The sequence below is a fragment of the Streptomyces antimicrobicus genome (assembly GCF_020532625.1).
GTDB classification, from domain to species: domain Bacteria; phylum Actinomycetota; class Actinomycetes; order Streptomycetales; family Streptomycetaceae; genus Streptomyces; species Streptomyces antimicrobicus.
On sequence record NZ_JAJAUY010000039.1, the window covers coordinates 1 to 44,317 of the forward strand.

Annotated in this window: 48 protein-coding genes and 1 tRNA gene; 37 read left to right on the forward strand and 12 right to left on the reverse strand. The window is 71.2% G+C overall.

Features of this window, described 5'->3' with window-relative positions; translation table 11 throughout:
• Positions 1-221: 221 nt before the first annotated feature.
• From LG632_RS12790 to LG632_RS12800, 3 genes are all read right to left on the reverse strand, one after another.
• On the reverse strand, positions 222-926 hold the full coding sequence (locus LG632_RS12790) for a restriction endonuclease (RefSeq protein ID WP_226727136.1): 705 nt from the start codon (positions 924-926) through the stop codon (positions 222-224).
• Positions 923-1,222: a hypothetical protein gene (locus LG632_RS12795; RefSeq protein WP_226727137.1), complete on the reverse strand. Its 300-nt coding sequence runs from the start codon at positions 1,220-1,222 to the stop codon at positions 923-925. Before LG632_RS12795 ends, LG632_RS12790 begins: the two co-directional genes overlap by 4 nt.
• Positions 1,223-1,812: 590 nt before the next feature.
• Positions 1,813-2,040: a hypothetical protein gene (locus LG632_RS12800; RefSeq protein WP_226727138.1), complete on the reverse strand. Its 228-nt coding sequence runs from the start codon at positions 2,038-2,040 to the stop codon at positions 1,813-1,815.
• A gap of 429 nt (positions 2,041-2,469) precedes the next feature.
• On the opposite strand from LG632_RS12800, the gene LG632_RS12805 reads away from it, so the two are divergent.
• Positions 2,470-3,459, forward strand: a complete 990-nt coding sequence (locus LG632_RS12805; protein ID WP_226727139.1) for a DUF6414 family protein — start codon at positions 2,470-2,472, stop codon at positions 3,457-3,459.
• Between the two features lie 649 nt (positions 3,460-4,108).
• Here LG632_RS12805 and LG632_RS12810 read toward each other — a convergent pair.
• Complete coding sequence (locus LG632_RS12810; RefSeq protein ID WP_374203464.1) at positions 4,109-4,576, reverse strand: NUDIX hydrolase; 468 nt, start codon at positions 4,574-4,576, stop codon at positions 4,109-4,111.
• 18 nt (positions 4,577-4,594) lie between these two features.
• Between LG632_RS12810 and LG632_RS12815 the strand changes: the two genes are divergently transcribed.
• From LG632_RS12815 to LG632_RS12865, 11 genes are all read left to right on the forward strand, one after another.
• Positions 4,595-5,374: a GntR family transcriptional regulator gene (locus LG632_RS12815; RefSeq protein ID WP_226727141.1), complete on the forward strand. Its 780-nt coding sequence runs from the start codon at positions 4,595-4,597 to the stop codon at positions 5,372-5,374.
• Positions 5,375-5,513: 139 nt separating this feature from the next.
• Entirely contained in the window at positions 5,514-5,861 is a 348-nt protein-coding gene (locus LG632_RS12820; protein WP_226727142.1) for an SCO3933 family regulatory protein, read from the forward strand.
• A 5-nt stretch (positions 5,862-5,866) separates the two neighbouring features.
• Entirely contained in the window at positions 5,867-7,213 is a 1,347-nt protein-coding gene (locus tag LG632_RS12825; RefSeq protein WP_226727143.1) for an FtsK/SpoIIIE domain-containing protein, read from the forward strand.
• Positions 7,214-7,290: 77 nt separating this feature from the next.
• Complete coding sequence (locus tag LG632_RS12830) at positions 7,291-7,959, forward strand: DUF2637 domain-containing protein (protein WP_226727144.1); 669 nt, start codon at positions 7,291-7,293, stop codon at positions 7,957-7,959.
• 21 nt (positions 7,960-7,980) lie between these two features.
• A complete protein-coding gene (locus LG632_RS12835) occupies positions 7,981-8,169 on the forward strand; it encodes a mobile element transfer protein (protein WP_226727145.1) in 189 nt (62 codons plus the stop codon).
• 20 nt (positions 8,170-8,189) lie between these two features.
• The gene (locus tag LG632_RS12840; RefSeq protein WP_226727146.1) at positions 8,190-8,345 is read left to right on the forward strand and encodes a hypothetical protein; all 156 of its coding nucleotides are present in this window, start codon (positions 8,190-8,192) and stop codon (positions 8,343-8,345) included.
• A gap of 23 nt (positions 8,346-8,368) precedes the next feature.
• Positions 8,369-8,701 (forward strand): SpdD-like protein, encoded by a 333-nt coding sequence (locus tag LG632_RS12845; RefSeq protein ID WP_226727147.1) that lies wholly within the window; start codon positions 8,369-8,371, stop codon positions 8,699-8,701.
• A gap of 90 nt (positions 8,702-8,791) precedes the next feature.
• On the forward strand, positions 8,792-8,974 hold the full coding sequence (locus tag LG632_RS12850) for a hypothetical protein (protein WP_226727148.1): 183 nt from the start codon (positions 8,792-8,794) through the stop codon (positions 8,972-8,974).
• The gene (gene repSA / locus LG632_RS12855) at positions 8,971-10,347 is read left to right on the forward strand and encodes a replication initiator protein RepSA (RefSeq protein ID WP_226727149.1); all 1,377 of its coding nucleotides are present in this window, start codon (positions 8,971-8,973) and stop codon (positions 10,345-10,347) included. The genes LG632_RS12850 and repSA overlap by 4 nt, the downstream gene beginning before the upstream one ends.
• Positions 10,340-10,558 (forward strand): excisionase family DNA-binding protein, encoded by a 219-nt coding sequence (locus tag LG632_RS12860; protein WP_226727150.1) that lies wholly within the window; start codon positions 10,340-10,342, stop codon positions 10,556-10,558. Before repSA ends, LG632_RS12860 begins: the two co-directional genes overlap by 8 nt.
• On the forward strand, positions 10,558-11,703 hold the full coding sequence (locus LG632_RS12865) for a tyrosine-type recombinase/integrase (protein WP_226727151.1): 1,146 nt from the start codon (positions 10,558-10,560) through the stop codon (positions 11,701-11,703). Before LG632_RS12860 ends, LG632_RS12865 begins: the two co-directional genes overlap by 1 nt.
• A 51-nt stretch (positions 11,704-11,754) precedes the next feature.
• Here the strand turns inward: LG632_RS12865 and LG632_RS12870 are convergent.
• Positions 11,755-11,828, reverse strand: a tRNA-Gly gene (locus LG632_RS12870).
• Between the two features lie 469 nt (positions 11,829-12,297).
• Between LG632_RS12870 and dcd the strand changes: the two genes are divergently transcribed.
• Positions 12,298-12,885 (forward strand): dCTP deaminase, encoded by a 588-nt coding sequence (gene dcd, locus LG632_RS12875; protein ID WP_226727152.1) that lies wholly within the window; start codon positions 12,298-12,300, stop codon positions 12,883-12,885.
• Positions 12,882-13,391: a phosphoribosyltransferase gene (locus LG632_RS12880; RefSeq protein WP_226727153.1), complete on the forward strand. Its 510-nt coding sequence runs from the start codon at positions 12,882-12,884 to the stop codon at positions 13,389-13,391. The genes dcd and LG632_RS12880 overlap by 4 nt, the downstream gene beginning before the upstream one ends.
• A 125-nt stretch (positions 13,392-13,516) precedes the next feature.
• On the opposite strand, the gene LG632_RS12885 is transcribed toward LG632_RS12880, so the two are convergent.
• Positions 13,517-14,500, reverse strand: coding sequence for a Yip1 family protein (locus LG632_RS12885; protein WP_226727154.1), 984 nt, complete (start codon positions 14,498-14,500; stop codon positions 13,517-13,519).
• A gap of 234 nt (positions 14,501-14,734) precedes the next feature.
• Between LG632_RS12885 and LG632_RS12890 the strand changes: the two genes are divergently transcribed.
• Positions 14,735-15,466, forward strand: a complete 732-nt coding sequence (locus LG632_RS12890; RefSeq protein WP_226727155.1) for a hypothetical protein — start codon at positions 14,735-14,737, stop codon at positions 15,464-15,466.
• Between the two features lie 130 nt (positions 15,467-15,596).
• Here the strand turns inward: LG632_RS12890 and LG632_RS12895 are convergent, their stop codons facing one another.
• Together LG632_RS12895 and LG632_RS12900 are read right to left on the reverse strand one after the other, a co-directional pair.
• The gene (locus tag LG632_RS12895; protein WP_226727156.1) at positions 15,597-17,867 is read right to left on the reverse strand and encodes a (Fe-S)-binding protein; all 2,271 of its coding nucleotides are present in this window, start codon (positions 17,865-17,867) and stop codon (positions 15,597-15,599) included.
• A 108-nt stretch (positions 17,868-17,975) separates the two neighbouring features.
• Positions 17,976-18,554: a sugar transferase gene (locus tag LG632_RS12900; protein WP_226727157.1), complete on the reverse strand. Its 579-nt coding sequence runs from the start codon at positions 18,552-18,554 to the stop codon at positions 17,976-17,978.
• Positions 18,555-18,778: 224 nt separating this feature from the next.
• Here LG632_RS12900 and dnaK point away from each other — a divergent pair, with 224 nt between their 5' ends.
• From dnaK to LG632_RS12920, 4 genes are read left to right on the forward strand one after another with little or no spacing between them, the layout of a single operon-like run.
• Positions 18,779-20,626 carry a molecular chaperone DnaK gene (gene dnaK / locus LG632_RS12905; RefSeq protein WP_226727158.1) on the forward strand — a complete coding sequence of 616 codons (1,848 nt, stop codon included), beginning with the start codon at positions 18,779-18,781 and terminating at the stop codon, positions 20,624-20,626.
• Positions 20,626-21,276: a nucleotide exchange factor GrpE gene (grpE, locus tag LG632_RS12910; RefSeq protein ID WP_226727159.1), complete on the forward strand. Its 651-nt coding sequence runs from the start codon at positions 20,626-20,628 to the stop codon at positions 21,274-21,276. Before dnaK ends, grpE begins: the two co-directional genes overlap by 1 nt.
• A 45-nt stretch (positions 21,277-21,321) precedes the next feature.
• Positions 21,322-22,497: a molecular chaperone DnaJ gene (gene dnaJ, locus LG632_RS12915; protein WP_226727160.1), complete on the forward strand. Its 1,176-nt coding sequence runs from the start codon at positions 21,322-21,324 to the stop codon at positions 22,495-22,497.
• 1 nt (position 22,498) lies between these two features.
• Positions 22,499-22,960, forward strand: a complete 462-nt coding sequence (locus LG632_RS12920) for a heat shock protein transcriptional repressor HspR (protein WP_226727161.1) — start codon at positions 22,499-22,501, stop codon at positions 22,958-22,960.
• A gap of 62 nt (positions 22,961-23,022) precedes the next feature.
• On the opposite strand, the gene LG632_RS12925 is transcribed toward LG632_RS12920, so the two are convergent.
• Positions 23,023-24,036, reverse strand: coding sequence for a helix-turn-helix transcriptional regulator (locus LG632_RS12925; RefSeq protein ID WP_226727162.1), 1,014 nt, complete (start codon positions 24,034-24,036; stop codon positions 23,023-23,025).
• An 84-nt stretch (positions 24,037-24,120) separates the two neighbouring features.
• On the opposite strand from LG632_RS12925, the gene LG632_RS12930 reads away from it, so the two are divergent.
• A complete protein-coding gene (locus LG632_RS12930; protein WP_226727163.1) occupies positions 24,121-24,324 on the forward strand; it encodes a hypothetical protein in 204 nt (67 codons plus the stop codon).
• Entirely contained in the window at positions 24,324-24,638 is a 315-nt protein-coding gene (locus tag LG632_RS12935; RefSeq protein ID WP_219667885.1) for a Rieske (2Fe-2S) protein, read from the forward strand. Before LG632_RS12930 ends, LG632_RS12935 begins: the two co-directional genes overlap by 1 nt.
• A gap of 188 nt (positions 24,639-24,826) precedes the next feature.
• On the opposite strand, the gene LG632_RS12940 is transcribed toward LG632_RS12935, so the two are convergent.
• Complete coding sequence (locus LG632_RS12940; RefSeq protein ID WP_226727164.1) at positions 24,827-25,231, reverse strand: pyridoxamine 5'-phosphate oxidase family protein; 405 nt, start codon at positions 25,229-25,231, stop codon at positions 24,827-24,829.
• Between the two features lie 124 nt (positions 25,232-25,355).
• On the opposite strand from LG632_RS12940, the gene clpB reads away from it, so the two are divergent.
• Entirely contained in the window at positions 25,356-27,944 is a 2,589-nt protein-coding gene (gene clpB / locus LG632_RS12945) for an ATP-dependent chaperone ClpB (RefSeq protein ID WP_226727165.1), read from the forward strand.
• 100 nt (positions 27,945-28,044) lie between these two features.
• Entirely contained in the window at positions 28,045-28,578 is a 534-nt protein-coding gene (locus LG632_RS12950) for a type III secretion system chaperone family protein (protein WP_226727166.1), read from the forward strand.
• A gap of 79 nt (positions 28,579-28,657) precedes the next feature.
• Here LG632_RS12950 and LG632_RS12955 read toward each other — a convergent pair whose 3' ends face one another.
• Positions 28,658-29,845, reverse strand: coding sequence for a pyridoxal phosphate-dependent aminotransferase (locus tag LG632_RS12955; protein WP_226727167.1), 1,188 nt, complete (start codon positions 29,843-29,845; stop codon positions 28,658-28,660).
• Positions 29,846-29,983: 138 nt separating this feature from the next.
• Here LG632_RS12955 and LG632_RS12960 point away from each other — a divergent pair, with 138 nt between their 5' ends.
• From LG632_RS12960 to fbaA, 7 genes are all read left to right on the forward strand, one after another.
• The gene (locus tag LG632_RS12960; RefSeq protein ID WP_226727168.1) at positions 29,984-30,226 is read left to right on the forward strand and encodes a hypothetical protein; all 243 of its coding nucleotides are present in this window, start codon (positions 29,984-29,986) and stop codon (positions 30,224-30,226) included.
• Between the two features lie 161 nt (positions 30,227-30,387).
• A complete protein-coding gene (locus tag LG632_RS12965) occupies positions 30,388-30,906 on the forward strand; it encodes a DUF2617 family protein (protein WP_226727169.1) in 519 nt (172 codons plus the stop codon).
• A 144-nt stretch (positions 30,907-31,050) separates the two neighbouring features.
• Positions 31,051-32,694 carry a polyamine aminopropyltransferase gene (locus LG632_RS12970; protein WP_226727170.1) on the forward strand — a complete coding sequence of 548 codons (1,644 nt, stop codon included), beginning with the start codon at positions 31,051-31,053 and terminating at the stop codon, positions 32,692-32,694.
• Positions 32,695-32,768: 74 nt separating this feature from the next.
• A complete protein-coding gene (locus LG632_RS12975; RefSeq protein WP_226727171.1) occupies positions 32,769-33,791 on the forward strand; it encodes an SRPBCC domain-containing protein in 1,023 nt (340 codons plus the stop codon).
• 20 nt (positions 33,792-33,811) lie between these two features.
• On the forward strand, positions 33,812-34,594 hold the full coding sequence (locus tag LG632_RS12980; protein ID WP_226727172.1) for an aldose epimerase family protein: 783 nt from the start codon (positions 33,812-33,814) through the stop codon (positions 34,592-34,594).
• Between the two features lie 31 nt (positions 34,595-34,625).
• A complete protein-coding gene (gene pyrE / locus LG632_RS12985; protein WP_226727173.1) occupies positions 34,626-35,165 on the forward strand; it encodes an orotate phosphoribosyltransferase in 540 nt (179 codons plus the stop codon).
• 224 nt (positions 35,166-35,389) lie between these two features.
• Positions 35,390-36,412, forward strand: coding sequence for a class II fructose-bisphosphate aldolase (gene fbaA / locus LG632_RS12990; protein WP_226727174.1), 1,023 nt, complete (start codon positions 35,390-35,392; stop codon positions 36,410-36,412).
• A 207-nt stretch (positions 36,413-36,619) separates the two neighbouring features.
• On the opposite strand, the gene LG632_RS12995 is transcribed toward fbaA, so the two are convergent.
• The gene (locus LG632_RS12995) at positions 36,620-37,615 is read right to left on the reverse strand and encodes a ScbA/BarX family gamma-butyrolactone biosynthesis protein (protein WP_226727175.1); all 996 of its coding nucleotides are present in this window, start codon (positions 37,613-37,615) and stop codon (positions 36,620-36,622) included.
• Between the two features lie 396 nt (positions 37,616-38,011).
• Between LG632_RS12995 and LG632_RS13000 the strand changes: the two genes are divergently transcribed.
• The 7 genes from LG632_RS13000 to kynU all read left to right on the forward strand — a co-directional run bounded on the left by LG632_RS13000 (position 38,012) and on the right by kynU (position 44,267).
• Positions 38,012-38,725: an HAD family hydrolase gene (locus tag LG632_RS13000; protein ID WP_226727176.1), complete on the forward strand. Its 714-nt coding sequence runs from the start codon at positions 38,012-38,014 to the stop codon at positions 38,723-38,725.
• 88 nt (positions 38,726-38,813) lie between these two features.
• Positions 38,814-39,581, forward strand: a complete 768-nt coding sequence (locus LG632_RS13005; protein WP_226727177.1) for a glucose 1-dehydrogenase — start codon at positions 38,814-38,816, stop codon at positions 39,579-39,581.
• Positions 39,582-39,658: 77 nt separating this feature from the next.
• Positions 39,659-40,366, forward strand: coding sequence for a ScbR family autoregulator-binding transcription factor (locus tag LG632_RS13010; protein WP_226727178.1), 708 nt, complete (start codon positions 39,659-39,661; stop codon positions 40,364-40,366).
• A 499-nt stretch (positions 40,367-40,865) separates the two neighbouring features.
• Positions 40,866-41,417, forward strand: coding sequence for a flavodoxin family protein (locus LG632_RS13015; RefSeq protein WP_226727179.1), 552 nt, complete (start codon positions 40,866-40,868; stop codon positions 41,415-41,417).
• 20 nt (positions 41,418-41,437) lie between these two features.
• A complete protein-coding gene (locus LG632_RS13020) occupies positions 41,438-41,851 on the forward strand; it encodes a DUF3151 domain-containing protein (protein ID WP_226727180.1) in 414 nt (137 codons plus the stop codon).
• A gap of 372 nt (positions 41,852-42,223) precedes the next feature.
• On the forward strand, positions 42,224-43,075 hold the full coding sequence (gene kynA / locus LG632_RS13025) for a tryptophan 2,3-dioxygenase (protein ID WP_226727181.1): 852 nt from the start codon (positions 42,224-42,226) through the stop codon (positions 43,073-43,075).
• Positions 43,068-44,267 carry a kynureninase gene (gene kynU / locus LG632_RS13030; RefSeq protein WP_226727182.1) on the forward strand — a complete coding sequence of 400 codons (1,200 nt, stop codon included), beginning with the start codon at positions 43,068-43,070 and terminating at the stop codon, positions 44,265-44,267. Before kynA ends, kynU begins: the two co-directional genes overlap by 8 nt.
• Positions 44,268-44,317: the final 50 nt, after the last annotated feature.

Here is a 44,317-nt window from a genome sequence, read left to right on the forward strand (position 1 = left end):
CAGATGCACCGGGTCGGCGCGGGCCGCGGGGGGGGCCCCCGCCCCCCCCCAACCCCCCCCCCCCCCCCCCCCCCCCCCCCCCCCCCCCCCCGCGGGGGCCCCCCCCCCCCCCCCCCCCCCCCCCCCCCCCCGCGGGGGGGGGCGCCCCCCCCCCCCCCCCCCCCCCCCCCACCGGCGCATCCCTACCAGCTGTGGTCCAGGGCCGGGCCGTTCTCGCAGGGTCAGGACAGTGATGGGGGCTTTCGGGGTGGCGGGACGGCGCGGAGGAGTTCCCAGAGAGGACGGGAGCCGCTCGCCCATTGGGCGAGGAGCTTGCGGTCGACCAGGTGCAGGCGCTGGGACTTGGCGAAGTCGAGGGCCGGTGCGGAGAAGCGCCCGTTGGTGAGCATGACCAGGACGTCGCCGCCGTGTATCTGGCGGCCGGTGCCGTTGAGGACCTGGAGATCGGGGGTGCCCACGGCGGAGCCCGACCAGCCGGCCTTGCGGTGCTTGCACTGGATCACCCAGAGCCGGCCGAAGGGGTCGGTCGCCTTCACGTCCGCCCCGTTGTCGCCGCGCCCGCCGACCTGCTGCGCGTCATCGCATCCGTCGCGGCGCATCAGGTCGCGTACGGCGAACTCGAACTGCCGGTGGTGAAGGCCGTCGAGCTGCTCGACCGCGTACCGAAGCCCCTGGGCCCGGACGCGGTCCCACCGGGCGGCCTCCTGGCGCCGATGCAGCCACACAGCGCCCGCACCAGCCGCTGCCAGGAGGAGGAGAGCGACGACCCACGGATGCGCGGCCAGCCACGACAGCACCGCCAGCACCAGACTCAAGACCATCGCCGCGACCAGCACGAACATCCACAGGTCGACCGGCACCGCGCCCTTGCGCCGCCGTGGACGGCGCCCGGCGCCCGAGCGGCGTCGGGCCGGACGGCGGCTCACCGCCCGCTCCCCGAGCTGGGGAAGACGATCGGGTACGGGACCGTCGGCGTCGGTCGTACCGCCGGCTTGTCCCACCCCGGCCGCTTGATCGGGTACACCGTGGTCGCCTGGGGCTGAGGTAACCGCTCCTGCCCCTGCTGCGTGCCGGTGGCAGTCGTGTTGCCGCTGCCGAAGATGAACACTCCGGCCACGATCATCCCCAGGATCGCCGTCTCCCGGCGCGCAGCCGCGGGGAGGCGGGTGTGCCTCCTGACCACGGTGCCATCCGCCTTCACGTACTCCTCGATCACGGGCACTACGGCGTCCCCCTCACCAGTCGCGTCACGCCTCCCTGCGTAACTGGCCCATGAAAGCACCCCGCACTGACAATGCGTCACCCTGCGATCACCATTCGCGATCTCCGGCTGGCCGTGCTGCGCCCCATCGGCGGGCATGGATCAGGCGCCGGCCCTCCGCCCGCTGGCGGTCGGCGCATGGCGACTGCGAATTTGCCCCCACAGCAGTCGGTTGCGACGCAGGTCACTGAAAATGCGTCTCATGAAGCGAGACGGCCTGGGGCTGACCTGGTGCAAGTGGTGCGTCGAAGGCCCTCTGAGGGCGTTCCCGCGAGTTGGGGCACGCGGAGGGCGCGGCAAGGCCCAAGAGGTCTGGACAACGACGAAGCCCCAGGCCGCTGACCTGGGGCTTTGCTATGGAGCGGATGACGGGAATCGAACCCGCGCTATAAGCTTGGGAATCACCGTTCTTGATCAAGCCCACGGGCCTCTGACCAGCCCGGATGGCGACAAGGCGGCATGTGGTGTCTCTCCACACTGTCCGCCGTTTACCGCGCTTCACCGCCTGATCTGGCACGCATCTGGCATGCCCGGAAAGGCATCAACCCGCATCACCCCTCGGCGCCTTCGGAGATCTGCCGAGCCAGCTCGTCAACGACCTGCGGCACCATCGGGTGAGCGCCTTCCTCTTCCAGGGCTAGAGCGAGCGCCTGGCGCACGGTCGCATGCGGCTGCCCCGTGTAGCTCGCCCGGGTTCGTCTGACAGCGCGCTCCATCTTCTGAGCGAACGCTGACAGCGCGGGCCGGGCCTTCTCGTACTCGCTCGGATCCACTGCCACGCGATCATCCGATCAGCGCGGGTGGTTAGCGTCAACCGGTGGAGCACGGCGAGGAGGATCCGGTTCGGGTCGCAGACCACCGCCTTACAAGTTCGATCTACGCCCGGCCGAGGAGCCGCTGCCCACGGGCGCGTGCCAGGCGCGGATCGCCGAACGCTACCCCCGTCCGGGGCCGTTGATGTTACGCATGGATGTCACCCAAAGAGCTCGGGTACCAGGCAGTAGGGCAGCCGCCGCTGTTACCGCCCGGTCTGGCTCACATCTCATGTCCAGAAAAGGGGACACACCACGAGGCGACTCGCCAACCCGTGAACGACCCCGGACCGGCACTGCGATGGCCTCGTGGCACGGATTGTCAATTGATAAGAAGCCTATGCTTCGGCCCGCACGGAGAATACTCTAGGCCTCCCGCCGTCCTGTGGAGGGCCCGTGATTCTGCGCGAGTTTCTATACGTTGATACCGACAAGGTCCGCGCCATGCTTGCACAACTAGACGGCGGCGTCGCAGAGGAGGAGCGCGAGACCAGTCGCGAAGAAAGGAAGAATACGGTAGGGCCGAGGAGCGTCGCCCAGCATCTCCAGGTGACTGGGATGGAACGATATACACAGAAGTCAATGGGGGATGCATTGTTTCCCATGCTTGAAGACGCGCTGGAATCGGAGTCCCTAATTCGCGACATCTCTACTGACGTGTCAGATGTGTCGCAGTGGAATTCTGGGAAGATTAGAGAGATCGCACCTCCGGGGTCGCTGGTTCGGATCACTGCAAAAGGTTCTCTGTTTGATACCAGGTATGCCGCCGGCGCCTTCGCTGCTTTCGCCTCTGTTGCCGGAGGGCTGCAAGGAATGGGTGCCCTGCCTGCTCCAAGCGCCGACAGGCCGGGACCCAAGGGCAAATCGGGCCAGCAGCGACAGCAGCGCTCCCAAGCTTCAGCAAACGCCGCCCCTCAGCTAGAGGATGCGATCACGGATTTTCATGCGATGGGCGGGATCGACAGCGAAACCCTTCGGTCGATGATCCGCATGGCAAGAGGCCTATTCGCTCCGGGCCTCCACCTCAATCTTTCCCCTGTCGGCTCAGGAGAGGTGCTGATTGGGTCCCGCCTGCAGGAGGGGCGACAATACCTCGACAGTGAGGCAGACGTCCTGTTCGCGCGTTATGGGACAGAGAAGCAGGAGTGGACACTAGTTGGCAGCGTAGGAAGCTATGGCCCTAAGGACACGGACTTCCCGGATTTTGACTTCAATAACTCTGATGGAACCGTCAATCGGGCGCGTTTTGCTGATGCGCTCAATGGGTTCATGAAGAGCTTGGGCGGGATGGGATTCATTGACCTCCCTCAGCACCCTGGCTTCTCCGTGATTCCGTTCGCGGTGTACCGGGCGATCCCACGCAACTGGACCCTTGCGCGGTCTTAACTGGTGCGAGCGGCATTCGGTGCCCGGCCGGGATTGCGGCCCGAGGGCGGGGCGTCCCAGCCACGATCCGCCCCGGCTGTCATCCCGTATGCCGTCGACCCACACGGAGTGATAGCGGGGCAGGCTTCTGGGGCCCAGGTGGAGCGCCCCGCTGGACGAACGACCTGGGCCCCAGAAGCCTGGTCTGCTATGGCTTGCCTGGGTCGACGGCATGCGGGATGACAGCCCCCACCCGCACCACAAACCGAGCCGCACCCGCACGACGGCCCCCGTCCATCCCGGCGCCGGCCGCGCCCCCGCCGGAGGCATTGTCTTGGCCTGCTGGTGTCGTCGGACCTTGGCGTCACGGGGCAGCCCTACGGGGAGTCCGCGGCTGCTCTGACTGGCCTGGCGGTCATGGCGTGGCCCCGAGGGTTTCGGGTGGATGCCTGGTCTTGCTCCGCAGTCGAAGCCGGGGTGGCGAGTGGCTAGTTGCGGAGCTGGTGGCGCCGGCCTCCGAGGGTGTCCCGCCCATCAACCCTTCGCCGGACTTACGGCGTGCGGCCGGCGGTCGGGCCGGAGCGGGGCGGAGACAGGAGCGCAGGCCCGGCCGACGGGCCGCGCGCGCCGCGCGGTGCGCGGCGGGTGCCTTGATGGAGTAGGGAATCTTTCACCGCACGGGGAACAGCTGGCGCCCGTCATGGCTCCGCACATGGGGCCCGTGCCCGTCCAAGGCGTCCAGGAGTCGGATCGCGTAGACCTCGGACATCCGCTCGGAGACCTCGTCGGGCGTGAGCCACTGGACCGCCGTGGACTCGTCGGACGTTCGCTCGGCGCCCCCGGTGGGCTTGCACCGGAAGACCAGGGCCACGACTCCGATCGAGACGTTCTTGTACACCCCCGTCAGCTCCGCCACGTCCACATCGACGCCTGTCTCCTCCAAGACCTCGCGCCGCACGCCCTCCTCCGGCGTCTCCGAGATCTCCAGCACCCCGCCCGGCAACTCCCACGTTCCGTTGTCCGCCCGCCGGATCGCCAGCAGCCGGCCGTCGTCGCGGACCACGACACCCGCTACGGATACGGAGTGGCGAGGCGTTGACCGGGTCGTCGGGGCACTGTTACTCATGTACAGGAGCATAGGAGGAAGAAAAGGACCATGGGAACAGCTGTAGGAGGTGGCAAGGCCGTACCTCGGTACTTGCAGATCGCCGAGGACATCGTCCAACAGATCCGCGCCGGCGCCTTGAAGCCCGGCGACCAGGTGCCGAGTGAAGCCGAGATGATCGAGCGCTACGGCGTGTCGGGCGGCACCATCCGCAAGGCCATGACCGAGATCCGGGCGAGTGGGCTCGTGGACACCCGGCATGGCAAGGGCTCGTACGTGAAGGCCCGGCCGCCCGTGCGGCACCGGTCTTCGGATCGTTTCCGCCGGTCGCTCCGGCGTGGGGGCAAGGCGGCGTACCTCGCCGAGTCGGAGCAGTCGGGCGCGACCGCCAAGGTCAGTGTCATCTTCATCGGGCCGATGGAGGCCCCCGAGGAGATTGCCGGTCGGCTGGGTGTAGAGCCCGGTACGCAGGTCCTCGCGCGGCGGCGTCTGTACTTCCGGAACGGGACGCCGGTCGAGACGGCCACGTCGTACTTGCCGTGGGACGTCGTGAAGGACATCCCCGAGCTGTTCGCCGAGAACCCCGGTGGTGGCGGCATCTACGCCCGCTTGGAGGACCACGGCCACGTGTTCGCGGAGTTCGTGGAGACTCTGCAGGCCCGGCCGGCCGCCAAGGCTGAAGCCTCGGAGCTGGCCCTGAGTCCTGGAGCTCCGGTCGTGCACCTGCTGCGCAACGCGGTTACGGAGGAGGGCAGGGTGGTGGAGGTCTGCGACACCCTCATGGCCGCTGACCAGTTCGTCTTCGAGTACCGGATCCCGGCTGCCGACTGACGGTCGCTCAACTCTCCACAGCCCGCCGCAAGTTTTCTTCCGCGGCGGGTTGACTCATGTACAGGAGTTGGGCACTCTTCTTCATGACACTCCTATACAGGAGTGACGGAGTCCAGCCTCTGTAGAGGAGTGATCTGTCATGCGTCAGATTCCCGTCGACACCTCCGCCGCGATGCTGATGGTGGCCCAGCCGCCGCAGCCGAAGATCAAGGACCGGCGGACGGGTGAGATCGCCGTCGACCTGGAGACCGGTGCTCAGCTGGCCACCATCGACGTGGTGTTCCTGATGGCCGGTGTGGCCGAGGTCCTGTCCGTCGTCGTGCCGCAGCCGGGTGTGTCGGGCGAGCTGGTGATGGGGGCGCCGGTCGCGATCACCGGTCTCATCGCCCGGCCGTGGGAGAACGAGTTCAACGGGCAGAAGCGGCACGGGATCAGCTACCGGGCCGCCGCCTTCACCGCGCTGACGCCCGCTCCGGTCAAGGCCTGATCCCGATGACCGGGGGACAGGTCGCCGCCCTGGTCGGCTTAGCGCTGGTCGCTGGTGGGCTGGGGTGGCTCAAGTGGAAGCGGCCCGGCTGGTACTGGGTCGGGTTCGGCTGGCTGGTCACCGTGGTCCGGCTGCTGTGGACGTACCGCTCGGTGATGGAGGCCTGCGGGCTGAGCGAGCAGCCGTCACGATCCCGGGTGAAGCTGGCGGCGGCGTTGGACCGGGTTCCGGCTCGGGCCCTGCCCAAGCTCCGCCGGATCAAGGTCACGCGGTTCGGGCTGGTGCTCCGGGTCAAGACTCTGCCGGGACAGGAGCAGCTGGACTTCGACGCGGCCACGGAGCGGTTGCGGCACTCCTGGCGGACGCACGGGGTGCACATCAGGGCCGTGAAGCCGGGGTTCTTGGAAATCCGGCTGGTCGGGTACGACGTGCTGCGGCGGGTGGTGATGCCGCGCAAGGTGGCCGGGAGCGAGCTGCTCAAGGTGCCCGTGGCCCTGCGGGCTGATGGAGCCCCGTACATGCGGGACTTTCGCGCCAGCCCTCATGAGCTGGTGGTGGGGGCCACGGAGTCGGGGAAGTCGGTCTACCTGCGGGGCTTGATCAAGGAGTTGGCGAAGCAGCCGGTCGCGCTCGTCGGGATCGACTGCAAGTGGGGTGTGGAGCTGGCGCCGTTCGCCCGTCGGCTGTCCGGACTGGCCTACACCCCGGAGGATGCCGCCGCCCTCCTGGACGTGCTGGTGGAGGAGATGGTCCAGCGGTACGAATTGATCCGCGCCTCGCAGGGGTTGGGGGACGGCGTCACCGTGGAGGAGATCACCTCGGACGTGTGGGGTCTGCCCGAGGACATCCGGCCGGCGCCCATCGTGGTGATCGTGGACGAGGTGGCGGAGCTGTTCCTGACCGCCAACAAGGCGGACGAGAAGCGCCGGGACCAGATGGTCACCCAGTTGATCCGCCTCGCACAGCTCGGCCGGGCCGCCGCGATGTACCTGGAGGTCTGCGGCCAGCGCTTCGGCTCCGACCTCGGCTCTGGTGCTACCGCCCTGCGCGCACAGCTGACCGGCCGCGTCGCGCACCGCGTCAATGACGAAGCCTCCGCGAAGATGGCGCTCGGCGACATCAGCCTTCGCGCCGTGGGAGCCGCCACCCGCATCGCCGTCGAACGGCCCGGGACCGCCGTGGTCGGTCTGCTCTCCGGTGGCTGGGCCCGGATCCGGTCCGCGTTCGTCTCTATCGATGAAACCGCGGCTGTCTGCGCCGAGTACGCACACCTCGCGCCGTACATCCCGGCCCTGGCGGACTTCCGCCCGCGCCAGACCGTCCTGCCCGTACAGGCCAAGCAGACCGTCTGAGCACTCCCGTACCCCGGTGGCGCGACCGTCTCGCGCCGGGTCCCTACCCCTCCCATGCCTGAAGGAGGTGAAACACCATGCACACCGAGATCCGCCCGGACGCCGTCCTCGTCCAGGCCGTCATCGCCGGGGCCCTGTCCTTCGCTCATCTTCACGACCTGGCCGCCGCTGCCGGGCAGGACGGCTGGAAGGCCTGGGCCTACCCGATCAGCGTGGACCTGCTCCTCGTCGCCGCCTGGCGACGGCTGCGACTGCTGCGGGGGGCGGGTGAGCCGACCCGGTCCGCCTGGACCTGGTTCGCCGTCGCCCTGGCCGCCTCGCTCGGCGCGAACGTCGCGACCGCCGGCCTGCTGGACCTCGACGCCGTCCCGTCCTGGCTGCGCATCCTGGTCGCCGGATGGCCCGCGCTCGCCTTCCTCGGCGGAACGCTCCTGGTGCACAAGGCCACCGAAGGGCCCGCCGTCACCCCGGAGCACGACCAGAACGGCCACGCCCACGTCGCGCCGCTCCAGGCCTCCGAACCGGAGCAGACCGTGCCGGAGGTCCAGGCACCGGAGCCCGCTCCTGCCCTGCCCCCGTCGGCGTCTGCCGTCGTCCCTGTACCGGACGCGCTCCTCGCGTACGGCCGGAAGGTCGCCGACGAGCACCAGGCCCGCACGGGCAACCCGATCGATCCCGACACCCTGCGCGCCCGCCTCGGTGTCCCCGCGCCGATGGCCCAAGCCATCGCCGCACAGCTCGCCTGAGCCCGATTGGAGATCCGATCCATGCCCCGCTACCGCTTCCGCGACGTCCGCCGCTTCGGCCCGGTGGAGGTCGGCACCTACATCGACCGCTACGGCCGAGAGGCCCACACCGCCGCCTGTACCGCGCCCGGCTGCGACTGGTCGGCCGACTACCTCAGCCGCGCCGCCGCCGAACTCGCCGCCACCGCCCACCGCTGCAACCCCCGCTGACCACAAGGGAGAAGCCCGTCATGAACGTCCCGCTCTGGCTCGCCGTCGCCGTCGTCGGACTCCTCGGCGTCAAGCTCATCCGCCCGCCGTGGTGGCTGGTCGCCCTGCTGCTCCTGGGCGGCTTCCTCCTCGCGGACAGCATCCTCGCCCCCGCCATCGACACCGCGATCAAGTAACCGACCCGGAAGGAGAACCACCCATGATCCGGCCCAAGATCCCGGTCAACCCGCTCCCCACCAGCCTCGTCACCCCGCTCGCCCACCAGGCCGCCGACCTCGAACCCCGCACGGGCACCGTCCCGGCCTGCGACTGCCACCACACCCCGGCCCCGGCCACGCCCCGGGTCCAGCTGCCCGCCGTCCGTCTCACCCCGGCCGGCCTGGTGGCCGTTGTCGCCGGTGGCGCGGGCCTGGTCCTGGTCGTCGGCGCGGTCCTGGTCTCGATGCTCCTGGCCGTCGCCATCACGGGTGCCTCGGTCGCCGTCTGCGCCGTCGTCCTGCGCTCGCTCCTCAACGGCCAGAACCACCGCTGAACCGGCCCCGGGGCGGCCATGCCACCACGCTTCGACCGCCCCGGCGCCGTGCTCCTGCCCGAACCAACCGATCCGGAAGGAAGCACCATCATGGCCCAGCCCACCCCTGCCCTGCGGCAGATCTGCCCGAACTGCGACGGCCACGCCTCCGTCGCCGTCACCCTCGGCGGCCGCGATCGCACCGGCCACCTCCGCACGGTCACCGCCCACTGCCCGGCCTGCCACGGCACCGGCATCCGCCGTCCCCTCCCCGCCCGGACGGTGAACGCGTGACCCACCCCGCGACCCTCGCGGACCTGGACCCGGCCACCCTGGGCGACCTGCTCAGGGTGGCCGGGGCCCCCGGTTTCGACCGATGGAAGGACCAGGTCCACCGCACCGGAGGATGCTCCGACCCCATCCACATCACCGGCTGGACCCTCACCAAGGACAAGACCTCCGGCGCCACCCTGCACCGCTACTCCACCGACACCGAACCCGGCGCCCGCCTCCGCATCGCCTGCGGCAACCGCCGCGCCTCCCGCTGCCCCGCCTGCGCCTGGACCTACGCGGGCGACACCTTCCACCTCATCCGCGCCGGACTCGCCGGAGACGACCGATGCGACATCCCCGCCACCGTCCGCGAACACCCCCGCGTCTTCACCACCCTCACCGCCCCCTCCTTCGGCCCCGTCCACAACCGCCCCGACGGCCGCCCGTGCCGCTGCGGCCAGCACCACCAGGAGGACAACCCCGCGCTCGGCACCGCCCTCGACCCGACCACCTACGACTACGCGGGCACGGTCCTGTTCAACAACCACGCAGGCCAGCTCTGGTCCCGCTTCACCACCCGCCTGCGCCGCGAGATCGCCGCTCGCGCCGGCCTGACCCAACGCGCCATGGCAGAGGTCTGCCGTGTGTCCTTCGGCAAGGTCGCCGAGTTCCAGAAGCGCGGAGCCATCCACTTCCACGCCGTCATCCGCCTCGACGGACCCGAAGGCCCCCACACCCCGCCCCCGCACTGGGCCAGCACCCGACTCCTCACCGAAGCGATCCGCGCTGCCGCCCACCACGCGTACACGTCCATCACCGTCCCGGCCGCCGCCGACCAGCCCGCCCGCGTCCTGCGCTGGGGCACCCAGCTCGACATCCGCCCGATCAAGGCCTTCGGCGACGGCTCCGACATCACCGAACAGGCCGTCGCCTCCTACGTCGCCAAGTACGCCACCAAGGCAGCCGAGAACACCGGCACCCTCGACCGCCGCATCGGCAACCGCGAGGCCCTGGTCCTCCTCGACGTCCCCGACCACGCCACCCGCCTCATCGAGGCCTGCCTCGACCTCGACCCGCTCTACCCCGACCGCCGCCTCGCCGCCTGGGCCCACATGCTCGGCTTCCGCGGCCACTTCTCCACCAAGTCCCGCCAGTACTCCACCACCCTCGGAGCCCTCCGCCAGACCCGCGCCGACTACCGCGCCGCCCAGGAACGCCTCGCACGAGGCCTGGACGACATCGAGCCGGACACTGTGCTCGTCCTCACCTCCTGGCAGTACGCCGGCCACGGCCACACCCCCGGCGAGTCCCTCCTCGCCGCCTCGATCGCCCGAGACATCCAGCTCAACCGCGAAACCGCCCGCGAAGCCCTGGAGGGGGAGCAGCATGAATGAGCGATACCTGTCCGTCGACCAGGTTGCCGAGATTCTCGGCACCACCGTGCGGTTCCCGCGCCGCCTGGTGGCCGAGCGGCGCATCCCGTACGTCAAGGTCGGTACGCACGTGCGCATCGCCGAGAGCGTCGTCCGTGAATACATCGCCGCGAACACCGTGGACGCCGTACGGGCCAAGTCGCGCCGATCTCGGTACCGGAGGGCTGCCTAGTGGCCAACAACCGTGGCAAGCGGCGCCGGTTCGGGGCGATTCGGAAGCTCCCCTCCGGGCGGTACCAGGCTCGGTATCCCGGCCCCGACGGCATCATGCGGCCGGCGCCCGAGACCTTCGAGACGAGTGGGGATGCGGACGACTGGCTCGCCGAGAAGCAAACCGAGATCAACAAGGGAGACTGGCGGGACCCGGACGCCGGGGCGGTCAACTTCTCCGAGTACGCGCTTGAGTGGGTCGACGAGCGCGGCCTGGAGGAGACGACCGACGAGCTGTACCGACGGCTGCTGCGGCTGCACATCCTGCCCACCTTCGAAGACATGGACCTGGACGAGATCACGCCGCCCCGAGTACGTACCTGGCGGGCCGCGCGGCTCAAGGCCACCGGTGGGTCGACGGTCGCCAAGTCCTACCGGCTGCTCAAGGCCATCATGCAGACGGCGGAGGACGACGAGTTGATCAGGCGGAACCCGTGCCGGATCAAGGGCGCCGGCAAGGAGTCGCCGGCCGAGCGGCCCACCGCCACCGTCGACCAGGTCGACGCCGTCGCCAAGGCCATGGGGCCGCGCTGGCGGCTGATGGTCTACATCGCCGCGTACGGTCCTGCCCGGCCCGAGGAACAAGCCGGCCTGCGCCGGTCGGACGTGGACCTCGCGAACTGCGGCGTCTGGGTGCGGCGCGCCGAGCCGGAGCTGAACACCGGGCGCCGGGCACCGGGCGAGACGAAGTCCGAGGCAGGTAAGCGGTTCATCGTCCTGCCCCGCTTCATGGCCGGTGATCTGAAGGCGCACATGTACCTGTACGCCGAGCAACAGCCGGACGGCTTGCTCTTCGTGGGGGAGCGCGGTGCGCCGTTCCGGCGTACGACCTTCGGGCGCAACTGGAAGAAGGCGCGGAAGGCTGCCGGGCTGCCCGACACGTTCACCTTCTACGACCTTCGTCACACGGGGCACACGCTGTCGACCCAGTCGGGGGCGACCCTCAAGGACACGATGGTGCGGGCCGGCCAGTCCTCGGAGAAGGCGGCCATGATCTACCAGCACTCGAACCTGGAGCGCCAGAAGGAGGTCGCGGACGGTATCCACGCGCGGGTACAGGCGCTTCGTGCCAAGTCATCTGGCACGGATCTGGCACGGGAGAGGTAGAGAGGTCTAGGCAACGCAAAAGCCCCGGGTCGTTGACCTGGGGCTTTGTCGTGGAGCGGATGACGGGAATCGAACCCGCGCTATAAGCTTGGGAAGCTCATGTTCTACCATTAAACTACATCCGCGCAGCGGGCCGGTGTGCTGGACTCCGCATCGTTGCTCACTGTACCTCATCGCTGGCCCCCGGTGAATCCGCCGCGGGGCCCTCGTGTTGTTCGAGGGGTACCAGGGGCTGTGCGGGCCGGAGTTGGGGCGTAGCGTGGGGGTGCGGAGCGGCGGCTTGGGTGGGTCCCGATCATCCCCTAATGTGGCGATTCGTCGCAGTACGCAGTACCGCTCGTGGGGAAAGGGACTCGATGGAGCACACCGTCGTCCGTTGTGCCGAAGGGCATGTTTTCAGCACCGCTTCGTTCCCGATGCAGCAGCTCGGTCCCGGCCGGATCGGTCCCGGGCGGCTCATCCGGTGCCCCCGGTGCGCCCGGCTCCGGCACGCCGTGCCCGTGACCGCGCTCAAGCGGTAGCAGGACGTCACACGTCAAGGGCGCGTCGGGTCTCGATTGGGGGAGCCCGGCGCGCTCTGCGTATCCTCGGGACGTGCTTCTCTCAGACAAGGACATCCGGGCCGAGATCGACAGCGGGCGGGTGCGCATCGACCCGTTCGACGAGTCGATGGTGCAGCCCTCCAGCATCGACGTGCGGCTCGACCGGTACTTCCGGGTGTTCGAGAATCACCGCTACGCCCACATCGATCCGGCCATCGAGCAGCCCGACCTGACCAGGATGGTCGAGCCGGAGGGGGACGAGGCGTTCATCCTCCACCCCGGTGAGTTCGTACTGGCGTCGACCTACGAGGTCATCTCGCTGCCGGACGACATCGCCTCCAGACTGGAGGGGAAGTCCTCTCTCGGGCGGCTCGGTCTGGTGACGCACTCGACCGCCGGGTTCATCGACCCCGGGTTCTCCGGGCACGTGACCCTGGAGCTGTCGAACCTGGCGACCCTGCCGATCAAGCTCTGGCCCGGGATGAAGATCGGGCAGCTGTGCATGTTCCGGCTCAGCTCGCCCGCGGAGTTCCCGTACGGCAGCGAGCGGTACGGGTCCCGCTACCAGGGCCAGCGGGGGCCGACCGCCTCGCGGTCCTTCCAGAACTTCCACCGCACCCAGGTGAGGCGACCCGCATGACCAGCAGCAGTGACGTGGTACGAGAGACCCTGACGTACGAGAGCTTCGGCCGTGCCGTCCGGGAGCTCGCGCAGACGATCGCCGACGACGGCTACGAGCCCGACATCATCCTGAGCATCGCGCGCGGCGGTGTGTTCGTGGCGGGCGGGCTGGCCTACGCGCTCGACTGCAAGAACATCCACCTCGTGAACGTCGAGTTCTACACCGGGGTCGGGACGACCCTGGAGATGCCGGTCATGCTGGCGCCCGTGCCGGACGCGATCGACTTCTCCGACAAGAAGGTGCTGATCGCCGACGACGTCGCCGACACCGGCAAGACCCTCAAGCTGGTCCACGACTTCTGCCTGGGCACCGTCGCCGAGGTCCGCTCCGCCGTCGTCTACGAGAAGTCGCACTCGCTGGTGAAGTGCGAGTACGTGTGGAAGAAGACCGACGACTGGATCGAGTTCCCGTGGTCGGTCGAGCGGCCCGTCGTCCAGCGCGCCGGCCAGGTCCTCGACGCCTGATCGACCGGCGGCCCGCCCGCCGGCGGCCCGCCCCCTCCGCCCCGCCCCGGGGCACAGCGACGAAAGGGGCCCGCGCGACAGTCGCGCGGGCCCCTTCGCGTACCTCCGGTGGGCGTGCCCCGGTGCTACAGCGTGCCCAGCTTGATGATCGACAGCAGGGCGATCAGCTGGATGGCCGACGCGCCCAGGGCCTTCGGCCAGGGCAGGTCGTGGGACTTGCTGATCAGGGAGGTGAAGAGGGCGCCGGCGGCCACCCACGTGGCCCAGCCGAGCCCCTGCACCAGCATGTTGTCGCCGCCCAGGAACATGGCGAACACCAGGCGAGGCGCGTCCGTGAGGGACATGACCAGCATTGACAGGCCGATCGTCGGCTGCCAGGAGCCGTCACCGCCCAGCTGGCGGGCCAGCGTGTGGGTGACGCCGCCCAGCAGCAGGCCGCAGACGACGAACGCCACACCGGCGCTCAGGACGATCGGGACGGCCTTGTTGAGCGTCGCGTTGATCACGTCCTTGCGGGCGTCGTCCAGGCCGAAGACGGCCAGCAACCCGTACAGGAACGTCACGATCAGCGCGGGGCCCCACACCGGGTAGTCGCGCATCTGCAGGAACGTCGGCCCCGGGCGCAGCACGACGCCCTTGAGCAGGTCCTTCCAGGGCAGCCGCGGGCCCGCGGGAGCGCCGGCGGCGCCGCCCGCCTGGTACGTCGAGCCCTGGCCGTACGGGTCCTCGCCGAGGGCGAAGGCCTGGGTGTGGCCGGGGTTGTTCGCGTACGTCGCCCCGCCCGCGCCGCCGCCCCCCGGGTAGCCGTGGCCGGGCTGCCCGTGGCCGGGCTGCCCGTGCTGCGGGTACGGGGGCTGCTGGTGCGGGTACGAGGGCTGCTCGTAGCCGTACGCCGGGCCGCCGTCGTGCGGGTCGAAGTACTCGGGCTCGCCGTGGCCCCCGGCGGTCTGCTGGGGCCACTGCTGCTGTCCCGGCGGGCCCGCCGGGGGGTAGGGCTGCCGGCCGTACGGCGCCTGCGGCGGTTGCTGCTGACCGTACGGCTGCTGCCGCGGGGGGTGTTGCGGACCGCGGTGGTCGTCCCGTCCGCGTCCGATCCTGAATCCAGCCACGTGATCGAACGTACCTGGTCCTGCGGGCAGTCGTGAACGAGCGACCGGAACACCAGCCCTTTGCGGCTGACCTGTGACATCCCCTAGGGGAACCCTGGCGGGCAGGCCCCCGCCCGGTTTACCCCGCTGCGTCGGTTTCTGCGGGTGTTCGTTACATTCTCGATGGATTACCCACATATCGGACACGTAGCTTCGGAGGCGTCCTTCACGAGCCCCCGAGGAAGAGTCGCCGATATGCGTGCACCCCGTCGTACCGCCCTCCTGCGCGTCACCGCCCTCACCGGCGCGGCCGCGGTCGCCCTGGCCCTCCCGGCCGGTGCCGCGTCCGCCGACGACCTCCCTCCCGCGCCGCCGAGGCCGCAGGCCCTCCCCGCCCAGCCCGCGGCCGCGCCCGGGCCCGCGGCCCCCGCCGCGCCCGCCGGGCAGCGCGTGTACGTCACCACCGTGCGGCTGGCGGACGGCTCCGTCGCCAAGGTCTACAAGAGGGGCCCCGGCCGCTTCGAGGCCGACGTGCACGCCGGGTCCACGAGGCTCGACACCCTGGTCACCCGGGGCGGCAAGCCCGCCCACGGCCAGCACAACGGCCTGCACGTGGTGCTCCAGCCGAACGGCACGGTGACCTCCTGGGTCGAGGGCGCGAGGCCGCGGCCCGAGCCCCGGGCCGAGCGCTCCGTGCGCGTCGACCTGCCGGGCGGCCGGATCGGCAAGCTCGTCGACGGCCCGAAGGGCAAGCGGGTGGAGATCTCCACCTTCGACGGCAAGCGCGTGGCCACCGTCGACCGCAAGCACCCCTCCGTGTTCGACGACGGCTGGACGTACAAGCTCGTCCAGGACGGCAGCCGCGTGAAGTTCGTCGTGATCGACGGCCGCGGCGGCGGCGACAGCTGGGTCTACGACTTCGCCGGGCGGCTCGTCGAGCAGTACACGGCCGAGACCGCCCCCCAGGCCCCCGGCGCCAAGCCGTAGGGCGCCGGCGGGCACCGCCGGCCGGGTCCCGCGGCCCGGCTCCCAGGAACGGCGAACGGCCGGTCTCGCCACGGGGGGCAGGACCGGCCGTTCGCTGCCGGCCGCGCAGGGCTGCGCGGCTGCGCGGCGGCTACTTCGCCGGCTCGGGCTCCGGCTCGCTCGGCTCCTCCTGCGCGGCCGGCTCCGCCGGCGGCGCGGTCTTGACCGACTCCAGCAGCAGCTGGGCCACGTCCACGACCTGGAGGGACTCCTTCGCCTGGCCGTCGTTCTTCTTGCCGTTGACGGAGTCGGTCAGCATCACCAGGCAGAACGGGCACGCCGTCGAGACGATGTCCGGGTTGAGGGACAGGGCCTCGTCCACGCGCTCGGTGTTGATGCGCTTGCCGATCCGCTCCTCCATCCACATCCGCGCACCACCGGCGCCGCAGCAGAAGCCGCGCTCCTTGTGGCGGTGCATCTCCTGCTGGCGCAGGCCCGGGACGGCGGACATGATCTCGCGCGGCGGCGTGTAGACCTTGTTGTGCCGGCCCAGGTAGCACGGGTCGTGGTAGGTGATCAGGCCGTCGACCGGGGTCACCGGGACCAGCTTGCCCTCGTCGATGAGGTGCTGGAGCAGCTGGGTGTGGTGGATGACCTCGTACTCGCCGCCGAGCTGCGGGTACTCGTTGGCGATGGTGTTGAAGCAGTGCGGGCAGGTCGAGACGATCTTCTTGGCCGACTTCGGCTTCTTCGTCTGCGGGTCCTCGTCGTCCTCGCCGAACGCCATGTTCAGCATCGCGACGTTCTCCTGGCCGAGCTGCTGGAACAGCGGCTCGTTGCCCAGGCGCCGCGGCGAGTCACCGGTGCACTTCTCCTCGCCGCCCATGATCGCGAACTTGACGCCCGCCATGTGCAGCAGCTCCGCGAAGGCCTTGGTGGTCTTCTTGGCGCGGTCCTCCAGGGCGCCGGCGCAGCCGACCCAGTAGAGGTAGTCGACCTCGGTGAGGTCCTCGACGTCCTTGCCGACGATCGGGACCTCGAAGTCGACCTCCTTGGTCCACTCGACGCGCTGCTTCTTGGCCAGGCCCCAGGGGTTGCCCTTCTTCTCCAGGTTCTTGAGCATCGTGCCGGCCTCGCTGGGGAAGGCGGACTCGATCATCACCTGGTAGCGGCGCATGTCGACGATGTGGTCGATGTGCTCGATGTCGACCGGGCACTGCTCCACGCACGCACCGCAGGTGGTGCAGGACCACAGCACATCCGGGTCGATGACGCCGTTCTCCTCGGCGGTGCCGATCAGCGGGCGCTCGGCCTCGGCGAGGGCCGCGGCCGGGACACCGGCGAGCTGCTCCTCGGAGGCCTTCTCCTCGCCCTCCATGGTCTTGCCGCCGCCGGCCAGCAGGTACGGGGCCTTGGCGTGCGCGTGGTCGCGCAGCGACATGATCAGCAGCTTCGGGGACAGCGGCTTGCCGGTGTTCCAGGCGGGGCACTGCGACTGGCAGCGGCCGCACTCGGTGCAGGTGGAGAAGTCGAGGATGCCCTTCCAGGAGAACTGCTCGACCTGGGAGACGCCGAAGACGTCGTCCTCGCCCGGGTCCTCGAAGTCGATCGGCTTGCCGCCGCTCGTCATCGGCTGGAGCGCGCCGAGCGCGGTCTCACCGGTGGCGTTCCGCTTGAACCAGATGTTCGGGAAGCCGAGGAAGCGGTGCCAGGCGACACCCATGTTGGTGTTCAGCGAGACGGTGATCATCCAGATCAGCGAGACGCTGATCTTCACCATGGCGGTGAAGTACATCAGGTTCTGCAGGGTGGCCGTCGACAGCCCCTTGAACGCCAGCACCAGCGGGTACGAGGCGAAGTACGCGGCCTCGTACGACTCGACGTGGTGGATGGCGCCCTCGATGCCGCGCAGCACGTAGATGGCCAGGCCGATGGTGAGGATGACGTACTCGACGAAGTACGCCTGCCAGGCCTTGGAACCCGCGAAGCGCGACTTGCGGCCGGCCCGCGAGGGCAGGCTCAGCAGGCGGATCACGATCAGGGCGGCGATGCCCAGGATCGTCATGACGCCGATGAACTCGATGTAGAGCTCGAACGGCAGGAACCCGCCGAGGACCGGCAGGGTCCAGTCGGCCTGGAAGAGCTGGCCGTAGGCCTGGGCCAGGGTCGGCGGCAGGGTCAGGAAGCCGATCGCCACGAACCAGTGGGCGAAGCCGACGATGCCCCACCGGTTCATACGGGTGTGGCCGAGGAACTCCCGGACCACGGTGACGGTGCGGGCCTTCCAGTTGTCCGTGCGGCTGCCCGCGGGCACGGGCTGGCCGATCTTCACGAACCGGTAGATCTGGGCGATGGCTCGGGCGAAGAGTGCAACGCCGACCACGGTCAGGGTCAGCGACACAATGATCGCGGCGAGTTGCATGACGGGCTCCTCGGGCGGGCCATTACTAAGCGGTAACTTATCCAGTCAAGCTGAGGTTACCGACTTATACGGCCGCACTGTAGCTGTGCAGGCGGTGATCTGTGTCGCTCAGGGCCGCCTTGCCCGGCGCCTCGCCCGCCGCAGCGCGAGCACGGCCCGCGGGGTGCGCGCCAGGATCGCCAGGTCCATGCCGAGCCAGTGGTGCTCGACGTAGTGCCGGTCCAGCAGCGCCATTTCCTCCCAGGGTAGGTCGGAACGGGCGCCCACCTGCCACAGCCCCGTCATCCCGGGGCGTACGTGCAGCCGGTCCGGGTGCGCCGCACCGCCCTGCGGGGCCGGGCCGACCAGGGACATCTCCCCGCGTACGACGTTGAGCAGCTGCGGCAGCCCGTCGAGCGCGTACGCGTCGAGGACCGCCGCGACCGGCCCGCCCGAGGCCCGGAACCGCCAGGTCCGAAACCTCCGGCCGCCCCGCCCCAGCCGCACCTCGCGCACGAACGGCGGCCCGCCGGGGGCCAGGGCCAGGGCGGTCAGGGCCAGCGGCAGCCCGAGCAGCGCGAGCAGGGCCAGCGCACCGGCGACGTCGAGCACCCGCTTCGCCGAGCCGTGCTCGGCCCAGGCCCGTCGCAGCCGGGCGCGGGCGGCGGCGGCCGGCCGGGGCGGCGGGGCCAGGGTCGGGGCGTGCATGCAAGGCACCGTGCCGCACGTCGGGCGCTGCGCCGGGGCGCCGCGCGGCACGGGCCGGGCGTGTCCCCCGCTCGGCGGGGTCGCGGGCGGCCCGGGTCGTGCACCCTTCCTTGCGCGTAAGGGGCACCTAAAGGTTGAGTCGACAAGACTCAGGTCTGTTGACGCGGTCCGGCGGGTAGGGCATTCTTGAGCCTGTTCCACTCAAGTCAGCTGGAGGAATCAAAATGGCTCGTGCGGTCGGCATCGACCTGGGCACCACCAACTCCGTCGTCAGCGTTCTCGAAGGCGGCGAGCCCACCGTCATCACCAACGCCGAGGGCGCCAGGACCACGCCGTCCGTCGTCGCCTTCGCCAAGAACGGCGAGGTCCTCGTCGGCGAGGTGGCCAAGCGCCAGGCGGTCACCAACGTCGACCGCACCATCCGGTCGGTCAAGCGCCACATGGGCACCGACTGGAAGATCAACCTCGACGGCAAGGACTTCAACCCGCAGCAGATCTCGGCGTTCATCCTGCAGAAGCTGAAGCGGGACGCCGAGGCCTACCTGGGCGAGAAGGTCACCGACGCGGTCATCACCGTCCCGGCGTACTTCAACGACTCCGAGCGCCAGGCCACCAAGGAGGCCGGCGAGATCGCGGGCCTGAACGTCCTGCGCATCGTCAACGAGCCGACCGCCGCCGCCCTGGCCTACGGTCTCGACAAGGACGACCAGACCATTCTCGTCTTCGACCTCGGTGGCGGCACCTTCGACGTGTCCCTGCTGGAGATCGGCGACGGCGTCGTCGAGGTGAAGGCCACCAACGGTGACAACCACCTCGGTGGTGACGACTGGGACCAGCGCGTCGTCGACTACCTGGTCAAGCAGTTCGCCAACGGCCACGGCGTCGACCTGTCCAAGGACAAGATGGCGCTGCAGCGTCTGCGCGAGGCCGCCGAGAAGGCCAAGATCGAGCTGTCCTCCTCCACGGAGACCACGATCAACCTGCCCTACATCACGGCGTCCGCCGAGGGCCCGCTCCACCTGGACGAGAAGCTCACCCGCGCCCAGTTCCAGCAGCTGACCGCGGACCTCCTGGAGCGCTGCAAGACCCCGTTCCACAACGTCATCAAGGACGCCGGCATCGCCCTGGGCGAGATCGACCACGTCGTCCTGGTCGGCGGTTCCACCCGCATGCCCGCCGTCGCCGAGCTCGTCAAGGAGCTGACCGGCGGCAAGGAGGCCAACAAGGGTGTGAACCCGGACGAGGTCGTCGCCATCGGCGCCACCCTCCAGGCCGGTGTCCTCAAGGGTGAGGTCAAGGACGTCCTGCTCCTCGACGTGACCCCGCTGTCCCTCGGCATCGAGACCAAGGGCGGCATCATGACCAAGCTGATCGAGCGCAACACCACGATCCCGACGAAGCGTTCGGAGATCTTCACCACGGCCGAGGACAACCAGCCGTCGGTGCAGATCCAGGTCTACCAGGGCGAGCGCGAGATCGCGGCGTACAACAAGAAGCTCGGCATGTTCGAGCTGACCGGTCTGCCGCCGGCCCCGCGCGGCGTCCCGCAGATCGAGGTGTCCTTCGACATCGACGCCAACGGCATCATGCACGTCACGGCCAAGGACCTCGGCACGGGCAAGGAGCAGAAGATGACCGTCACCGGCGGCTCTTCGCTCGCCAAGGACGAGGTCGACCGGATGCGCCAGGAGGCCGAGCAGTACGCGGAGGAGGACCAGCGCCGCCGCGAGGCCGCCGAGACCCGCAACCAGGCCGAGCAGCTCGTGTACCAGACGGAGAAGTTCGTCAAGGACAACGAGGAGAAGGTCCCGGCCGAGGTCAAGACCGAGGTCGAGACCGCCGTCGCCGAGCTGAAGGAGAAGCTCAAGGGCGAGGACACCGCCGAGATCCGCACCGCGACCGAGAAGGTCGCCGCGGTCAGCCAGAAGCTCGGCCAGGCGATCTACGCCGACGCCCAGGCCGCCGGTGCGGCCGGTGCCGCCGCCGGTGACGCGGGCCAGGCCAAGGCCGACGACGACGTCGTCGACGCCGAGATCGTGGACGACGAGAAGCCGAAGGGCGGCGCTGCCTGATGTCGGAGGAGACCCCGGGCTTCGAGGAGAAGTCTGACGTCCCCGCCGACGGCACGACCGACGAGCCGAAGGCCACCGACTCCGCCGACCAGGCGGAGGAGGCGGCCCCGGCCGGCGACGCCGGTCCGTCCGGCGGGGCCGACGCGGCCCTGGTGGCGCAGCTGGACCAGGCCCGTACGGCGCTCGGTGAGCGCACCGCGGACCTCCAGCGGCTCCAGGCGGAGTACCAGAACTACCGCCGTCGGGTGGAACGGGACCGGGTGACGGTCAAGGAGATCGCCGTGGCGAACCTCCTGAGCGAGCTGCTCCCGACCCTCGACGACATCGGCCGCGCCCGTGAGCACGGCGAGCTGGTCGGCGGCTTCAAGTCCGTGGCCGAGTCGCTGGAGACGGTCGTCGCGAAGATGGGCCTGCAGCAGTTCGGCAAGGAGGGCGAGCCCTTCGACCCGACCGTGCACGAGGCCCTGATGCACTCGTACGCGCCCGACGTCACCGAGACGACGTGCGTGGCGATCCTGCAGCCTGGGTACCGGATCGGCGAGCGTACGATCCGTCCCGCGCGGGTCGCGGTGGCCGAGCCCCAGCCGGGCGCGGCGCCGAAGGCCGAGGACGCCGGCGATGCGGACACCGATGCCCCTGACAAGGGCTGACGCAGTACACCTGAGGAAGAAGGCACGAGAGGAGGGACACCGGCGGTGAGTACGAAGGACTACTTGGAGAAGGACTACTACAAGGCGCTCGGTGTCCCCAAGGACGCCACCGAGGCCGAGATCAAGAAGGCGTACCGGAAGCTCGCCCGCGAGTTCCACCCGGACGCCAACAAGGGCGACGCCGCCGCGGAGGAGCGCTTCAAGGAGATCTCCGAGGCGAACGACGTCCTCGGCGACCCCAAGAAGCGCAAGGAGTACGACGAGGCCCGCGCCCTGTTCGGCAACGGCGGCTTCCGCGCCGGGCCCGGCGCGGGCGGCGGCTCCTTCAACTTCGACCTGGGCGACCTCTTCGGGGGTGCCCAGGGCGGCGGGGCCGGCGGCTTCGGCGGCGGGCTCGGGGACGTGTTCGGCGGCCTGTTCAACCGGGCCGGGGCGGGCGCGGGCACCCGCGTCCAGCCGCGGCGCGGCCAGGACATCGAGTCCGAGGTCACCCTCTCGTTCACGGAGGCGGTGGACGGCGCGACCGTGCCGCTGCGGATGTCGTCCCAGGCCCCCTGCAAGGCCTGTTCGGGCACCGGCGACAAGAACGGCACCCCCCGGGTGTGCCCGACCTGTGTCGGCACCGGTCAGGTCTCGCGGGGCAGCGGCGGCGGCTTCTCGCTGACCGACCCGTGCGCGGACTGCAAGGGCCGCGGCCTGATCGCGGAGAACCCTTGCGAGGTCTGCAAGGGCAGCGGACGGGCCCGGTCCTCGCGGACCATGCAGGTCCGGATCCCGGCGGGCGTCTCCGACGGCCAGCGGATCCGGCTGCGCGGCAAGGGCGCGCCGGGCGAGCGGGGCGGCCCGGCCGGTGACCTGTACGTCGTGGTCCACGTGGACGCACACCCCGTCTTCGGCCGCCGGGGGGACAACCTCACGGTGACCGTCCCGGTGACGTACCCGGAGGCGGCGCTGGGCGCCGACATCCGGGTGCCGACCCTGGGCGGCCCGCCCGTCACCCTGAAGCTGCCGCCGGGCACCCCCAACGGGCGTACGATGCGCGCCCGCGGCAAGGGCGCCGTCCGCAAGGACGGCACGCGCGGCGACCTGCTGGTGACGATCGAGGTGGCCGTTCCGGCAGAGCTGTCGGACAAGGCCAGGGAAGCACTGGAGACCTACCGGGACGCGACCTCTTCCGAGGACCCGCGGGCCGGCCTGTTCGAGTCCGCGAAGGGAGCATGAGATGGACGGTCGCCGCAGGCAGCCTCGGTTCGGTAACGGGGCGTACGAACTCACCGACGACTCGCCGGTGTACGTGATCTCGGTGGCCGCCCAGCTCTCGGGACTGCATCCGCAGACCCTCCGCCAGTACGACCGCCTCGGCCTGGTCTCCCCGGACCGCACGGCCGGGCGCGGCCGGCGCTATTCGGCCCGGGACATCGAGCTGCTGCGCACGGTGCAGCAGCTGTCCCAGGACGAGGGCATCAACCTGGCGGGCATCAAGCGGATCATCGAACTGGAGAACCAGGTCGCCGCGCTGCAGCAGCGGGTGGCCGAGCTCTCCGCGGCCGTCGACGGCGCCGCCGCGGCCATGCGCCAGCGCGAGGCCCAGGTGCACGCCTCCTACCGGCGGGACCTGGTCCCGTACCAGCCCCCGCAGCAGAGCGCGCTGGTCGTGTGGCGCCCCAAGCGCCCGCAGGACTGAGCGCCCGCACCGCGCGCGAGGACCCCGCCCTGGCTCCCAGGGCGGGGTCCTCGCGTCTGCGGTCAGCGGTCGGGAGGGCCCAGGATGCCCGACTGGGCGATGAGGAAGCCGAGTTGGGCCCTGCTGCCGCTGCCGAGCGTGCTGGCGAGCTTGGCGATGTGGGCCCGGCAGGTACGCACGTTCATCCCGAGCCGGCGGGCGATGGCCTCGTCCACGTGCCCCTCGACGAGGAGTTGGGCGATGGAGCGCTGGACGCCCGAAATGCCGTCGGGGGTCGGGGTGTAGGTGACTTCCTCGTGCAACGGCACAGCGCGCCGCCACAGTTGTTCGAAGACCTTGATGAGGTAGTCCACCAGACCCGGGTGGCGAAGCTCCAGGGCCACCCTGCGGTCGTCGCTGGCGGGGATGAAGGCCACCGTGCGGTCGAAGATGATGAGCCGCTCGATGAGTTCCTCCAGCGTGCGGATCTCCACCTTGCCCGCGGAGATGCGGTCCACGTAGGCGAGCGTGCCCTGGCTGTGCCGCACGGTGTGCTGGTAGAGGGTGCGGATGCTGACCCCGCGGTCGATGAGCGGGGCGTCCCGCTCCAGCGCCTGGGTGAGGGCGAGTGAGGGGCGCGGTCCGCCGGGCTGTACCGTCAGGACCTCGGTGTGGCATTCGGCCGTGGCCAGGTTGAGCGCCGCGTTGATCCGGTCGAATCCTTCCAGCACGGTGATGGCGTGGGTGTTCGACGGGCTCTGCGCGCTGATGGCGAGGAACGGCTCGAAAGCGTCGGTCAGATCTACAGCGGTTCTGCGTCGCTCCTGGATCTCCCGTTCAATCGGGTGCAGTCGTTGGGCCAGAGCGACGGACGGGGGAACCGGCCGGAGCTGGTTCGCGTCGTCAGGATCGGGCTGCAGAAGCGCGAATTCGAGCAGGCAGGGCGCGTTCTGGACCTCGGTACGGGCGATTCGTCCCGTGCTGAGCGCCGCCGCGTAGAGCCGTGTCCCCTCGTCGCACAGGGACGTCACGGGGTGGGGATGTGTCGGGTTTGTGTCGCTTCTGGGCAAATCTCCACCCCCCAGGGTCCTGAACATGCAAGAACATGATGCATCGTCCCTGTGGCATTGACGTGCCCGAATGAGCCATCGTCTGACACGCGGGGGAGAGGATTCCATCAAGTGAGGACGAAGCCGACCATGTACAAGAGAATGCTTCGCTCGGCGCTTGCCGTTGTTTTCTCCGTCGTTGCGGTATTCGGGGCAGTGGGCGCGTTCGGCGCGGACACCGGCAACGTGCAGGCAGAGTTCGACACCGGCTGGACCAGTGCTCCGACCGGCAAGGTGGACACCGGGTGGACCTCGCTCCCTGCGACGGAGGCGTGATGACCCCCGACGACCGCGATTTCCGGCGCGAAATGGCCTCCGCCTACCGTTCCGGGTGGCAGTTCATCGACCTCGTCACGGCCATCCCCCACCCTGGCGATTCGTTGATGGTCACCCTGTTCGGTCAGCCGATCGTCGTGGTGCGCGAGGAGGACGAAGACGTCCGGGCCTACCGCTGCCTGCGCCGCCCCCGCGGCGCGCCGCAGCCCGTCCGCTGCGAAGTCAGGTACGGCATGGTCTTCGTCAACCTGGATCAGCGTGACCACCAGCTCTTCGAGCCCGACATCACCACCGCCACCCCCCGCAGTGCCTGACGCGATCCCCCCGTCGTCGCAGATCGCGCAGGTGCTTCCCCCACACAACGGCGCCATCGTGGACCTGAACACGATGGCGCCGTTGTGCTTGCCGCGTCCAGTGCGCGAATCGGCCAGGTGAGGCCGTACGCGGGCCCGGGCGAGGCCGTACGCGGGCCCGGCTCGGGCGCGCCCGCCCGGCCGCCCGCTCAGGCGCGGCCCATCGCGCGGTCCAGCGCGATCTCGATGACCACCCGGTCCGGGTTCGGCGACGGCGTGCGCCCGTAGCGCTCGGCGTAGCGCGCCACCGCGTCGGCGACCGCGGCCTCCTCCGTGCGGATCACCGCGCGCCCCTCCAGCGTCGCCCAGCGGCGCCCCGCCATCTGGCACACCGCGACCCGCGCCCCGTCCGGCTGCGCGGCCAGGACGTTGCGGACCTTCTTGCTGTGCTTGTTGCTGATCACCCGGGCGATCCCCGCCTCCGGGTCGTACGTGACGCCCACCGGGACCACGTGCGGCGTGCCGTCGGGGCGCGGGGTCGTCAGGGTGCACACGTGCCGCTCCCGCCAGAAGGCGAGGTACTCGGGCGTCGGGTCGAATGGGTCGTGGGACATGCGCCGAAGCGTACGCGGAAGACTCCGGAAGGGTGCCCCGGAGCCGCCTTGAGTGGAATAGACTCAACTTTGTGCACGTTGTGCGTATCAGTATCTGTGCTGTTGTGGAGAGGAGAAGCCAGACGTGGACGCCGAGCTGACCAACAGGAGCAAGGACGCGCTGAACGCCGCGAGCAGCCGGGCCGTCAAGGACGGTCACGCGGACCTGACCCCCGCGCACCTGCTGCTGGCGCTGCTCGCCGGCGAGGACAACGAGAACATCGTCGACCTGCTGGTCGCCACCGAGGCCGACCAGGCCGCCGTACGCACCGGCGCCGAGCGGCTGCTCGCCGCCCTGCCCAGCGTCACCGGCGCCACGGTCGCGCCGCCGCAGCCCAATCGCGAGCTGCTGGCGGTCATCGCCGACGCCGCCGAGCGCGCCAAGCGGCTCGGCGACGAGTACCTCTCCACCGAGCACCTCCTCGTCGGGATCGCCGCCAAGGGCGGCGCCGCCGGTGAGGTCCTGGCCCAGCAGGGCGCGACCGCCGACCGGCTGCTGACCGCTTTCGAGAACGTACGAGGAGGACGGCGGGTGACCACCCCCGACCCGGAGGGCCAGTACAAGGCCCTGGAGAAGTTCGGCACCGACTTCACGGCGGCGGCCCGCGACGGCAAGCTGGACCCGGTCATCGGCCGGGACCAGGAGATCCGCCGCGTGGTGCAGGTCCTGTCCCGCCGGACGAAGAACAACCCGGTCCTGATCGGCGAGCCCGGCGTGGGCAAGACCGCCGTCGTGGAGGGCCTGGCCCAGCGGATCGTCAAGGGCGACGTCCCGGAGTCGCTGAAGAACAAGCGCCTGGTGGCGCTGGACCTCGGCGCGATGGTCGCGGGCGCCAAGTACCGCGGTGAGTTCGAGGAGCGCCTGAAGACGGTCCTGGCCGAGATCAAGGACAGCGAAGGCCAGATCATCACCTTCATCGACGAGCTGCACACCGTCGTCGGCGCGGGCGCCGGCGGCGACTCGGCGATGGACGCGGGCAACATGCTCAAGCCGATGCTGGCCCGCGGCGAGCTGCGCATGGTCGGCGCGACCACGCTGGACGAGTACCGCGAGCGGATCGAGAAGGACCCGGCGCTGGAGCGGCGCTTCCAGCAGGTGCTGGTCGCCGAGCCCACCGTCGAGGACACCATCGCGATCCTGCGCGGACTCAAGGGCCGCTACGAGGCCCACCACAAGGTCCAGATCAACGACGGCGCCCTGGTTGCCGCGGCCACCCTCTCCGACCGGTACATCACCTCCCGCTTCCTGCCCGACAAGGCCATCGACCTCGTCGACGAGTCCGCCTCGCGCCTGCGCATGGAGATCGACTCCTCGCCCGTCGAGATCGACGAGCTCCAGCGCGCCGTGGACCGGCTGCGCATGGAGGAGCTGGCCCTGCGCAACGAGTCGGACCCGGCCTCCAAGGAGCGCCTGGAGAAGCTGCGCAAGGACCTCGCCGACAAGGAGGAGGAGCTGCGCGGGCTGACCGCGCGCTGGGAGAAGGAGAAGCAGTCCCTCAACCGGGTCGGTGAGCTCAAGGAACGCCTGGACGACCTGCGCGGCCAGGCGGACCGGGCCCAGCGCGACGGCGACTTCGACGCCGCCTCCAAGCTGATCTACGGCGAGATCCCCGCGCTGGAGCGCGAGCTGGCCGAGGCCACCGAGGCCGAGGCGGAGGCGGCCACCCGCGACACCATGGTCAAGGAGGAGGTCGGCCCGGACGACATCGCCGACGTCGTCGCGGCCTGGACGGGCATCCCCGCAGGCCGGCTGCTGGAGGGCGAGACCCAGAAGCTGCTGCGCATGGAGGACGAGCTCGGCCGGCGCCTGATCGGCCAGGGCGAGGCCGTGCGGGCCGTCTCCGACGCCGTGCGCCGCACCCGGGCCGGCATCGCCGACCCCGACCGGCCCACGGGCTCCTTCCTCTTCCTGGGCCCGACCGGCGTCGGCAAGACCGAGCTGGCCAAGGCGCTCGCGGACTTCCTCTTCGACGACGAGCGGGCGATGGTCCGCATCGACATGTCCGAGTACTCCGAGAAGCACTCGGTGGCCCGGCTGGTCGGCGCCCCGCCCGGCTACGTCGGCTACGAGGAGGGCGGCCAGCTCACCGAGGCCGTGCGCCGCCGGCCGTACTCGGTGGTGCTGCTGGACGAGGTGGAGAAGGCCCACCCCGAGGTCTTCGACATCCTGCTCCAGGTCCTCGACGACGGCCGGCTCACCGACGGACAGGGCCGGACGGTGGACTTCCGCAACACCATCCTGATCCTGACCTCCAACCTGGGCAGCCAGTTCCTGATGGACCCCGCCACCTCGGCCGAACGCAAGAAGGAGCAGGTCCTGGACGTGGTCCGGGCCTCCTTCAAGCCGGAGTTCCTCAACCGGCTGGACGACCTGGTGGTCTTCTCCGCCCTCAGCGAGGAGGAGCTCGCCCGGATCGCCGCCCTCCAGATCGACCGGCTCGCCCGGCGCCTGGCCCAGCGCCGGCTCACCCTGGACGTCACGCCCGAGGCCCTGGCCTGGCTGGCGGACAAGGGCAACGACCCGGCGTACGGTGCCCGCCCGCTGCGCCGCCTGATCCAGACGGCGGTCGGCGACCGGCTGGCCAAGGAGATCCTGGCGGGCGAGGTCAAGGACGGCGACACCGTCCTCGTCGACGTCGCGGGGGAGGACCTGCTGGTCGGCAGGGCCATGTGAGGGCCCTGCGGTACGCCCGGAGCGGATCGCGCCTGTGGGGCTACCACCCCGCGGGCGCGATGGGGGAGGATGGCAGCATCCGCACGAAGGGAAGTACACGGTGAGCATCGATCCGGCCTCGATTCCGAACTTCGGGAACCAGCCCGAACCGCAGGCCTCAGGACCGGCGGGCCCCGTCGTCCCTGACCAGGACCTGGTCAAGCAGCTCCTGGAGCAGATGGAGCTGAAGTACGTCGTCGACGACGAGGGAGACCTCGCGGCGCCGTGGGAGGAGTTCCGTACGTACTTCATGTTCCGCGGCGAGGCGGAGCAGCAGGTCTTCTCGGTCCGGACGTTCTACGACCGGCCGCACAAGATCGAGGAGAAGCAGCAGCTCCTCGAGACGATCGACGACTGGAACCGCCGCACGCTGTGGCCGAAGGTCTACACCCACACCCACGACGACGGCTCGGTCCGTCTGATCGGTGAGGCGCAGATGCTGATCGGCACCGGCGTGGCCCTGGAGCACTTCGTGTCCTCCACGGTCAGCTGGGTCCGCGCCTCGATCGAGTTCGACAAGTGGCTGCTGGAGCAGCTCGGCCTGGAGCAGGAGCTGGAGTCCGACAAGGGCGACGACGAGGGCGACGCCGAGTAGTCCTCGGGAGTCCTCGCGCGCAGGCAGTACGTGGGCCGGGCCGTTCTCAGTCCCTGCCGTTCTCCGGGCGCCGGCCGTGTCAGGGGTGCAGGCGGGCCAGCCGCGAGACGGCCTCTTCCAGGACCTCGACGCGCTTGCAGAAGGCCCAGCGGACCTGGGTGCGGCCGGCCTCCTTGTCGTCGTAGAAGACGGAGTTCGGGATCGCCACCACCCCGCAGCGCTCGGGCAGCGCACGGCAGAAGGCCAGCCCGTCGCGCTCGCCGAGCGGGGCGATGTCGGTGGTGACGAAGTACGTGCCCTGGGGCCGGTGGACCTCCAGGCCGGCCGCCTCCAGCCCCGCCGCCAGCAGGTCGCGCCGGGCGCGCAGGTCCTCGCGGAACTCCGTGTAGTAGCTGTCGGGCAGGGCGAGGGCCTCGGCGACGGCGTACTGGAAGGGCCCGGAGGAGACGTACGTCAGGAACTGCTTGGCCGAGCGGACGGCCGCCACCAGGGCCGGGGCGGCGGTGATCCAGCCGACCTTCCAGCCGGTGAACGAGAAGGTCTTGCCGGCCGAGGAGATCGTCACCGTGCGCTCGCGCATGCCCGGCAGCGAGGCGAGCGGCACGTGCGCGCCCTCGAAGACCAGGTGCTCGTAGACCTCGTCCGTGACCACCAGCAGGTCCCGCTCCACCGCCAGCTCCGCGACGGCCGCCAGCTCGGCCGGGCCGAGGACGGTGCCCGTGGGGTTGTGCGGGGTGTTGAGCAGCAGCAGCCGGGTGCGGCCGGTGACGGCGGCGCGCAGCTCGTCCAGGTCGAGGCCGAAGCCCCCGGGACCCGGGCGCAGGGTGACCGGGACCCGGGTGGCGCCGGCCATGGCGATGCAGGCCGCGTAGGAGTCGTAGAAGGGTTCGAGGGCGACGACCTCGTCGCCCGGCTCCAGCAGGGCGAGCAGGGCGGCCGCGATGGCCTCCGTCGCCCCGGCGGTGACCAGGACCTCGGTGTCGGGGTCGTAGGACAGGCCGTAGAAGCGCTCCTGGTGGGCGGCGACCGCCCGGCGCAGCTCGGGCACGCCCGGGCCGGGCGGGTACTGGTTGCCGTGGCCGGCGCGGATCGCCCGGACGGCTGCCTCGGCGATCTCGGCGGGGCCGTCGGTGTCGGGGAATCCCTGGCCGAGGTTGATGGAGCCGGTGCGGGTGGCCAGGGCCGACATCTCCGCGAAGATCGTGGTGCCGAACGAGGCGAGACGGCGGTTCAGGAGGGGGCGGCTGCCGCCCACGGGTGCGCTCATGGCGCCATCCTGGGCGGAACCTCTGGAGTTGCTCAAGTGTGCTTTGGGCCGTCGGACGGGAGGGCATCCCCCCAGCACGCGGGACACGGGGGTCCCGTACCTCGGGGGACCGAGGCTTCTCGGAAGGGGGCGAGGACGATGTTCCTGGCCTTTGCGTTCGTTGTCTTCATGCTGCTCGTCGTCGGAATCATCGTGCTCGTCGCCCGGGCCGGGAGCGGCGGGAAGTCCTCGTCGCGGTCCTCGGACGGCGGCTGGTGGGCCTCCGGCGGGGGCTCGTCCGCCGCGTCGTGCGGCTCGTCGTCCTCGTCGTGCGGTTCGTCCTCCTCGTCCTGCGGGGGCGGCGGTGGTGGCGGTGGCGGCTGCGGGGGCGGCAGCAGCTGACGGGTCATCGGGTACGGCCCTGGCGCGCTGTGTTGAACACGTGAACTGTGTAGCCCCCGGGGGGATGTAAACCCCTTCAAGTTGGGTAAAAACGCTGTGAGTGCCGTGCCTTTCATGATTCCCTCGGTTGAGTTTCCCTCGCGCGTTTGCGGAGCCGACTCATGCTCACGACCCTCCAGACCTCCTACACCGACACGCGTGCCGCCGACCTCGCCTGGGCCCTGGGTCGTGACCGGCTTCCCGCCCTGGCCGTACTGAATCTCGAACTGGCGAGCGCGAAGGTGGAGTTGCGCCTGCTCGGGGCCTCCCACCAGGTGCTGCTGGAGGAGGGCGAGGTCCGGTGCTCCGAGACCGTCGCCTGCATGCCCGGAAGCTGTACGCCGCTGCCGCTGGGGGTGGCCAAGCGCGTGGGGGACTGGGAGTACGAGTTCGCCGCCCGCGTCGAGACCCTCTCGCAGGGCTCGTTCGCGGGCCGGGCGCAGGAACTGCTGGCGCTCGTCGCCGACCACCCCAACGGGCTGGCCGGCACCTTCCCGGGCAGCCCGCACGCCTTCACCGCGATGCTCGTGCAGCGGCACGAGGGCCAGGTCCGGTGGCGGACCTGGCACGCCTACCCCCAGGAGGGTCAACTCGTCGCCACGCGCACCCGGGTAGGAGTACGGATGGCGGCCGCCTTGTAACCGGTGCGGGCGGAGCGCGGTGCACACAGGCGCGCGATCGTTTCTGCGCCCTTCGCGGCGTTACGCCAACCGGGCTCACCCATGCCTCGGTTGCACCCATGTGGGTGACTTGATGCGGGCGGGACCTGACGTACGGTTCGCTGCATGATCGACCGTTCCGCCCCCCGCGGGGTGCTCCCGGCTCCACGGCCGCGGGGCGTGGCGACCGTCCAGGCCGCCCTGCCCGTACGGCCCCGGACCGGCCGACTGCTGGTGCTGGCCACGGTGTTCGTCTGCGCCGCCTGCGGCCTCGTCTACGAACTGGAACTGCTCGCCCTCGCCTCGTACCTGATCGGGGACTCCGTCACCCAGACCTCGGTCGTGCTGTCCGTGATGGTCTTCGCCATGGGGGTGGGCTCGCTGCTGGCCAAGCGGCTGCGGGGCCGGCCGGCGGTCGGCTTCGCCGCCGTGGAGGCCGCGCTCGCCCTGCTCGGCGGGCTGTCGGCGACCTCCTTGTACGCCAGCTTCGCCTGGCTGGGCGAGGCGCGGCCGGCGCTGGTGGCGTTCTCGCTGGCCATCGGGGTGCTGATCGGTGCCGAGATCCCGCTGCTGATGACGCTGATCCAGCGGGTCCGCAGGCAGGACGCGGGCGGCGCGGTCGCCGACCTGTTCGCGGCGGACTACGTCGGGGCACTGGTCGGCGGACTCGCCTTCCCGTTCCTGCTGCTGCCGCTGCTCGGCCAGCTCACCGGGGCGATGCTGACCGGCACGGTCAACGCGGCCGTCGGCGGGGCACTGGTGCTGTGGCTGTTCCGGCGCGACCTGAGCGGGCGGGCACGCTGGCTGCTGCTCGCCGCCAACGTCGGGGTGCTGGCGGTCCTGGCGTCGGCGACGCTGCTCGCCGACGACTTCGAGCGGGTCGCCCGGCGCGCGGTCTACGGCGGGGACGTACGGGTCGCCCTCCAGACCGGGGTGCAGGAACTGGTGCTCACGGGCCCCTCCACCGGCTCACCGCGCTCGCTGGACCTCTACCTGGACGGCCGGCTGCGGGTCAGCGGCTACGACGAGTACCGCTACCACGAGGCGCTGGTGCACCCGGCGATGACCGGACCGCACGGCCGGGTGCTGGTCCTCGGCGGCGGGGACGGCCTCGCCGCGCGGGAGGTGCTGCGCCACCCCGACGTGGCGCGGGTGACCGTCGTGGATCTCGATCCCGGGGTGGTCCGGCTGGCCCGGACCGACCCCATGCTGTCGGTGCTCAACGCCGGCGCGTACGGCGACCCGCGGGTGGAGGTGGTCACCACCGACGCCTTCCGCTGGCTGCGCGGCCTGCCGGCCCGGCAGTTCGACGTGATCGTCTCGGACCTCCCGGACCCCGGGATCACCCCCAGCACCAAGCTGTACTCGCAGGAGTTCTACGGGCTGGCCGCGCGGGCCCTGCGCCCCGGCGGCCGGATCGCCGTGCACGCGGGGTCGCTGACGACCCGGCCGCACACCTTCTGGACGGTCGAGGCCACGCTCCGCGCGGCGGGCCTGGCAACGGCCCCCTACAGCGCGGGCGGCCGACTCAGCGGCTTCGCGGCCGGACCCGACCGGACCCTGGGCGTGAGCGGCACCTCGCCGCAGGACTGGGGGTTCGTCCTGGCGGCCGTCGGGCACCGGCCGGAGCTGCGGGTCGACCGCGACACCCCGGCGTTGCGCTCGCTGTCCACGGCGGCGCTGCGGGACTCCGCCCGCGAGGCCGAGCACCAGCGGATCAAGGGGCTGCCGCCCTCGACGCTGCCGCATCCGCGGTACTCGGCGTCCTGAGTCGCGCCGGAGCGAGACAGGTCCGCGGTGCGGGACCGGGTGCGAAGGGGCCCTTCGTCGGTAGGCTCGGCTGCATGGAGCATCAGGTGTTCGTTCCGGTCCCCGTAGAGAACCTCCGCGCCGTGCTGCGGGATCCCGCGCGGCTGGCCCGGTGCGTGCCGGGGCTCCAGCAGGACGCCGATGCGGCGGCCGGGCCGCTGTCCGGCCGGCTCAAGCTGCGGGTCGGCGGGCACACCATCACCTATCGCGGGGCGCTGAGCGTGACCGAGCGGGACCCGGAGGCCTTCGAGATCACCGGTGAGGGCACCGAGGTGCGCGGGACCGGGGCCGTGAAGGTGGCGCTCGCGGTCCGGCTGGCCGAGGCCGACGGCGGCACCCGGCTGCTGCTCGACGGCACCGGCACCGCCGACGGCCGGGCCGCCACGTTCGAGCCGGCCGCCACCACCGCCGCGCTGCACCGCCTGCTGGACCGCGCCGCCGGTCACCTGGCGTCGGCGGCGTCGGCTGCGGTCGCCGCCGACACGTCGGCCGGGGCGGACCTGGACACCGGCGACGCCGCCCGGGACGCCACCCCCGACAGCCCCCGCGCCGGAGACGTCGCGGAGACCCGCAGGGCCGACGACGCCGAGGACGACCTCGGAGACGTCCCGGACACCCGCGGGACCGACGACACCGAGGACGAGATCGACCTCGACGACACCGAGGACGAGATCGACCTCGACGCGGACCTCGAAGGCGATCTCGACGGGGACCTCGACACCGGGATGGACCTCGACGCCGATCTGGAGGCCGAGGCGGCCTCGGTGTTCGACACCGAGGTGCCGCCCTCCTCCCTCGACCCGTTCGCGGACGACGACTTCACCGGGTTCGGCGACGCCGGAGCCCGACCTCCCGCGGAGGCGGCCCACGCCCGGCGCACCATGATCGGCCGCAGTGCCGAGGAGGTCGACCACGCGCCGCCGCGCGGCCGGTACGCCCCCGTCCCCGCCCCGGACCAGGGTGCCTCCGGCGGCAGTCTGCGCTGGCTCGTGCCGGCCGCGGCCTTCGCCGTGGCCTCCGCGGTGGCCGTCGGACGGGTCCTGCGCCGCCGCCGCTGACTGGCCGTAGGGTCGGACCCATGAGTACGCAACTGAGCGCCGGGGGCGCCGAACTGACCGTCGACCAGGACAACGGCTGCCGGATCAGCAGCCTGCGCATCGACGGGACCGAGCTGCTGCGCCAAGGCGCGCACTTCGGTTCGTTCCCGATGGTTCCCTGGTGCGGCCGGCTCGGCGAGGGCCGCTTCCGCACCGGCGGGGTCGTCCACCAGATGCCGCTCAACCATCCGCCGCACGCCCTGCACGGCTTCGCCCGCGACGCCGCCTGGCGGTCGGCCCGGGCGGAGAAGGCCGAGGCCGCCTTCTACTACGACCTGGTCGAGCCCTGGCCGTACCCGGGGCGGGTCACGCAGACCTTCGAGCTCACCGAGGACTCGCTCACCCTCGGCCTCGGCATCGAGACGTACGGGGACAGCTTCCCGGCGCAGGCCGGCTGGCACCCGTGGTTCCTGCGCAACCTCGGGCACGGCGAGGACGTGGTGGTCGACTTCCGGCCCGAGTGGCAGGAGGAGCGCGGCGACGACTACCTGCCGACCGGCCGCCGGATCACGCCCCTGCCGGGCCCCTGGGACGACTGCTTCGGGATGCCCTACGGCGTGGACGTCACCCTGACCTGGCCCGGCGCGCTGGAGGTCAAGGTCACCAGCCGGGCGGAATGGGTGGTGATCTACGACCAGGAGGCCGAGGCGGTGTGCGTCGAGCCCCAGACCGGCCCGCCCAACGGACTGAACACCGCGCCCCGGCTGGTCACGCCGGTCGATCCGCTGGAGGTCACGACGACCTGGACCTGGCGGCGGCTCTGAGCTCGGGGGCACGGGCTCTAAGCTCATGGCTATGAGTGACGTGCGTGGTGAGCTGCTCCAGCAGATCAAGGACAAGGCCGTGGTCCACGGCAAGGTGATTCTCTCCTCGGGCCTGGAGGCCGACTACTACATCGACCTCCGCCGGATCACCCTCGATGGGGAGGCGGCCCCGCTGGTCGGCCAGGTCATGCTCGACCTCACCGCCGACCTCGACTTCGACTGCGTCGGCGGCCTCACCCTGGGCGCCGACCCGGTGGCGACCGCGATGCTGCACGCCTCGGCCGCCCGCGGGCAGCGCCTGGACGCCTTCGTCGTGCGCAAGGCGCAGAAGGCCCACGGCATGCAGCGTCGGATCGAGGGCACCGAGGTCAAGGGCCGCCGCTGCCTGGTGGTCGAGGACACCTCGACCACCGGTGGCTCCCCGCTGACCGCCGTGGAGGCGGTCCGCGAGGCCGGCGGCGAGGTCGTGGCCGTCGCCACGATCGTGGACCGCGGTGCCGCCGGGGCGATCAGCGAGGCCGGCCTGCCGTACCTGACCGGCTACCAGCTGTCGGACCTCGGCCTCGCCTGAACCGGTGACCAAGGTCCGGACCGGCTTACCGGCGAGGTTCTGACCAGCTCTTTTGTGACCGCTCCGGGTGTTTCACGTGAAACACCCGGAGCGGTTTCGCGTCTGCCCGCGACCGGCGGGGTGGAGTGTCCGGCCGAGTCTGGAAAGATGGGGGCGACGATGACGTCGCCCCCAGGTCAGGGCCAGCAATAAGCACACCACCCGCACATACAAGGAGCGGACAGATGCCCATCGCAACCCCCGAGGTCTACAACGAGATGCTCGACCGGGCGAAGGCAGGCAAGTTCGCCTACCCGGCCATCAACGTGACCTCGTCCCAGACCCTGCACGCTGCGCTGCGCGGCTTCGCGGAGGCCGAGAGCGACGGCATCGTCCAGATCTCCACCGGCGGTGCCGAGTTCCTGGGCGGCCAGCACAGCAAGGACATGGTCACGGGTGCGGTCGCCCTGGCCGAGTTCGCGCACATCGTCGCCGCCAAGTACGACGTCAACATCGCGCTGCACACCGACCACTGCCCGAAGGACAAGCTGGACGGCTACGTCCGCCCGCTGCTCGCCCTCTCCGAGGAGCGCGTCAAGGCCGGCCGCAACCCGCTGTTCCAGTCGCACATGTGGGACGGCTCCGCCGAGACCCTGGCCGACAACCTGGCCATCGCCCAGGAGCTGCTGCCCCGCGCCGCCGCCGCCAAGATCATCCTTGAGGTCGAGATCACCCCGACCGGTGGCGAGGAGGACGGCGTCACCCACGAGATCAACGACGAGCTGTACACCACGGTCGAGGACGCGATCCGTACCGCCGAGGCCCTCGGCCTGGGCGAGAAGGGCCGCTACCTGCTGGCCGCCTCCTTCGGCAACGTGCACGGCGTCTACAAGCCGGGCAACGTCGTCCTGCGCCCCGAGCTGCTGAAGGACCTGCAGCAGGGTGTCGGTGAGAAGTACGGCAAGACCAGCCCGTTCGACTTCGTCTTCCACGGCGGCTCCGGCTCCACCGAGCAGGAGATCGCCACCGCGCTGGAGAACGGCGTCGTGAAGATGAACCTGGACACCGACACCCAGTACGCCTTCACCCGCCCGGTCGCCGACCACATGTTCAAGAACTACGACGGCGTCCTGAAGGTCGACGGCGAGGTCGGCAAGAAGTCCACCTACGACCCGCGGACCTGGGGCAAGCTGGCCGAGGCGAGCATGGCGCAGCGCGTGGTCGAGGCCTGCGCCAACCTGCGCTCCACCGGCACCAAGATCAAGTAACACCCGCCGCACGCAGTGGCCAAGGCCCTGCCCCGGTCCGTCCCCGACGACCGTGGGCAGGGCCTTCGCCTTTCCCCCTCCGCCGTGTCCCCCCGCCCAGGACGCCCCCCGACGCCCTGGGCGGTCCCCAGGGGACCGGTGGCTCAGCCGGCCGACGGCCGAGCCGTCGGCCAAGTCATGCCGTCATGCCGTCATGCCCTCGGCCCGTCATGCCGTCATCCCGAACGGCAGCGCCGCGACCGTCGCGGTGCCCACGCGTGCGGCGAACACCTGCTGGCCGTCCTGGGTCCCGGTGACCTCGACGCCGCAGTCACCGCTGCGCTGGGCATGGATCCACAGCGGCGTGCCGAACTCCGCGTAGCGCTGGAAGCTGCTGACGACGCAGGCCGGCAGTACGTCCGGAGCCGGGGTCAGCGCCACGGCGGCCTGCCGGGCGGCCTCCAGCAGCACCATGCCCGGCAGGTGGTCGCCGGGGTGGTCGAAGAGGACCGGGTGCCGGGTGTCGTAGCGCAGCTGCCAGGTGGACCCGGTCCCCTGCTGCGGGGCCGTGGCGAGCACGACGTCGAACGGCGACCAGCGTCCGACCTGGGCGGGCTTGAGCGGGGCCGGCGGCAGCGAGGGCACCGGACGGCGGCCGAGCTGCTCGGCCCGCAGCCGGCGGTAGACCGCCGGGGAGGCGACGGTGTAGCCGATCTTGGCGGTGGCGAGCACGGTGTCGTGGTGGCGCACGACCACCGCGTACTGCAGGGCCTGGAGCTGGGTGCCGCGGCGGCGGATCTCGGTGCACGTGACGTCGAGGTCGACGTCGGCGGGGACGTCGCCGATGACGAGGGTGTCCGGGTACGTCGTGTAGTCCAGGCGCCAGAGCAGGAACTGGTGGCCCAGCGGGACGTCGAAGGCCTCGTGGGCGACGTAGGAGCCGACTTGGCGGACGGTCTCGCAGATCAGCATCGGGTCGTAGTGGGAGCCGGCGATCGGGGCGAAGAAGCTGTGCGCGCGCGGCAGCTGCGCGGTGACGTGGAACCGGTCCTCGGCGGGCCGGCACATACCGGTCAGGAAGACCTCGGCGACGGCGGCGCGGTGGACGAGCTCGCGGGCGACGGTCCTCGTCCGGTTCCCCCCGACGGCCTCGGGGCACACGCACGGGACCGCGTCCGCGCGCAGGAAGGCGAGGTCGTCGGTCGGTTCCAGGAACGTGAGCATCGGATCCCCGTCATGATCATGACCGAAAGTCGTTGCGGTTACCCGTCGCCGGGTACGTACTTTCGGGTTTGGTCGGCACCCAGACAATTACCCGAAGATCAGGTTTCTGGGGGTTCGAAGTGACGCATTCCACATCCACGGCCCTTGCGGAATCAATCAGTCCGCCCTCAACTGCCCAGCTCAGGGGGCGTGAAGGAGCCATTCCGTCCCGGCGCGTAGGTTTCGTTCCCGGACTGTGTGCGCGCGGGTGCGTCGGGTATCTTTTGTCCCGCACGCGCCGCGTACTCGGGAGTATTTTTTTGGGGGTCCCTCCCGTCCAGGTGGCCGCGACCCCTGGTCGGCTCCTGCTTCCCCGCCGACCTCCGCCGCGGCCGGGCCCCCGCCGATTGGAGACCGATGTCCGCCCTCCGGCACGCCCGCCCGCTGGAACACCTGCGCCTCGCCGCCGTGAACATCGACGGGGTCCTCCTGAACGACACCTTCAGCCCGGTGATCCACCGCTTCGTCACCAGCCGGGGCGGGACCTACGACGCGGGCGTGGAGCGGGCCGTCTTCTCGCAGTCCCGGCAGGTCGCCGCCCGCGCGCTCGGCGCGGCGGCCGGCGTGGACTGGAGCCCGGCGAAGGTGCTGGAGGTCTACTTCGAGGAGCGGGCGGCCTACCTCGCCGAGCACCCGCTCGCCGTCCTGCCGGGCGCGGAGCAGCTGCTGCACCGGCTGAGGGCCCTGGGCCTGCGCACCGTCTGCTACGGCGGCCTCGACAAGAGCCACTTCGACACCTACCTCGGGCACTGGGCGCACCTCTTCGACGGGCCGGGCTACATCTGCACCAACGACTTCCGCCCCGGTGTCCGCGAGATCGCCGTCGACACCTTCGGCCTCTCCTGCGACCGCGCCCTGTTCGTCGACGACGTGGCCCGGGTGGGCGAGGCGGCCCGCGACCTGGGCGCGGCGTTCATCGGCCACCCCAGCGCGTACGAGCACGGGTTCCAGGGCGCGCTGATGCGCGAGGCGGGCGTACGCCACCTGGTGCGCTCCCTGGACGAGATCGACGAGGCGCTGCTGCGCACCCTCGACGGGGAGGCCGCCGAGGGCCTGGCCTGGGCCGCCTGATTCCATCACGGGCCAGGCACGCGGTGCGCACCCGCACCGCGTGCGCCGCACCACGCACCACGTTCCACGCACCGCAAAGGGGAGAGTCATGGCAGGGCAGGGGCTGCTCGAAGGCAAGGTCGCGCTGATCACCGGCGCCAGCAGCGGCATCGGCGCCGCGGCGGGCCGGGTGTTCGCGCGGGAGGGCGCGAAGGTGGTGCTCGCCGCGCGCCGCGAGGAGCGGCTGGCGGAGCTGGCCGAGGAGCTGTCCGCCGCCGGTGCGGAGGTCGCGTACGCGGTCACCGACGTCACCCGGGCCGAGGACACGGCCGCCGCCGTGGCCCTGGCCGTCGAGCGGTTCGGCCGGCTCGACTGCGCCTTCAACAACGCGGGCTGGGGCGTCGGCCGTACGCCGCTGCACGAGATGGGCGACGAGCTCTACGGCCGGATCATGGACGTCAACCTGCGCGGCGTCTGGAACTGCCTGCGCGACGAGATCGGCGCCATGCTGAAGACCGGCGGCGGCACCATCGTCAACACCTCCAGCGTCGGGGGCCTGCTCGCCACGCCCGTGGCCTCCCCGTACGTGGCCGCCAAGCACGCGGTGATCGGTCTGACCAAGGCCGCCGCCGCGGAGTACGCCGCCCAGGGCATCCGCGTCAACGCGCTGGCCCCGGGGACCACGCGTACGGAGGTCGTCGAGGAGTGGTTCGCCGCCGTGCCGGGCATCGAGGAGCAGTTGCACGCCGCCACGCCGCAGCCTCGCACCGCCGCCCCGGAGGAGGTCGCGGAGGCCGCGGCCTGGCTGTGCAGCGAGCGCGCGTCCTTCGTCACGGGAGTGACGATGCCGGTGGACGGGGGCTTCACGATGGTGTGAAGCTAGACGGAAAGGTACATACCCGGGGGCATGTATTTGCCGATCGGTTGGGGGGCATGGAGAGGGACACAAGACTCGTGAGGACTGAACGACCCCCGGTCAAGCAGGACCGCGCCGTGCGCACGCGGCAGGCGATCCTGGAGGCCGCCGCAGTGGTGTTCGAGGACAGGGGTTACGACGCGGCGAAGCTGACGGACATCGTCAAGATCGCCAATGTCACCAAGGGAGCGCTCTACTTCCACTTCGACTCGAAGGAAGACCTGGCGCAGGCGGTGATCGACGCCCAGGTGAGCATCGAACCCGTCTTCACGCCGCAGGAGTTCAAGGCGCAGGAGTTCGTCGACGTCGGCATGATCTTCTCCCACCGCCTCCAGCACGACGTGCTGATGCGCGGCAGCGCCCGGCTCACCCTGGAGCAGAACGGACGGGGGCTGGACCGGGCCGCGCCCTACCAGGGCTGGATCGAGCTGCACACGCAGCTGATGACCGAGGCCAAGGCGCGCGGCGAACTGCTCTCGCACGTGGACCCGGCGCAGCCGTCGCGGCTCATCGTCGGGTCCTTCGCCGGCCTGAACGTGATGTCGCAGACGCTCGGCCTGAACCTGGACGAGGAGGTCTCGGCGCTCTACACCAGCGTGATGCCGAGCCTGGTCGTCTCGGCCGTGGCGATCCGGCTCGACACCGCCCCCGGCCGCGGCGCCCGGGCGCTGCACGGGCCGCAGGGCGCGCACCTGTGCCGGTGCTCCGAGCGGTCGCCGTTCGCCGTCCCGGCCGACGTCGCCTGACCGGACCCGCTTCCCGCCCCCGGCCGCGCCCGCCGCGTCCGGGGGCGGCCGTGTGTGCGCCGGAGCGGGCCGTCGGGAACGGGCAACCCGCTCGGACCCGGCCGGCCCGCTTCCGGCCAGCCGCGCCGGTGGATTCCGGATGCCGGGTGCACAGGAAAAAACCTTCCCGGTATTATTTTTAGTGGGGTGCGGCTCGAATCCGCCCCTCATCAGGCGTGCACAGGGGAGGGATACCGGTGGGGAGTCCGAGACCGCGGCCCGGCGCCTGCGAGGAGCGCTCGGGCCGCGCCGGGGGCCGGCCTTCGACGGGGTCCAGGCCGGCCCCCTTACGGGGTCCCGGCGCCCGGGCGGCATGACGTATTGACGCGGCCCGCCGGAAGCAGCAACATTCCGGCGGGTACTTTTCTCCGTTCTGATCCTCGAGAGGTACCCGACATGAGCAGCGGCGCGGCCATCCACGCCTCATCGGCAGCGAGCGACACGGGGTGGACCTGACCGGATGGCACCGAAGACACCGCTCGTCGCGGTCGTCCACGACGGCCGGCAGGGGTGGGCCTCGCCCCAGGCCTTCGCCGCGCGCGACGGCGCGGCCGAGACGGGCGCGCGCAGCGTGCTCATCGGGGTGGAGGACCTCGGCGAGCGGCAGTGGGCGCTGCTGAAGGAGGCCGACGGCATCCTGTTCGGTGCCCGGCCGCCGTACGCGGAGGGCTGCCGCGACTGGCGGGGCCGCCCGGCCGCCGGCTTCACCGACCCGCACGTGGACCCCTACGAGCGGCTGCGGGAACTGTGCGCCTTCGCCGACCGGTGGGGCATGCACTGGATCGGCATGGACGTGCCGCCCTGGTGGCACTCCGGCTGCGCCACCGAGGCGTCGCTGGACTCCGTACGCTTCCTGGGCGCCCGGGTCACCCGGTTCGCCCGGGCCCGGCTGATCGAGGCCGGGGGCGGCTCCGGGGCCGACGCGTACGCCGACGAGGCGGCCGACGTCGCGTACCTCGGCGCGGCCACCCTCGCCGGCCACGAGGTCTCCACGGCCTGGCGACGCGGCTGAGGTGCAGCAGACTGGTGACCATGGCCATTCACGAGAACCTGCTCGGGGGACCCGCCCCGACCCACCTGCCCGACGACCCCGAGCCGCGCGCGGCCCTGGCCGCCGGCACCGACCCGGCGGAGGTCGCCGCCAAGTACCCCGCCTCCTCGCTCGCCTGGGCGAGCCTGGCCGACGACGCCTTCGAGGCCGGCCGCGCCGTCGAGTCGTACGCGTACGCCCGCACCGGCTACCACCGCGGCCTGGACGCACTGCGCCGGGCCGGCTGGAAGGGCCACGGCCCGGTGCCGTGGGAGCACGAGCCGAACCGCGGCTTCCTGCGCGCCCTGCACGCGCTGGCGCGCGCCGCGCAGGCGATCGGTGAGCAGGAGGAGTACGAGCGCTGCTCGACCTTCCTGCGGGACTCCTCGCCGACCGCGGCCGACACCCTGGGCTGAGCCCGGCCCAGCGGTCCCGGCCCCCGCGGTCCCGGCCCATGGGCCAGGGCCCATGGGTCCCGGCCCCCGCGGTCCCCGGCCCCCGCGGTCCCCGGCCCCCGCGGTTCCCGGCCCCGCCGTCCCGGCTGCGCCCTCCCGCCGCCTGCCCTCCCGCCGCCTGCCCTCCCGGCCCGCCCGCCCGCCCCGCGCGCGTGGCGGCCGGGTCGGGAGGGGCGGGAGGGCCCGCAGAGCCGGGAGGGCGAAAAGGTGGCGCTGCTCACACTGACCCGGCCGAGGACCCCGCGCATATGATGCGGGCAGGGGACCGGGGCTCCACTCGCCTCAAGGGAAGGAGCGGACCGCTACCCGGAAGTTCGTGTCGAGGAGACAGCAATGTCGACGCATTCCCTTGATGCCTCCGGAGCCGGCGGTTCGGACACCCCGAACCTCGACTTCGACGGCACCACGCCGTACGAGGACTACGTACAGGCGGACGTCCTCACCCACCTCCAGCACCCCCGCTCGGACGATCCGGGCGAGATGGTCTTTCTGGTCACGACCCAGGTCATGGAGCTGTGGTTCACCGTCATCGTCCACGAGTGGGAGACCGCGGCCCGCGCCCTGCGCGAGGACCGGATCGACGTCGCGATGGACGCGCTGAAACGATCCGTCCGCGAACTGGACGCCCTCAACGCCTCCTGGCGTCCGCTCGCCCAGCTCACCCCCGGCCAGTTCAACTCCTACCGGGCCGCCCTCGGCGAGGGCTCCGGCTTCCAGTCCGCGATGTACCGCCGGATGGAGTTCCTGCTCGGCGAGAAGTCCGCCTCCATGCTCGTCCCGCACCGCGGCGCCCCGCGCGTGCACGCCGAGCTGGAGAAGGCGCTGCACGAGCCCAGCCTCTACGACGAGGTGCTGCGCCTGCTCGCGCGGCGCGGTCTCGCCGTCCCGCAGGCGGTGCTGGAGCGCGACCTGTCCCAGCGCTACGAGCCCTCGCCCGAGGTCGAGGCCGTCTGGAGCGCGCTGTACACCGACCCGGGCACCCACGACGAGCTGGTGCGCCTGGGCGAGGCGCTGACCGACGTCGCCGAGCTGGTCTGGCGCTGGCGCAACGACCACCTGGTCGCCACCCGGCGGGCGATGGGCGCGAAGACCGGCACCGGCGGCTCCGCCGGGGTGTCCTGGCTGGAGAAGCGGGCCCAGAAGAACGTCTTCCCCGAGCTGTGGACGGCGCGCAGCCATGTCTGAGCGGCAGTCCCTCCTCGGTACCCGGGCCGCCGAACTGGACGCGGCCGACGACCTGGGCAAGCTCCGGGAGCGGTTCACGCTGCCGGACGGCGTGGTCTACCTGGACGGCAACTCCCTGGGCGCCCTCCCGGCGGGCGTGCCCGGCCGGGTCGCCGACGTGGTCGCGCGGGAGTGGGGCGAGCTGCTCATCCGCTCCTGGGACGAGAGCGGCTGGTGGACCGCGCCCGAGCGGATCGGCGACCGGATCGCCCCGCTGCTGGGCGCCGCGCCCGGCCAGGTCGTGGTGGGCGACTCCACCAGCGTGAACCTCTTCAAGGCCGTGGTCGGCGCGGCCCGGCTGGCCGCGCCCGGACGCGGTGAGCTGCTGGTCGACGCCACCACCTTCCCCACCGACGGGTACATCGCGCAGTCGGCGGCCCGGATGACCGGCCTGCGCGTGGTCCCGGTCGAGCCCGCCGCCGTACCGGGCGCGCTCGGTCCGGACACCGCCGCGGTGCTGCTCAACCACGTCGACTACCGCACCGGCCGGCTGCACGACCTGCCCGCGATCACGGCCGCGGCGCGGGCGGCGGGCGCGGTCACGGTGTGGGACCTGTGCCACAGCGCCGGGGCCCTGCCGGTGGGTCTGGACGCGCACGGGGTCGACCTCGCGGTCGGGTGCACGTACAAGTACCTCAACGGCGGCCCGGGTTCGCCCGCGTACCTCTACATAGCCGCCCGCCACCAGGCGGACTTCGACTCCCCGCTGCCCGGCTGGAACTCGCACGCCGAGCCGTTCGCGATGAGTCCCGGCTTCGTTCCGGCCGACGGGGCGGTGCGCGGCCGGGTCGGCACCCCCGACATCCTGTCCATGCTCGCCCTGGAGGCGGCGCTGGAGGCCTGGGACGGGGTGCGGATCGAGGACGTCCGGGCCAAGTCGCTGGCCCTGACGGACTTCTTCCTGGAGTGCGTCGAGGCGTACCTGCCCGCCGGTCGGGTCGAGCTGGTCACCCCGCGCGCCCACGCCGAGCGCGGCAGCCAGATCTCGCTGCGCACGGACGACGCGGCCGCGGTGATGCGCGAGCTCGTCGCGCGGGGCGTCGTCGGCGACTTCCGCCACCCCGACGTGCTGCGCTTCGGGTTCACCCCGCTGTACGTCGGATTCGCCGACGCGGAGCGGGCCGCCCGCACGCTGGGTCACGTTTACGGGTGATCACGCCGCGGTTCCCGGCGGGCCGCGGCACGGCGCCGCACAGCGGTGCA

Excerpts from the sequence above, each read along its gene's own strand:
- LG632_RS12810 (WP_374203464.1), bottom strand. The coding sequence starts at position 4,576 with ATGCTCCTGTACATGAGTAACAGTGCCCCGACGACCCGGTCAACGCCT.
- LG632_RS12815 (WP_226727141.1), top strand. The coding sequence starts at position 4,595 with ATGGGAACAGCTGTAGGAGGTGGCAAGGCCGTACCTCGGTACTTGCAG.
- LG632_RS12820 (WP_226727142.1), top strand. The coding sequence starts at position 5,514 with ATGCGTCAGATTCCCGTCGACACCTCCGCCGCGATGCTGATGGTGGCC.
- LG632_RS12825 (WP_226727143.1), top strand. The coding sequence starts at position 5,867 with ATGACCGGGGGACAGGTCGCCGCCCTGGTCGGCTTAGCGCTGGTCGCT.
- LG632_RS12830 (WP_226727144.1), top strand. The coding sequence starts at position 7,291 with ATGCACACCGAGATCCGCCCGGACGCCGTCCTCGTCCAGGCCGTCATC.
- LG632_RS12835 (WP_226727145.1), top strand. The coding sequence starts at position 7,981 with ATGCCCCGCTACCGCTTCCGCGACGTCCGCCGCTTCGGCCCGGTGGAG.
- LG632_RS12840 (WP_226727146.1), top strand. The coding sequence starts at position 8,190 with ATGAACGTCCCGCTCTGGCTCGCCGTCGCCGTCGTCGGACTCCTCGGC.
- LG632_RS12845 (WP_226727147.1), top strand. The coding sequence starts at position 8,369 with ATGATCCGGCCCAAGATCCCGGTCAACCCGCTCCCCACCAGCCTCGTC.
- LG632_RS12850 (WP_226727148.1), top strand. The coding sequence starts at position 8,792 with ATGGCCCAGCCCACCCCTGCCCTGCGGCAGATCTGCCCGAACTGCGAC.
- LG632_RS12860 (WP_226727150.1), top strand. The coding sequence starts at position 10,340 with ATGAATGAGCGATACCTGTCCGTCGACCAGGTTGCCGAGATTCTCGGC.
- LG632_RS12880 (WP_226727153.1), top strand. The coding sequence starts at position 12,882 with ATGACCAGCAGCAGTGACGTGGTACGAGAGACCCTGACGTACGAGAGC.
- LG632_RS12890 (WP_226727155.1), top strand. The coding sequence starts at position 14,735 with ATGCGTGCACCCCGTCGTACCGCCCTCCTGCGCGTCACCGCCCTCACC.
- LG632_RS12895 (WP_226727156.1), bottom strand. The coding sequence starts at position 17,867 with ATGCAACTCGCCGCGATCATTGTGTCGCTGACCCTGACCGTGGTCGGC.
- LG632_RS12900 (WP_226727157.1), bottom strand. The coding sequence starts at position 18,554 with ATGCACGCCCCGACCCTGGCCCCGCCGCCCCGGCCGGCCGCCGCCGCC.
- dnaK (WP_226727158.1), top strand. The coding sequence starts at position 18,779 with ATGGCTCGTGCGGTCGGCATCGACCTGGGCACCACCAACTCCGTCGTC.
- grpE (WP_226727159.1), top strand. The coding sequence starts at position 20,626 with ATGTCGGAGGAGACCCCGGGCTTCGAGGAGAAGTCTGACGTCCCCGCC.
- LG632_RS12920 (WP_226727161.1), top strand. The coding sequence starts at position 22,499 with ATGGACGGTCGCCGCAGGCAGCCTCGGTTCGGTAACGGGGCGTACGAA.
- LG632_RS12925 (WP_226727162.1), bottom strand. The coding sequence starts at position 24,036 with ATGTTCAGGACCCTGGGGGGTGGAGATTTGCCCAGAAGCGACACAAAC.
- LG632_RS12935 (WP_219667885.1), top strand. The coding sequence starts at position 24,324 with ATGACCCCCGACGACCGCGATTTCCGGCGCGAAATGGCCTCCGCCTAC.
- LG632_RS12940 (WP_226727164.1), bottom strand. The coding sequence starts at position 25,231 with ATGTCCCACGACCCATTCGACCCGACGCCCGAGTACCTCGCCTTCTGG.
- LG632_RS12955 (WP_226727167.1), bottom strand. The coding sequence starts at position 29,845 with ATGAGCGCACCCGTGGGCGGCAGCCGCCCCCTCCTGAACCGCCGTCTC.
- LG632_RS12960 (WP_226727168.1), top strand. The coding sequence starts at position 29,984 with ATGTTCCTGGCCTTTGCGTTCGTTGTCTTCATGCTGCTCGTCGTCGGA.
- LG632_RS12965 (WP_226727169.1), top strand. The coding sequence starts at position 30,388 with ATGCTCACGACCCTCCAGACCTCCTACACCGACACGCGTGCCGCCGAC.
- LG632_RS12970 (WP_226727170.1), top strand. The coding sequence starts at position 31,051 with ATGATCGACCGTTCCGCCCCCCGCGGGGTGCTCCCGGCTCCACGGCCG.
- LG632_RS12975 (WP_226727171.1), top strand. The coding sequence starts at position 32,769 with ATGGAGCATCAGGTGTTCGTTCCGGTCCCCGTAGAGAACCTCCGCGCC.
- LG632_RS12980 (WP_226727172.1), top strand. The coding sequence starts at position 33,812 with ATGAGTACGCAACTGAGCGCCGGGGGCGCCGAACTGACCGTCGACCAG.
- pyrE (WP_226727173.1), top strand. The coding sequence starts at position 34,626 with ATGAGTGACGTGCGTGGTGAGCTGCTCCAGCAGATCAAGGACAAGGCC.
- fbaA (WP_226727174.1), top strand. The coding sequence starts at position 35,390 with ATGCCCATCGCAACCCCCGAGGTCTACAACGAGATGCTCGACCGGGCG.
- LG632_RS12995 (WP_226727175.1), bottom strand. The coding sequence starts at position 37,615 with ATGCTCACGTTCCTGGAACCGACCGACGACCTCGCCTTCCTGCGCGCG.
- LG632_RS13000 (WP_226727176.1), top strand. The coding sequence starts at position 38,012 with ATGTCCGCCCTCCGGCACGCCCGCCCGCTGGAACACCTGCGCCTCGCC.
- LG632_RS13005 (WP_226727177.1), top strand. The coding sequence starts at position 38,814 with ATGGCAGGGCAGGGGCTGCTCGAAGGCAAGGTCGCGCTGATCACCGGC.
- LG632_RS13015 (WP_226727179.1), top strand. The coding sequence starts at position 40,866 with ATGGCACCGAAGACACCGCTCGTCGCGGTCGTCCACGACGGCCGGCAG.
- LG632_RS13020 (WP_226727180.1), top strand. The coding sequence starts at position 41,438 with ATGGCCATTCACGAGAACCTGCTCGGGGGACCCGCCCCGACCCACCTG.
- kynA (WP_226727181.1), top strand. The coding sequence starts at position 42,224 with ATGTCGACGCATTCCCTTGATGCCTCCGGAGCCGGCGGTTCGGACACC.
- kynU (WP_226727182.1), top strand. The coding sequence starts at position 43,068 with ATGTCTGAGCGGCAGTCCCTCCTCGGTACCCGGGCCGCCGAACTGGAC.